This window comes from Microvirga arabica (genome assembly GCF_016811235.1).
GTDB classification, from domain to species: Bacteria; Pseudomonadota; Alphaproteobacteria; order Rhizobiales; family Beijerinckiaceae; genus Microvirga; species Microvirga arabica.
Genome location: NZ_JAFBID010000047.1, coordinates 1 through 47940, shown reverse-complemented (window position 1 = coordinate 47940; position 47940 = coordinate 1). Strand labels below are relative to the sequence as shown.

Below are 47940 nucleotides of genomic sequence, written 5' to 3'. Positions count from 1 at the left end.
GACATGGCTCCGTGGCTGCGGGACAATCCCGTCCTCCCATGCTCCACCGGGGAGCACGGCCGGTCCATGCCATTAGAGCTTCCCGCGCGTGTGGCGGAAATCGCAGCCAGCGAGGCCGCTGGCAAGCCGCTAGAGATTGGGTTTGCCGATGAGGCGCGGATCGGCCAGAAGAACAAGATCACGCGGCGGTGGGCCCGGCGCGGCACCCGTCCCTCGGCGCCCCGGGATCCGAGGACGGCCTCGACCTACATCTTCGGGGCGATCTGCCCAGCCCTGGGCAAAGCCGCTGGCCTGGTGCTGCCGCGCTGCACGACCGAGGCGATGACGCTGCATCTGGCCGAGATCGCGCAAGCGTTGGCGCCCGGAGCGCACGCGCTGCTGCTGTTGGACCAAGCGGGCTGGCATGTCTCGCGCAAACTGAAGGTGCCCTCCAACATCACCCTGGTGCCGCTGCCGGCGAAAGCGCCTGAGTTAAACCCGGTAGAGAACATCTGGCAGTATCTGAGGGAGAACTGGATTTCCAACCGGATCTTCACATCCTACACGGATATTCTCGATCACTGCTGCGAGGCCTGGACCAAGCTCGTGGATCAGCCCTGGACCATCATGTCCATCGGCCTGCGTGATTGGGCACACGAGTTCTGATCAGTGAGACTTGGTATAACAGGCGGGAGGGCCAGTTCATATGCCGACAGTATTCCTGGATTGCGACGGCGTCCTGGCGGATTTCGACAAGGGCGCTGCCCAGATTTTCGGCATGCCGCCCGCAGAGTACGAGCGCCGGTTCGGGCTAAAGCGCTTCTGGTCGGAGCTTGCCTCCGCCAAGGATTTCTTCAACAGCCTGGAGCCCCTGCCCGACGCCATGGAGCTGTTTGAGGCCGTGAGGCACCTTAATCCCGTGATCCTGACCGGCCTGCCCCGCGGCAACTGGGCCGAGCCGCAGAAACGGCGCTGGGCCGAGCGGCACTTCCCGGATATCGAGGTCATCACAACGACCGCTGCCCTCAAGCGCGAGCATTGCCGCCCCGGCGATGCGCTGGTCGATGATCGAGACAAGTACCGTCACCTCTGGGAGGGGGCGGGGGGCGTCTTCATTCACCACAGGAATGCAGCCGCTTCCATCCGAAGTCTTCGGGAACACGGCTTCATCTGAGACGATTTCGCTTCACTCCGAAGCTATCTTCCGCTCAAGCCCGGCTTTCACCGCAGGCCACTCGTCTCGGACAATGCTGTAGACCGCCGTATCGCGGATATGCCCGTCTGGCATGATCATGTGCTGGCGCAGGATGCCGTCGAGCTTGGCACCGAGGCGCTCGATAGCGGCGCGGGACTGATCGTTGAGCCGATGCGTCCGCAGTTCCACGGCGTTGCAGCCCAGCCCCTCGAAGGCATGCTGCAGCATGAGGAACTTCGCATGGGTGTTGACGAAGGTCCGCTGCCAGGATTTGGCAATCCAGGTGGTGCCGATCTCGACCCGGTGATTGGCGGCATCGATGTTCATGTAGCGGGTCGAGCCGACCACCCGGCCGCCCTCATTGACGACGGTCGTGAAGGGCAGCGCCAAGCCGGCTTCCTGCAATTCCAGAGCTTTCTGCACATAAGCGTCGAAACCCTCCGGCCGCGGCACCGTCGTGGTCTTCTTCTCCCAGAGTTCGCCGTCGCCGGCAGCCTCGGCCAGCGCTGGAATGTCGGAGGGGCTCAGGGGCCGCAGGGTGAGACGGTCCGTCGAGAGGGTTACGGGCTCGATATGCAGCATGAGGAAGTGCCTTTATCCGATCTGCTGCTTTGTCCCTGATTCAGAGCGAGCCTGCAACGGCCAAGGCGGCATCAGGAGGCGATGGGCCTCCTGATGTGATTGTCGGCAGCCGATGCGTTCCCCGTCAGCCCAGCAGATAAACGATGCCCGGCAGGCTCACCGCGAGAGCGGCCAGCGCCCAGGCGCCCAAAGCCGATTCCCAGGCGACGTTGCCGGTGGCGTTCCGCAATCTCTGTGCGCAGGTCGAAGCGTCCATCGTGCGTCCGCTGAGGCACGAGCAGAGGGCGTAATGCGCCTGCCCGTCCGAGAGCGCGAAATAGCGCATGGCATCGCCGAGCCTGTCGCTTGCAAGGCCATCGGCACGCAGGACCGGGTCCTCGTAAGCGACCGTGAGCGGAGAGTTGTCCTCTCGGATCAATGCCCTCTCGGACGGCGGCTTGTACTCGATCTCACCAAGGGAGTTCAGGGAGCGTTTCGGATCGCTTTCGAGCAGGTCGATCCAACGCTGAAGTCGTTCTTCACGGGACAAAGGTCTCGGCTGAACGTCGGCTACGCTACGGAGCTGATCAAGATGCTTGTGTTCCATCGATCTCCCTCCTTGCCGAGCATCGGACCCAAAGTGAGAGCCACGTTTGGACCGATCCGATGCTCGATCCTTGCACTCAGACGACCGGATGTCCGAGTGAGACACCCGATGCTGCGCCTGCCGCGCGGCGAAAGTGCGACAGGGTGGGAGATCGAACTTGTCTCAGCTAGGATGGAAGCCTCACGCATGAACGGAGCAGGGCTATGGCAGCAGGCGCGGACAACAGCGGTGGGCAGCACAGGCCACTATGGAGAATGGCGCCTTGGATGATCGCCGCGCTCCTCCTCCTGCTGCTGCCGCTCGCCGCGATGCTGTTCACCGATGAGATCGACTGGGACGAGACCGACTTCATTGTGTTCGGCGCCATGCTGTTCGGCGCCTGCGGGGTCTACGAGCTGGCGGCAAGGATGACGGGAAGCACCGCCTACCGAGCCGCCGTCGGTGTTGCGGTCGTGGCCGCCTTCATTCTCATCTGGATGAACCTTGCCGTCGGCATCATCGGATCCGAGGACAACCCGGCCAACCTGATGTACGCGGGAGTGCTCGCCCTTGCGCTTCTCGGCAGCCTCATCGTGCGTTTCCGGCCTCACCGCATGGCGCAAGTTTTTATCGCGACGGCGCTTGCTCAAGTTCTGGTCGGGATCATCGCGCTGAGCGCGGGTCTAGGCTCCACCGGGGCGAACTGGCCACGGGTGATCGTGGTCCTGACCGGGTTCTTTTCCGCCCTATGGCTTCTATCGGCCTGGCTGTTCCGCAGAGCCGCACGGGAGCCCACTTCCGCGAGCTCCACGCCGTAGGTTCGGGGTATCGACGAGACGACTTAGTCTTCCGGCGCCTCGACGATAGGATCGTATTGGCTCGTATCCAGGCCCAGCAGGTTGAAGCTCTGCTGCATGTGCGGCGGCAGCGGCGCCGTTACATCGATGGGCTTGCCCGTCCGCGGATGGGCGATAACGATGCGGCGCGCCAGAAGATGCAGCTTGTTCTGGATGCCGCCCGGCAGCTCCCAGTTCTCGATATCGAAATATTTCGGATCGCCCACGATCGGATGGCCGATATGCGCCGCATGGGCACGCAGCTGATGCGTGCGCCCGGTGACCGGCTTCAGGGACAGCCAGGCGAGCTTCTGCGCCGCAGTGTCGATGACGGCGTAATAGGTCAGCGCATGGCTTGCCCCTTCATCGCCGTGCTGGGCCACCCTCATGCGCGCGTCGCCCTCATCGCCTTCCTTAGCGAGATAGGTCGACACTCTGCCCTGCCGCACGCGCGGCACTCCAGCGACGAGCGCCCAGTAGATCTTGCGCGTGGTGCGGGCGCGGAACGATTTCGCCATGGTAGACGCGGCAAAGCGCGTCTTAGCGATCACGAGGCAGCCGGCCGTATCCTTGTCCAGGCGATGCACGAGGCGCGGCTTCTGCCCATCTTCGCCGGTGAGAGAATCGAGCATCCCATCCACATGCCGCTTCGTGCCGGAGCCGCCCTGAACGGCAAGCCCCATCGGCTTGTTGATGATGAGGACGTCCTTGTCCTCATAAAGCGTGATCGACTTGAGGAAGTCGCGGTCGTCTTGGTCCTTGGCCGCGCTGCGGGCCATCGGCCGCGGCTGGTCGAGCTTGAGCGGCGGCACCCGGACCTTCTGGCCGGCCACAAGCCGCTCGTTGGGCTGAGCCCGCTTCCCATCGATGCGCAGCTCGCCTTTACGGACGATGCGCTGGATATGCGTGAAGGCCAGCTGCGGGAACCGCGCGACCAGGAAGCGGTCAACGCGCATGTCGGCCTCGTCGGGCTCGACCACGAGGGTCTGCACGCCGGTCGCCAGAACCTCCTGGGCTTCCGCCCTGGCTTGCGCGCGCGTCTGGCGCGGAGCCTCCGTAATCGCGGGCTTTGTTTGCGGCCGTGCCGCGGCGGGTTTCTCTCGCACGGCTGAGGGCGCCCGCGTCTTGGCCGCAGCCGACTTCACGCCGCGCGGCTCCGCCGGGGCCGTCTTGCGCGCGGGCTTATCATCGCGCGAGCGAAAACCCTGTCGTGAGCCCGACCGCCCGCCACGGGCACCATTCTGTCCTGAACCGCTTTTTCTCATGATCCGTGGGTACCAGAGCGTCGCGCGGGCGGCAATCAGGGTTTAGGCTGTCAATGTTCGGATCAGTGCGAGACCGGCAAGCAGCGCGGCGATCGAGAGAACCACTGAGCCGATCACGTAAGCCGCAGCAAGCCCCATCTGACCCCGCTCCCAGATCACCACCGCATCAAGGGAAAAAGCAGAGAAGGTGGTGAAGCCGCCCAGAATCCCGGTGGTCAGGAACAGGCGCAAGGGCTGGCTCCATTCCTCGCCTACCTTGAAGGCGAACCAAGCGGCGATGGCACCCATAAGGAAAGAGCCGACGACGTTCACCGTCAGCGTCCCCCATGGGAACGCCGTTCCGCAGAGTCGAGCACAGCCGACATTCACCCCATGGCGCAGGGCTCCGCCGATGCCGGCGCCGAGGAAGACAAGAAGATGGGAAGACATGCAGTGAAGCTAGCAGCCGGCCTTCTGCTTGAACAAGGCCAGATCGCGTTCGACGCTCTCCAGATCCTGCCCCTTCACTTGCGCGACGAGCCGGCAGGCCTCGTCGCGATCTCCAGTCTGCAGGGTTGCCCAAGCCAGGTTCATGCGCGGCACAGCCCAGTCGGGCGTGTCCCTCACAGCCTGCTCCAGAAGCGGCTTCGCCTCAGCGGGACGGCCTGCGATCAGCAGCGTCCGGCCGTGGTCGGCAGAAAGCGTGGCGGCTGGGGAGTCCATGCGGGCCGCGAGCCGGAACAACTCGTTGGCATAGGTGAAGTCTTTGAACCGGGCGGCCGCGACCATCGCGAAACCGGGGTACACGCCGCTCTGCTGGGGATCGAGGAGATAGGCCTGATTGAAGCGCTTCGCGGCCGTCGCGACATCATTCTCTCCCAGGAAGGCGCGGGTCCCGGCCGTGAGGGTGACCTTCGCCGCCTGGGTCCGGTCCAGGACGCGCTGCAGGACAGCATCGACCAGCTTCTGATCGGCCGCCTTCTGCGCTTCGCTCTTCTCGGCGAAGTTAAAGAAAGGGGCCTCGTTGGCGGCAACGGGGTAGGTTTTCCGGGTCACGCTGACGCCGGGCGCGACCTCGACTCTCTGGGCTTGGGCAAGCGCGGGAAGCGTGCCTCCCAGAAGCCAGACCAAGAGCAGAATCAGTTTCTTCATGTGCGCCTCCCCGTCCGCCCAGGTTATCAGCAGGAGGGCCGTTTCGATACTGGATTACTTTTTGCGCTCCCGCCTCAGCTTCTCCCACCAGTCCAGCCGCTTGCGGACCTCCCGTTCGAAGCCGCGGTCGACCGGCTCGTAGAACGAGTGCCGCCCGAGCTTGTCCGGCCAGTAATCTTGCCCTGAGAAGGCGTCCGGCTCATCGTGATCGTAGGCGTAGCTCTCGCCATACCCGATCTGCTTCATGAGCTTGGTCGGAGCGTTCAGGATGGTCTTGGGCGGCATGAGAGAGCCGTGCTCCTTGGCCACCCGCGTGGCGGACTTGTAGGCCACGTAAAGGGCGTTCGATTTCGGCGCGGTGGCGAGATAGACCGTGGCCAGGGCCAGCGCCAGCTCCCCTTCCGGCGAGCCTAGGAAGTCGAAAGCATCCTTCGCCGCATTGGCGATGACCAGCGCCTGCGGATCGGCCATGCCGATGTCCTCCACGGCTGCCCGCACCAGCCGGCGGGCGATGAAGAGCCGATCCTCGCCGGCATCGAGCATGCGGGTCAGGTAGTAGAGCGCCGCATCAGGATCAGAGCCGCGGATGGTCTTGTGCAGGGCAGAGATGAGGTTGTAGTGCCCCTCCTGCCCCTTGTCGTAGATCGGCGCGCGGCGCTGGATGATCTCCTGCAGCTGCTCCGCATCGAACACCTCGCCGGGCTTGGCCGAGCGCCAGACCTCCTCCGCCAGCGTCAGAACGGCACGCCCGTCACCGTCGGCCATGCGCACGAGGGACGCCCTCGCCTCCTCGTCGAGCGGCAGGCTCTTGCCCGTGATCTCCTCGGCCCGAGCCAGGATCTTCTGGATCGCCTCCTCGTCGAGAGACTTGAACAGGAGCACCCGAGCCCGGGAGAGGAGCGCGGCGTTCAGCTCGAAGGACGGGTTCTCGGTGGTGGCTCCGACCAGGGTGATCGTGCCGTCCTCCATGACCGGCAGGAAGGCGTCGAGCTGAGCCCGGTTGAAGCGGTGGATCTCGTCGACAAAGAGCAGCGTGCCCGTGCCCATAGACCGGCGGTGCCGGGCGGCCTCGAATACCTTCTTGAGGTCCGCGACGCCGGAGAAGATCGCGGAGATCTGGTCGAAATGCAGGTCCGTCTCGTGGGCCATCAGGCGCGCCACGGTTGTCTTTCCGGTGCCGGGCGGGCCCCAGAAGATCAGCGAGCCGAGGGACTTCGAGGTGATGAGCCGAGTGAGGATGCCGTCCGGCCCCACCAGATGGTCCTGGCCGACCACCTCGGACAGCTCTGTCGGCCGCATCTTGTCCGCGAGCGGACGGGGCGCGTTCTGGTCGAGGCCGGCGGAGGAAAACAGGTCGCTCATGATGATCAGGGACTCAGGATTGTCCCGTCATCCATACCCGATCCACACGCCGCCGTCGCGTTTAACGGCCAAGCACGGTCGTGAAGGTCCGCCCGCCGCGGCTGACGGTGATCTCCCAGTAACCGCCGTTCCGGTTGATCAGGCGATCCGCATCCCGCGTGTTGGCAACGCGCTCACCGTTGATGGCAACAATCTGATCGCCCTTCTCGAAGCCGACGCTGGCAGCGACGCTGCGCTCCTCCAGCTCGGCTACGACCACACCGTCGTCGGCCACCTCGATCTGCAGTTCGTCGGCCACAGCCGGCGACATGTTGACGAGGGTCGCGCCGGCAAACGGCGTCCGCCCACGGCTGCGCACCGGATCCCGCGGCGGATCCTCGGGCGGCGGCATGAGCCGCACCTGGATCAAGGTCCGCTTGCCGCTCCGCAGAATGGTCAACGGCGCCTGCCCCTGGGTTCCTTTGAGGGTGAAGCGGTAGCCGAAGGAGTCCGGATTATCGACCGCCTGTCCGTCGACTTCCAGGATAGCGTCACCGCGCTTGAGGCCCGCTTCGGCGGCCGGCCCCCTCTCATAGACGGCCGTAACCAGAACGCCGGCCGGGCGCTCCAGGCCGAGCCCGCTGGCAATGTCGCCGTCAACAGGTTGAAGGCGCGCGCCGAGCCACGGCCGCACCACGTTCTTGGCGCCGCCCTTGGCAGAATTGAGCACCACCCGGACCATGCTGGACGGCACGGCAAATCCGATGCCGATGCTGCCGCCCGAGCGGGAATAGATCGCCGTATTGATGCCCACCACCCGACCGTTCATGTCGATGAGGGCACCGCCCGAGTTGCCCGGGTTAATGGCCGCATCCGTCTGGATGAAGAACTGGTAGTCGGAGATGCCGACCTGGGTTCGTGCCAGGGCCGAGACGATGCCCTGCGTCACCGTCTGACCCACTCCGAACGGATTGCCTATGGCGAGCACGATGTCGCCCACCTGCAGGGCCTCAGAGTCGCCCAGCTCCACAGATTGGAGGTTCGTGGCGTCTTTGAGCTTGAGCACGGCGATATCCGTACGGGAATCGCGCAGCAGGATGTCGGCCTCGAACTCACGGCGGTCGGCCAGCGCCACCTTCACCTCGTTCATGTTCTCGATCACGTGGTTGTTCGTAATGACGAGGCCTGAGGGATCGACGATGACGCCCGAACCGAGGGAGCTCTGGGACCGGCCGCGCGGCACGCCGGGCGCGTTGTCGCCGAAGAAGCGGCGGAAATACTCCTCGATGGCGGCATTCTGCCGACGGTCGTTCCGCTTGGCATAGACGTTCACCACCGCCCCGGCCGTCTGCCGGACGACTGGCGCGAAGGAGAGCTGAACCTGGGCTTTGCTCTCGGGCACGACCCGCTGGGTCTGGGCCTGCGCTCCGTTTCCAATGGCGAGCGCGATGACGGTAACGGCAAGGCGAAGCAGCGAAAAGCGCATGGCCACGAATCCTTCGATCAGCGATGCCTTTCGATAAAGCGCAGCGCACGAAAGTCCAAGTTCCAGGCGGAATATAGGGAATACCGCCCGCAAACGAAAAGGGCGGCCCGAGGGCCGCCCTTGATCAAATCGCCTGCGCCGAGAATTACTCAGCGGCCTCGATGATTTCTTCCTTCATGGTCGGACCCGAATCCTGACCGCGCGCATCCACGTCGCGGTCCACGAACTCGATCACCGCCAGCGGGGCGTTATCGCCGTAGCGGAAGCCGGCCTTCAGGACGCGGGTATAGCCGCCGTTGCGGTCGCCGTAGCGCTTGCCGAGCACGTCGAAGAGCTTCTTGACCATGGCTTCGTCGCGCAGCTTCGACATGGCGAGGCGGCGGGCATGCATGTCACCGCGCTTGCCGAGGGTGATCAGCTTCTCGACGACCGGACGCAGGTCCTTGGCCTTCGGGAGCGTCGTGACGATCTGCTCGTGCTTGATCAGCGCAGCCGCCATATTGGCGAACATGGCCTTGCGGTGTTCGGTCGTGCGGTTGAAGCGACGACCACGGAATCCGTGACGCATTGGCTTTCTCCTAAATCTTCCGGCCGCCGTGCCAAGGGACGGACCGTCTCTCTTTTGATCCGCCGGTTTCCGGCGGGGCTTGATCGAAGCCGCCCATCACGGATGAGGAGCGGCCTCGGAATTCTCAGTAGTGCTCTTCGAAGCGCTTCGCGAGGTCTTCGATGTTCTCCGGCGGCCAGCCCGGCACGTCCATGCCGAGGTGCAGGCCCATTCCGGCCAGAACTTCCTTGATCTCGTTGAGCGACTTGCGGCCGAAGTTCGGGGTACGGAGCATTTCCGCCTCGGACTTCTGAATCAGGTCACCGATATAAACGATGTTGTCGTTCTTCAGGCAGTTCGCCGAACGGACCGACAGCTCAAGCTCGTCGACCTTCTTGAGGAGCGCCGGGTTGAACGGAAGCTGCGGCGCAGCGGCGGCAGCCTCTTCCTTGCGGGGCTCTTCGAAGTTGACGAAGACCTGGAGCTGATCCTGCAGGATGCGGGCAGCATAGGCCACGGCATCCTCAGGGGTCACGGCGCCGTTGGTCTCAACGGTCATGATCAGCTTGTCGTAGTCGAGGATCTGGCCCTCACGGGTGTTCTCGATCCGATAGGAGACCTTCTTGACCGGGCTGTAGAGCGAGTCGACAGGGATCAGGCCGATGGGGGCGTCCTCGCTGCGGTTGCGCTCGGCGGGAACGTAGCCCTTGCCGGTGTCGACCGTGAACTCCATGCGGATCTCGGCGCCCTCGTCGAGGGTGCAGAGAACGAGCTCGGGGTTCAGGATCTGAACGTCGCCGACCGTGTTGATGTCACCAGCCGTCACGGCGCCAGGGCCGGTCTTGCGGAGCGTCATGCGCTTGGCGCCCTCGCCCTGCATCTTGATGGCGATCGTCTTCACGTTGAGGACGATGTCCGTCACGTCCTCACGGACGCCCGGGATGGAGGAGAACTCGTGCAGCACGCCGTCGATATGGATTGCCGTGACGGCAGCGCCCTGGAGGGACGACAGCAGGACGCGACGCAGGGAGTTGCCGAGCGTCGTGCCGAAGCCACGCTCAAGCGGCTCCGCAACGACCGTCGCAATGCGCTTCGGATCGTCGCCCGGGGAGACTTCGAGCTTGTTGGGCTTAATCAGCTCTTGCCAGTTCTTTTGGATCACAACCACACCTCATGAGGTACGGCTTGAAGGGAGGCGTTTGGGGCCAGCCCTTTAAACCGGAACGCGCGTGGGCTTTGGACCCACGCGCCGGATAACCTTAGACGCGGCGACGCTTACGCGGGCGGCAGCCATTGTGCGGGATCGGCGTCACGTCACGGATCGACGTGACGGTGAAGCCGGCCGACTGGAGGGCACGCAGGGCGGACTCACGGCCGGAGCCGGGGCCGGATACCTCGACCTCGAGGGTGCGCATGCCGTGCTCGGCAGCCTTGCGGGCAGCGTCTTCAGCGGCAATCTGAGCCGCATAGGGGGTCGACTTGCGCGAACCCTTGAAACCCATCGCGCCGGCCGAGGACCACGAGATCGTGTTGCCCTGGGCGTCCGTGATGGTGATCATGGTGTTGTTGAACGAGGCGTTCACATGCGCCACGCCGGAAACGATGTTCTTGCGTTCGCGGCGGCGGACGCGGGTAGCTTCTTTAGCCATTCCAAAGATCCTTCAAGCGCGCCCGTCATGCCAGGCGCTCGGGAGAAAGGGCCACCCGCCAGGGGTGGCCGCAAAACCTTACTTCTTCTTGCCGGCGATCGGCTTCGCCTTGCCCTTGCGGGTGCGGGCGTTCGTGTGGGTGCGCTGGCCACGGACCGGAAGGCTGCGGCGGTGGCGCAGGCCACGATAAGCAGCAAGATCCATCAGGCGCTTGATGTTCATGGACACTTCGCGGCGCAGGTCGCCCTCGACGATATAGTCGCGGTCGATGGTCTCGCGGATGGCCAGAACCTCGGCGTCGGTCAGCTGGTTCACGCGGCGCTCGGCCGGGATGTCGACCTTCTCGACGATCTCCTGGGCCTTCTTGGGCCCAATGCCGTGGATATACTGAAGCGCGATCACAACGCGCTTGGCAGTCGGGATATTGACGCCTGCTATACGGGCCATCGTCCGTCTCCATGTGGGAAGCAAAAGCTTCAGGTTATGATTATCGCGCGTCCGGTGGAGGCCGGCCCCTGCGCGGGTTCCTTATGCGAAAAACACAACAATCCAGAGCGGCCTCTCAGGAAGCCCTCTGGATATGCAGGTTCTTGTGCAAGAGCTTGCCCCTAACGGAAACTAACCCGTCCGTCAAGCCCCTGCCCTTCAGCGACCGAGGATTTCCCTGATCGCCTGGGTCACGTCGTCGATGGGCTTCATGCCATCGACGGTCTTCAGCATGCCCGTGCGCTCGTAATAGGCCGAGAGCGGGGCCGTCTGATTTCTGTAGGCGTCGAGCCGGGTCTTGAAGACCTCCGGATTGTCGTCCTTGCGGACGGGTTCGCCACGGGCCTCGGTCTCCTGGGCCCGCTTGACGATCCGTTCGACCAGCTCGGTCTCATTGACCTTGAACTCGATGACGGCGTCGAGCTTCAGGCCCTTGTCCGCCAGCATCTGGTCGAAAGCTTCGGCCTGCGCAACGGTCCGCGGGAACCCGTCGAGGATGAAGCCGCTCTTGGCGTCCTGCTCCTCGATCCGGTCTGCGATGATGCCGACGACGATGTCGTCCGACACCAGCTCACCCCGGTCCATGACGGCCTTGGCCTTGAGGCCCACCGGCGTGCCGGCGGCCACGGCTGCGCGGAGCATGTCGCCGGTGGAGAGCTGGGGAGTCCCCAGCCGCTCGACCAGACGCACGGCCTGAGTGCCTTTACCGGCCCCCGGCGGCCCCAGCAGGATGATCCTCATCGACGCCCCCCCTGACTTCGTCGAGAATGCTCGCCATGAGGCGAGATGTCTAACCTTAGCGTCTGCGCGCGCCTTTGAGCTTCGCCTTCTTGACGAGGCCCTCATACTGGTGAGCCAGCAAATGACCGTGCACCTGCGCAACCGTGTCCATGGTAACAGACACGACGATCAGAAGCGAAGTGCCGCCAAAGTAGAATGGCAAGGCCGCATAAGACACCAGCAGTTCGGGAATCAGGCAGATAATCACCAGGTAAATCGCGCCCAGCACCGTGATGCGGGTGAGAACCTGGTCGATGAAGTCAGCCGTCCGCTCGCCGGGGCGAATGCCCGGAATGAACCCGCCCTGCTTCTTCAGGTTGTCCGCCGTTTCCGTCGGATTGAACACGATGGCAGTGTAGAAGAAGGCGAAGAACACGATCAGCGCCGCATACAAGAACATGTAGGCGGGACGTCCATGGGCGAGATAGGCTGTCAGCGTGGAAATGACTCCCGTCCCGTCAGCGTTGCTCTGGAAGCTGGCGATGGTCGCCGGCAGCAGGAGCAGCGAGGAGGCGAAGATCGGGGGAATCACTCCCGAGGTGTTCAGCTTGAGCGGCAGGAACGAGGTCTGGCCCTCATACATCCGATTGCCGACCTGGCGCTTCGGGTAGTTGATGAGGAGACGGCGCTGGGCCCGCTCCATGAACACCACAAAGTAGATGATGGCGATGGCCATGACGATCACGCCGATGATCAGGCCCGTCGAGATCGCGCCTTGGCGACCGAGCTCGAGGGTTCCGGCGATCGCCGACGGGAGATTGGCCACGATACCGGCGAAGATGATCAGCGACGTGCCGTTGCCGATGCCGCGGGACGTGATCTGCTCGCCCAGCCACATGAGGAACATGGTGCCGCCGGTCAGGGTGATCACGGACGAGATCAGGAAGAACGGACCGGGCGCATCCACGATCGTGCCGGAGCTCTGCAGGCCCACCGCGATGCCCCAGGACTGGAACACGGCCAGCATCACCGTGAGATAGCGGGTGTACTGGTTGAGGATCTTGCGGCCGGCCTCCCCTTCCTTCTTGAGCGCCTCGAGAGACGGCAGGACGGAGGTGAGCAGCTGGATGATGATCGAGGCCGAGATGTACGGCATGATGTTCAGGGCGAAGATCGCCATGCGCTCCACGGCGCCGCCCGAGAACATGTTGAACAGGCCGAGCACGCCTCCGCTGGCGTTCTGGAAGCTCTGCGCCAGGGCCTCGGGGTTGATGCCGGGCAGCGGGATGTAGGTGCCAAGACGATAGACGATGAGGGCGCCCAGGGTGAACCAGATGCGCTTCTTCAGCTCATCGGCCTTGGCGATGGCGCCGAAATTGATGTTTGCCGCAAGTTGTTCGGCTGCTGAGGCCATATTGGTGTCCCCGAAATACTTGAACCGTGACGGTCATCACGCAAACGGCGGCCACGCGATCATACCGCGGGCCGCCGCTTGGATCTTAGTCAATGTGGGCGCTGGCTCACGCCTGCGCAACGCCACCCAGCAGGGTGACAGAGCCACCAGCCTTCTCGATCGCTTCGACGGCCGACTTGGAGGCGCCGTGGACCTGGAAAGAAAGCTTCGTCTTGAGCTCGCCGACGCCGAGGATCTTCACGCCGTCGCGCGGCTTGGAGACCACACCGGCAGCCACCAGCGACTCGACCGTGACGGCAGCGCCCTTGTCGAGCTTGCCGGCTTCGATCGCCTGCTGGATGCGGCCGACATTGACCTCGTTGAGGTCGATCTGGTTCGGCTTGTTGAAGCCGCGCTTCGGCAGACGACGGTGCAGAGGCATCTGACCGCCTTCGAAGCCCTTGATGGACACGCCGGTACGGGCCTTCTGACCCTTCACGCCGCGACCACCGGTCTTGCCCTTGCCGGAACCGATACCACGGCCGACACGCATGCGGTTCTTGGTAGAACCTTCGTTGTCACGAATTTCGTTGAGTTTCATGACGCTCTCCTCACTGCCCGTCGACAACGCGCACGAGGTGCTTGACCTTTTCGATCATGCCGCGAACTGCCGGCGTGTCTTCCAAGGTCGAAGTACGGTGAAGCTTGTTGAGCTTGAGACCGATCAGCGTCTGACGCTGCTTAGCCTCGCGGCGGATCGGCGAACCGATCTGCTCAACGGTGACGGTGGATGCTGCAGCAGCAGGCTTCTTTGCCATGGTTACAGCCTCCCTTACGCTTCAGCGCCAGCGGCTTCGCTGGTATCGGCGTCGCGGCGGCGAGCCTGCAGCGTCGAGACCTTGAGGCCACGGCGAGCAGCGACCGAACGCGGGCTATCCTCGTTCTTGAGCGCATCGAAGGTTGCGCGGACGAGGTTGTACGGGTTCGACGAGCCGAGCGACTTGGCAACCACGTCCTGCATGCCCACCACCTCGAAGACGGCGCGCATTGGGCCGCCGGCGATGATGCCGGTACCCTGGGGAGCGGCACGGAGCACGACCTTGCCGGCGCCGTGGCGGCCGTTTACGTCGTGATGGAGAGTGCGGCCTTCGCGCAGGGCAACGCGGATCATGGAGCGCTTGGCAGCGTCCGTGGCCTTGCGGATGGCTTCAGGCACTTCACGGGCCTTGCCGTGACCGAACCCGACGCGACCCTTCTGGTCGCCGACGACGACGAGAGCAGCAAAGCCGAAGCGACGGCCGCCCTTCACCACCTTGGCGACACGGTTGATGTGGACCAGGCGGTCCACGAATTCGCTGTCGCGGTCTTCGCGATCAGCACGTTCTCTTGGTTCTCTAGCCATGAGACCTCTCACTTGCGCGGGCGGCGGGCCCGCTCGCTAAGGGTTGCTTGGATTAAACCCGCCGTTAGAAGTCCAGACCGCCTTCACGGGCAGCGTCGGCCAGAGCCTTGACGCGGCCGTGATAGAGGTAGCCCGAACGGTCGAAGATGACCTGCTTCACGCCGGCAGCAACCGCGCGCTCAGCCACGAGCTTGCCCACTTCCTTCGCCGCATCGACGGTGGCGCCGGTCTTGAGCTTGCCCTTCAGGTCAGCCTCAAGGGTCGAAGCCGCAGCAACCGTATGGCCGCGCACGTCGTCGATGATCTGGGCATAGATCTGCTTGGACGAACGGAACACCGACAAACGCGGACGACCACTCGCTGCCTTCTTGATCGCACGGCGCACACGAGCCTTGCGGCGATCTTCAGCGCCTTTCTTCTCAGCCATGATACGTCGTCCTTACTTCTTCTTGCCTTCCTTGCGGAAGATGAACTCGTTGGCATACTTGACGCCCTTGCCCTTGTAGGGCTCCGGACCGCGGTATTCGCGGATCTCGGCGGCGGTCTGACCAACGACCTGCTTGTCTATGCCGGCTACGACGACTTCCGTCGGCTTCGGCGTCGTGATCGTCACGCCGGCCGGAATCGCGTAGTCGATGTCGTGGCTGTAGCCGAGCGACAGCTTCAGCACCTTGCCGGCAACGGCGGCCTTGTAGCCGACGCCGTTGATCTCGAGGCGCCTCTCGAAGCCCTTGGACACGCCTTCGACCAGGTTCGCCACCTGGGCGCGGGACATGCCCCACTTCGCACGGGCCGTCTTGGACTCGTCGCGCGGGTTCACCGACACGGCGCCGTCCTCGAAAGCAACAGACACTTCTTCGGGAACGAGGAACGAGAGTTCGCCCTTCGAGCCCTTAACCTTCACCATCTGACCGTCGACGGTCGCCGTCACACCTGACGGAACCGGAACGGGCTTCTTGCCTACTCGTGACATTTTCGAATCCTCGTGGTTCTGTGCGGGTGCCTGGCCTTAGAAGACCTTGCAGAGCACTTCGCCGCCCACGTTCTTCTCACGGGCCTCATGATCGGCCATCACGCCCTGGGGCGTCGAGAGAATGGTGATGCCGAGACCGTCGGCCACGCGAGGCATGGTGTCGACGGAAGCATACACGCGGCGGCCCGGCTTGGAGACGCGCTCGATGGAGCGGATCACCGGTTGGCCGTCATAGTACTTGAGCTCGATCGAGAACTCGGTCCGGCCATTGCCGAACTCGGTCTGCGAGTAGTCGCGGATGTAGCCCTCGGACTTGAGGACTTCGAGAACGCGAGCGCGCAGCTTCGAGCCAGGGGTGGAAACGGTACCGCGACGGCGCATCTGCGCGTTGCGGATACGGGTGAGCATATCGCCCAACGGATCGTTGATCATATGATGCCCTCCCTTACCAGCTGGACTTCACGAGGCCCGGAATCAGGCCCTTGTTGCCAAGCTCGCGCAGAGCGATACGGGACATGCCGAGCTTGCGGTAGTAAGCGCGCGGGCGGCCCGTGGTCTCGCAACGGTTGCGGATGCGGGTCGGGCTCGCGTTGCGCGGCAGCTCGGCCAGCTTGAGGCGCGCCTCGAAGCGCTCCTCCATGGACTTCGACTCGTCGTTGGCGATCGCCAGGAGGCGCTCGCGGCGGCCGGCGAACTTCTTCACCAGCTCACGACGGTGCTTGTTCTTCTCAATAGCGCTTTTCTTAGCCATGCTTTTATCTCCAGTGTCCGCGTTTGAGGACAGTTATCCTCACTGCCGGAACGGGAAGTTGAAGTGACGCAGCAGGGCGCGGGCTTCGTCGTCAGTCTTCGCCGTGGTGGTGATGATGACGTCCATGCCCCAAACCTGCTCGACCCTGTCGTAATTGATCTCAGGGAACACCAGGTGCTCCTTGATACCCATTGCGTAGTTGCCGCGGCCGTCGAACGACTTCGGGTTCAGGCCCCGGAAGTCGCGGACGCGCGGGAGCGCGATAGTCACGAAGCGGTCAAGGAATTCGTACATGCGAGCCTTGCGCAGCGTAACCTTGGCACCGATCGGCATGTTCTCGCGGACCTTGAACTGCGAGATAGCCTTGCGGGCCTTCGTGATCACCGGCTTCTGGCCGGCGATGAGAGCGAGATCGGCAGCGGCGACCGAAGCCTTCTTCGAATCCGCAGTCGACTCGCCAACGCCCATGTTGAGGACGATCTTCTCGATCGCCGGCACTTCCATGGGGTTCTTGTAGCCGAATTCTTCAATCAGCTTCGGACGCACCACTTCCTCGTAGTGCTTCTTCATCCGCGGCGTGTAGCCGTCCACCTGAGCCTTAGCCATCGATCAGGTCTCCCGAACGCTTGGCGAAACGAACCTTGCGGCCGTCTTCGAGAACTTTGAAACCAACCCGGGTCGGCTTGCCGTCCTTCGGGTCTGCGTAGGCCAGGTTCGACAGGTGGATAGCAGCCTCCTTCGAGACGATGCCGGCCTCCTGGTTCGCGGTCTGGCGCTGGTGGCGCTTCACGACGTTCACGCCGCGGACAACCGCGCGCTCTTCCTTCGGAAGCACCTGGACAACTTCACCGGTCTTGCCCTTGTCGCGACCGGTCAGGACGACGACCTTGTCGCCCTTCTTGATCTTCGCGGCCATTAGAGCACCTCCGGCGCAAGCGAAATGATCTTCATGTGGTTCTTGGCACGCAGTTCACGGGGAACGGGGCCGAAGATACGGGTGCCGACCGGCTCCTTCTGATTGTTGATCAGAACGGCGGCGTTACGGTCGAAACGGATGACCGAACCGTCAGCGCGGCGGATGTCCTTGGCGGTGCGCACGACGACCGCCTTCATGACGTCGCCCTTCTTCACGCGGCCGCGCGGGATAGCTTCTTTCACGGATACGACGATGATATCGCCCACGGAAGCGTACTTACGCTTCGAACCGCCGAGAACCTTGATGCACATCACGCGACGGGCGCCGGAATTGTCGGCGACGTCAAGATTCGTCTGCATCTGGATCATGGCTTTGATCCTTTCCTTTGTTTCAGACAGGTTTCCGGGCCAAGGCACGATTGCCCCCCGGACTACGCCTGACGGGGATCTGATGTCCCCTGCCCTTCAAATGTCGAGAGAGGCGGTCGTATACACGAACCGCCCCTATCGGACAACCCCAAAAGAAAGCTTTTTAGGCCTTCGCTTGGTCGACGAGCACCCAGGTCTTGAGCTTGGAGAACGGCTTGGTCTCTTCGATGAAGACCTGGTCGCCCACCTTGGCATTGTTGTTCTCGTCATGAGCATGGTAGTTCTTCGTCTTACGCACGGTCTTTTTCAGAACCGGGTGCGTAAAGCGACGCTCCACCTTCACGACGACCGTCTTGTCCTGCTTATCGCTGACAACGACGCCCTGCAAAACGCGCTTTGGCATCTTGATTTCCTCTTAGGCCTTGGCCGCAGCGGCCTTCTGGCGCTGCAGTGTCTTAACGCGGGCGACATCCCGACGGACCTCACGGACGCGTCCGGTGTTCTCGAGCTGGCCCGTGGCGCGCTGGAAGCGGAGGTTGAACTGCTCCTTCTTCAGGTTCAGCAGCTCATCCGACAGCTGGTCGGCGGACATTGCCTTAAGGTCAGAGAATCTCTGCTTTGACTTCATGATCCCCTCCTTACTCAGCAATGCGCTGGATGAAGCGCGTCTTGATCGGAAGCTTCGCAGCGCCGAGGCGCAGGGCCTCACGAGCGATATCCTCCGGGACGCCGTCGATCTCGAACATGATACGGCCAGGCTTCACCTTGGCCGCCCAGAACTCGGGAGCGCCCTTACCCTTACCCATACGCACTTCGGTCGGCTTCGACGACACCGGCACGTCCGGGAAGATGCGGATCCACACCCGTCCCGCGCGCTTCATGGCGCGGGTGATGGCGCGGCGGGCCGCCTCGATCTGGCGAGCGTTGACACGCTCGGGTTCCATCGCCTTCAGGCCGAACTGGCCGAAGTTGAGGTCCGTGCCGCCCTTCGCAGTGCCGGAAATGCGGCCCTTGAACTGCTTACGGAACTTGGTTTTCTTCGGTTGCAACATGGCAAACCTCTCCTGACCTCTCGGTTACGCCGCTTGCTCGCGGCGGCCACCGGAGCGGCCTCCTTCGTCGTTCATCCGCTTGTCCTGGGCCATCGGATCGTGCTCAAGGATTTCGCCCTTGAAGATCCAGACCTTGATGCCGCAGGTGCCATAGGTCGTGAAAGCCGTGGACGTTCCGTAATCCACGTCCGCACGCAGCGTGTGCAGCGGAACGCGGCCCTCGCGGTACCACTCCAGGCGGGCGATTTCAGCGCCACCCAGACGGCCCGAGCAGTTGATACGGATGCCCTCGGCGCCCAGACGCATCGCCGACTGAACGGCACGCTTCATGGCGCGGCGGAACGCAACGCGGCGCTCGAGCTGCTGGGCGATGGAATCGGCCACCAGCGTCGCGTCGACTTCCGGCTTGCGGACTTCGACGATGTTGATCGCCACATCCGCGTCGGTCATCTTGGCGACGAGCTTGCGGAGCTTCTCGATGTCGGCACCCTTCTTGCCGATCACCACGCCCGGACGACCCGAGTGAATGGTGACGCGGCACTTCTTGTGCGGACGCTCGATCACGATCTTCGAAACGGCGGCCTGCTTCAGCTGCTTCATCAGCGCTTCGCGGATCGCCATATCCTCGTGCATCAGCTTGGCGTACTCGCCCTTGCCGGCGAACCAGCGCGAGTCCCAGGTCCGGTTGATGCCGAGCCGAAGACCGATCGGGTTAACTTTCTGACCCATCTGGTTCTCCTTTATGCCTGTTCGGCAACTTCCCGAACCACGATCGTGAGGTTCGAGAACGGCTTTTCGATACGAGCACCCCGGCCACGGGCCCGGGCGTGGAAGCGCTTCATGACAAGCGCCTTGCCGACGAAGGCCTGGCTGACGACGAGATCGTCCACATCGAGGTTGTGGTTGTTCTCGGCGTTGGCAATGGCGCTCTCGAGGCACTTCTTCACATCGCGAGCGATGCGCTTGCGGGAGAACTCGAGATCGGCGAGAGCCGCAGAAACCTTCTTGCCGCGGATAAGGGCCGCAACAAGGTTGAGCTTCTGGGGGCTGACGCGCAGCATGCGAGCGACGGCTTGTGCCTCTGTGTCGCTCAGTGCGCGAGGAGTCGCGGCCTTACCCATCTTACTTCCTCTTCGCCTTCTTGTCCGCCGCGTGGCCGTGGAAGGTGCGGGTCGGCGAGAACTCGCCGAACTTGTGACCCACCATTTCCTCGCTCACGTTGACGGGAATGTGCTTCTGACCGTTGTAGACCCCGAACGTGAGGCCCACAAACTGCGGGAGGATCGTGGAGCGGCGGCTCCAGATCTTGATAACCTCGTTGCGGCCCGAGGAACGGGCAGCCTCGGCCTTCTTGAGGAGGTAGCCGTCGACGAACGGACCCTTCCAAAGCGAACGTGCCATGACGTGCCTCTATCCTTACTTCTTCCGAGCGTGACGGCTCGACACGATGAACTTGTCGGTCCGCTTGTTCGAACGGGTTTTCTTGCCCTTGGTCGGAACGCCCCATGGGGACACCGGATGGCGACCACCGGAGGTGCGGCCCTCACCACCACCGTGCGGGTGGTCGATCGGGTTCATGGAAACGCCGCGGTTGTGCGGACGCTTGCCAAGCCAGCGGTTACGACCAGCTTTACCGATCGAGGTGTTCATGTGGTCCGGGTTCGACACCGCACCGACGCTGGCGAAGCACTGGCCATGGACCAGACGCTGCTCGCCGGAGTTCAGGCGGACCGTCACGTAGCCCTGGTCACGACCCACGATCTGGGCGTAGGTGCCGGCGGAGCGGGCGAGTGCGCCACCCTTGCCGACCTTCAGCTCCACATTGTGGATGATCGTTCCCACCGGCATGTTGCCGATTGGCATTGCGTTGCCCGGCTTGATGTCGACCTGCTCGCCGGCCGACACCTGATCGCCGACAGCCAGACGCTGCGGTGCCAGGATGTAGGCTTGCTCGCCGTCAGCGTAGCCGATGAGCGCGATGAAGGCGGTGCGGTTCGGATCGTACTCGATCCGCTCCACGGTCGCCACATCGCCCAGACGGGCACGACGCTTGAAGTCGACCAGGCGCAGGGTGCGCTTGTGACCACCGCCACGGAAGCGGACGGTCACGCGACCCAGGTTGTTGCGGCCGCCGGAGGAACTCTTGCCCTCCGTCAGCTTCTTGACCGGCTTGCCCTTGTAGAGCTCGCTGCGGTCGACGATCACCAGCTGGCGCAGGCCGGGGGTGATTGGTTTGAATGTTTTCAAAGCCATCGGATCACTCTCTCAACCGATCAGAGGCCCGTCGTGACGTCGATGGTCTGGCCCTCAGCGAGGGTTACAACCGCCTTCTTCACGTCCGACCGCTGGCCGCGGGTGCCGCGGAACATCTTCACTTTGCCTTTGGTGAGGATCGTATTCACGCTCTTCACCTTGACATCGAACAGCTTCTCAACCGCTTCCTTGATCTGCGGCTTCGTCGCATCCAGTCTAACCTTGAAGACGACCTTGTTCTGTTCGGACAGGGCCGTGGCCTTCTCGGTGATGACCGGGCTTACGATCACATCGTAATGGCGCGGATCCAGGCTCATTTGAAGCGCGCCTCCAGCGCATCGACAGCCGACTTCGTGAGAACGAGCTTCTCGCGACGCAGGATGTCATAGACGTTGATGCCCTGCACCGGCAGGACGTCGATGTTCGGGATGTTGCGAGCAGCCCGCTGGAAGTTCGTCTCGATCTCAGCGCCGCCGATGATCAGGGCGTTGCCGAGGCCGAGCTTGCCGAAGCGCTCGACGAGAGCCTTCGTCTTCGGCTCGGAGAGCTTCACGTCGTCGATCACAACGAGGGAAGAATCCTTGGCCTTGGACGAGAGCGCATGCTTCAGGGCGAGAGCGCGGACCTTCTTGGGCAGGTCGTGCGCATGGCTGCGGACCTGCGGACCGAAGGCACGACCGCCACCCCGGAACTGGGGAGCGCTCGCGGCGCCGTGGCGGGCGCTGCCGGTGCCCTTCTGCTTGTAGACCTTCTTCGTGGTCCGATCGATGAGCGAGCGGTTCTTCACGGCGTGCGTGCCGGCCTGGCGCTTCGCGAGCTGCCAGCGGACGCAACGGGCCAGAAGATCGGCGCGCGGCTCGAGACCAAAGATGGCCTCGTTCAGGTCGACCGAACCTGCGGTGTTGCCCTCAAGCGTGGTGACATCAAGTTTCATCACGCATTCTCCTCTTGGGCCTGCTCAGCCTGGGCGGCCGGCGCAGCATCGTTGGCCGTGCGGAACTTGCCGGGCATCGGCACTTCGGCAGGCAGCTTGCGCTTCACCGCGTCGCGGACGAAGATCCAGCCGCCGGCAACGCCGGGAACGGCGCCTTCGACGAGGATCAGACCGCGCTCGACGTCGGTCGACACAACGCGCAGGTTCTGCGTCGTGACGCGCTCGACACCCAAGTGACCCGGCATCTTCTTGTTCTTGAACGTCTTGCCCGGATCCTGGCGTCCGCCGGTCGAACCGATCGAGCGGTGGGAGACCGACACGCCGTGCGTGGCGCGCAGTCCGCCGAAGTTCCAGCGCTTCATGCCGCCCGCGAAGCCCTTACCGGTGGTGATGCCCGTGACGTCCACGAACTGACCGGCAATGAAGTGATCAGCGGTGATCTCTGCGCCGACCGGGATGACAGCATCCTCGGAGACGCGGAACTCCGCGAGCTTGCGCTTCGGCTCGACCTTGGCGATGGCAAAATTGCCGCGCTCGGCCTTCGAAACGTTCTTCACCTTGGCCTTGCCGACGCCGACCTGCAGCGCGGTGTAGCCGTTCTTTTCCTTGGTTCGGTGGGCGACGACCTGGCAGCTGTCGACCTTCAGAACCGTGACGGGGATGTGTTCGCCGGCATCCGTGAAGATGCGGGTCATCCCGACTTTCTGTGCAATGACGCCTGAGCGCATGTGCGTATCCTCTCGGCGTGTCTACCGAAAGCTCCTAGCCAAACGGCTTAGAGCTTGATTTCCACGTCCACACCAGCAGCGAGATCGAGCTTCATAAGGGCATCAACCGTCTGCGGGGTGGGGTCCACGATATCGAGAACACGCTTGTGAGTGCGCATCTCGAACTGCTCGCGCGACTTCTTGTCGATGTGCGGCGAGCGAAGCACCGTAAAGCGCTCGATGCGCGTCGGCAGCGGGATGGGCCCGCGAACCTGAGCGCCGGTCCGCTTCGCAGTCGACACAATTTCCCGTGTCGAAGCGTCGAGGATCCGATGGTCGAACGCCTTAAGGCGAATACGAATGTTTTGACCGTTCATGGCTTATCCATTCAACAAGGGAAGCGGCCGAGCCGTAACCCGGCCGCTGTCCTTTGATCCTCTAAAAAATCAATCCATCACGGCGGCGACGACGCCGGCGCCGACGGTCCTGCCGCCCTCACGGATGGCGAAGCGCAGCTTCTCCTCCATGGCGATCGGCGCAATCAGCGTCACCTCCATGGTGATGTTGTCGCCCGGCATCACCATCTCGGTGCCCTCCGGCAGCGTCACCACGCCCGTCACGTCCGTCGTGCGGAAGTAGAACTGCGGACGGTAGTTGCCGAAGAACGGCGTATGACGACCGCCCTCTTCCTTCGTCAGGATGTAGGCCTCGGCCTTGAACTTCGTGTGCGGCTTGATCGAGCCCGGCTTGCACAGCACCTGGCCGCGCTCCACGTCCTCGCGCTTCGTGCCGCGCAGCAGCACGCCCACGTTGTCGCCCGCCTGGCCCTGGTCGAGCAGCTTGCGGAACATCTCGACGCCCGTCACCGTGGTCTTCACGGTGTCGCGCAGACCCACGATCTCCACTTCCTCGCCGACCTTCACGATGCCGCGCTCCACGCGGCCCGTCACCACCGTGCCGCGACCCGAGATCGAGAACACGTCCTCGATCGGCATCAGGAACGGCTGGTCGATCGGACGCTCCGGCTGCGGGATGTAGGCATCCACCTCGGCCATCAGCTTGAGAACCGCATCGCGGCCGATCTCAGGCTGGCGATCCTCGAGAGCGCAAAGAGCCGAGCCCTTCACGATCGGAATGTCGTCGCCGGGGAAGTCGTACTTCGACAGAAGCTCGCGCACCTCGAGCTCAACCAGGTCGAGCAGTTCGGCGTCGTCGACCATGTCGACCTTGTTCATGAACACCACCAGGGCAGGCACGCCCACCTGGCGGGCCAGCAGGATGTGCTCGCGGGTCTGCGGCATCGGGCCGTCGGCCGAGGACACCACCAGGATCGCGCCGTCCATCTGGGCCGCACCCGTGATCATGTTCTTCACGTAGTCGGCGTGGCCGGGGCAGTCCACGTGGGCATAGTGACGGTTGGCCGTCTCGTACTCCACGTGCGCCGTGGAGATCGTGATGCCGCGCGCCTTCTCTTCCGGCGCCTTGTCGATCTGGTCATACGCCGTAAACTGCGCGCCGCCAGACTCCGCCAGAACCTTCGTGATCGCCGCCGTCAGAGACGTCTTGCCATGGTCCACGTGACCAATCGTCCCAATGTTGCAGTGCGGCTTAGTCCGCTCAAACTTTTCCTTCGCCATCGTGGCACCCGTTCCTTTGATCGTTCAAATTTCGCTTAGTGGGTTCAGGCGTACTTCGCCTGAACCTCGGCAGCCACGTTCGACGGCACCTGCTCGTAGTGGTCGAACTGCATGGTGTAGCTCGCACGACCCTGGCTCATGCCGCGCAGGGTGTTGACGTAGCCGAACATGTTGGCGAGCGGGACCATCGCGTTGATGACCACGGCGTTGCCGCGCATGTCCTGACCCTGGATCTGACCACGGCGGGAGTTCAGATCGCCGATCACCGAACCCGTGTAGTCTTCCGGAGTCGTGACCTCGACCTTCATCACCGGCTCGAGCAGAACCGAACCGCCCTTCTGGAGGGCTTCACGGAGAGCCGCACGGGAGGCGATTTCGAAGGCCAGGGCCGACGAGTCGACTTCGTGGAAGGCACCGTCGATGAGCTCGACCTTGAGGTCGACCACCGGGAAGCCGGCGACGACGCCAGCACCCACGACCGACTGCAGGCCCTTCTCGACGCCCGGGATGTACTCCTTCGGCACCGCGCCGCCGACGATCTTCGACTCGAAGGCGAAGCCTGCGCCCTGCTCGTTCGGCTGAACGACGATCTTGACGCGGGCGAACTGGCCCGTACCGCCGGTCTGCTTCTTGTGGGTGTAGTCGATCTCGGCCTTCTTCGTGACCGTTTCGCGATAGGCAACCTGCGGAGCACCGATATTCGCATCGACCTTGTAGGTACGACGGAGAATGTCGACCTTGATGTCGAGGTGAAGCTCGCCCATGCCCTTCAGGATCGTCTGGCCCGACTCCTGGTCGGTGGAGACGCGGAAGGACGGGTCCTCGGCGGCCAGCTTCGACAGGGCGAGGCCCAGCTTCTCCTGGTCGGCCTTCGACTTCGGCTCGATGGCGATTTCGATCACCGGCTCCGGGAACTCCATGCGCTCCAGGATCACAGGCTTAGCCGGATCGCACAGCGTGTCACCGGTGCGGACTTCCTTGAGGCCCGCGAGAGCGACGATGTCGCCCGCATAGGCTTCCTTGATGTCCTCGCGGTTGTTCGCATGCATTAGCAGCATGCGGCCGACGCGCTCTTTCTTGTCGCGAGACGAGTTGAGCAGAGTCTCACCGGCGTTTACCTTGCCCGAGTAGACGCGGCAGAAGGTGATGGTGCCCACGAAGGGGTCGTCCATGATCTTGAAGGCGAGCATGGAGAAGCCTTCGTCGTCCTTCGGCAGACGAGTTGTCGGCTCTTCGGTCTTGAAGTCGATACCCTGGATAGCCTCACGGTCTGCCGGGGACGGCAGGAAGTCCACAACGGCGTCGAGCAGGGGCTGAACGCCTTTGTTCTTGAAAGCGGAGCCGCAGAGCACCGGGTGGAAGGCGCGACGCTGCACGGCCGTACGGATCAGGCGGCGCAGGGTCGCCTCGTCCGGCTCCTGGCCGTCCAGATAGGCCATCATGGCCTCGTCGTCCATCTCGACAGCAGCTTCAACGAGCTTGCCGCGATACTCAAGGGCCTGGTCCTTGAGTTCAGCCGGGATCTCGACTTCGTCGAAATTGGCGCCGAGCGCCTCGCCGGACCAGATCAGGGCCTTCATCTTGATCAGATCGACCATGCCCTTGAAGTCGCTCTCAGCCCCGATCGGGATCTGAAGGCAGACGGGCTTGCCGGCCACGCGCTTGATGATGTCGTCGACGCAGTTGAAGAAATTCGCGCCGGTCTTGTCCATTTTGTTGACGAACACGACACGGGGAACGTCGTACTTGTCGGCCTGGCGCCACACGGTCTCGGTCTGGGGCTCGACGCCCTGGTTTCCGTCGAGAACGCAGACGGCGCCGTCGAGCACACGCAGGGAACGCTCGACTTCGATGGTGAAGTCGACGTGGCCGGGGGTGTCGATGATGTTCAGGCGCTTGTCGCGCCAGAAGCAGGTGGTCGCAGCGGACGTGATCGTGATGCCACGCTCCTGCTCCTGCTCCATCCAGTCCATGGTGGCGGCACCCTCGTGCACTTCACCGATTTTGTGGGACTTACCGGTGTAGTAAAGGATGCGCTCGGTCGTGGTGGTCTTGCCGGCATCGATGTGGGCCATGATGCCGAAGTTGCGGTAGTCCTCAATCGCGTGCGTGCGGGGCATCGCTCAGCTCCTCAGACCTTTACCAGCGGTAATGCGAGAACGCACGGTTGGCTTCCGCCATACGGTGGGTGTCTTCGCGCTTCTTCACGGCATTGCCGCGGTTGTTCGAGGCATCGAGCAGCTCTGCGGAGAGACGCTCGATCATGGTCTTGTCGTTGCGGCCGCGAGCGGCCTGGATGATCCAGCGGATCGCGAGAGCCTGACGGCGCTCGGTACGAACCTCGACTGGGACCTGGTAGGTCGCGCCGCCGACGCGGCGGGAGCGGACCTCGATCGCCGGAGCGACGTTGTCGAGGGCCTGTTTGAAGACCTCGAGCGGGTTCGCCTTGGCGCGGCTTTCGATGCTGTCGAACGCACCGTAGACGATGCTCTCGGCAGCGGACTTCTTGCCGTCGTACATGATGGAATTCATGAACTTCGTGACGACGATATCGCCGAACTTGGCGTCCGGGATGATCTCACGCTTCTCGGCACTATGGCGGCGGGACATGAGCTGGCTCCGACCTCAAATACAGTTGACGGCTTACTTCGGCCGCTTCGCGCCGTACTTCGAACGACGCTGCTTACGATTCTTCACGCCCTGGGTGTCGAGGACACCGCGGAGGATGTGATAACGGACACCCGGAAGGTCCTTCACGCGGCCGCCGCGGATCATGACCACGGAGTGCTCCTGAAGGTTGTGACCCTCACCCGGGATGTACCCGATGACTTCGAAACCGTTCGTCAGACGAACCTTGGCGACCTTACGCAGAGCCGAGTTCGGCTTCTTCGGGGTCGTCGTATAAACGCGCGTGCACACGCCACGCTTCTGCGGGCAGGCCTCAAGCGCGGGAACCTTATTCCGGCTCTTTTGCGCAGTCCGCGGCTTGCGGATCAGCTGAGAGATCGTTGGCATCCTGTGCCCTCTTTGACCGGCCACCCGGCAGGTGGCCATGAATGTGTCTTCAACGGTTGAACGCCGCCCTTCGCTTCTGCGGACCCTTTTAGGTTGCACAAAACGAAGCCACGCCATTGACTTTGGTAAGCCCCTGGCGCGGTGCGATTGCAGAGGACCACGATGTTAAGACCGCGGTCGTGCCCTAAATCTGACAAGTGTCAGTCAAGGTTGAGTTCGGCAGCGTTTAGGTGGCATCCGTCGAAGCTAGGCGCTTCGACTGGCGAAAACCTACGGCCAGCCGGAAAGTCCGGTCTCTCTAGCGCCCGAGTCGCGCAAAGTCAACACTTTTCGGTAACGTCTCAGAAAGGCTCTCCCAAACGACGGGATTCAGCCGGGCCTGTCGTTTGTATATGTGTTTCTTCCCACCCGGCACAAGGTTATGGAGTAGCAGCGAGGAAGAGGAGCGAGCGGTGACGGCGGCGATTCACTTTGAGGCAGAGGCCTATGATGTGACCCATGGTAAAGCGATGGGCCGCCACTTCGCCCGTCATGGCTTCCTCTCGGCCTTCGCCCGCCATTCCTCCCATGATGCTCCTGTCGGATATGTCGGCAATGCTAAGGCCGGCGGCGAATTCTGCGACTTCATCAAGAACTTCCGCCCGGAGAGCTCGCCGCGCTTCATCGTACCTGCAAAGGCCGGCGCTCTCAGGCAGGTTGGCTGCCTCTTCACGCCCAGCCCGATCAACGCAGCGCAAACGTGGCAGCGGGAGCTTCACGGACCGAGGTCCTGGAGCCTGTGCGGGGTGAATCACACCCTCTCCTCGGCGCGCGCCATGGATGGGCTCACCTCGCTTCTTGCGGCCGCGGTACAGCCCTGGGATGCGATCATCTGCACGTCGACCGCTTCACGGGCGGTGATCGAGACCCTGTTCGCCGGCCAGGAAGATCACCTGTCGCGGCGCCTGGGCGCAACCCGCTTCATCAGGCCGCAACTTCCGGTGATTCCTCTCGGCGTGGACTGCGAGGCTCAAGCGCGGCGGCTGGAGCGCAGGGACGAAGCGCGTTCATCCCTCGGCGTCGAGCCGGGTGATTTCGTGGTGCTGTTCCTCGGGCGCCTGTCCTTTCATGCCAAGGCCAATCCGACCCCCATGTACCTGGCTCTGGAGCGGCTGGCCCGCCGCCATCGCGTCGTGCTGATCGAGTGCGGTTGGACGGCCAACGATCAGATTGCGCAGGCCTTCTCGGAGGCGCGAGCCAAGCTCTGCCCGTCCGTACGGTCCATCGTCCTCGACGGCCGCATCAATGACGTCCGGGATACGGCCTGGGCGGCCGCAGACGTGTTCTGCTCCCTGTCCGACAACATTCAGGAGACCTTCGGCCTCACGCCCATCGAGGCCATGGCGGCCGGGCTGCCCGTGGTGGTGACCGATTGGGACGGGTATAAGGACACCGTCAGGAACGGCATCGACGGATTTGCCGTTCCGACCATGGCTGCGCCCCCCGGCTCGGGCCAGCGTCTTGCCACGCGCCATGCGCTAGAGGTCGACACTTACGATTCCTACATCGGCCAGGCCTCGACTGCTGTCGCGGTAGACATCGATGCCACAGCGGCAGCCTTCGAGCGGCTCGCCGCCGATCCAGACCTGCGGCGCCGCATGGGCGCGAACGGAGCAGCCCGTGCCAGAGAGCGCTTCGACTGGAAGGTCATCGTCAGGGCTTATGAGGAGTTGTGGCGCGAATTGTCTGCGCTGAGAAACGCCAGGCAGGAAGCGCCCTCCCCTGAAACCATGCGCGGGTTTTGGTCGGCCCGTCCGGACCCGTTCGAACTCTTCGCCAGCTTTCCATCGCTCCCCTTCTCCAGCCAATATGTCGTTTCACAGGTCCCCGGCATAGATGAAACCGAGGTGCTGGAGCGGCTGAGCCTGAAGGCCTCTCTGGTAAGTGCGTCGCCGGACATCTCGTCCGACTTCCTTCGTGCAGTGTGGAAGCTGGCTGCTGGCCAGGGCGCGACAGTCCAGGACGTCCTTGCCGCGCACCGGGACTCCTCGCCTGCCCTGACTGTTAGAGCCCTCCTGTGGCTGGCGAAGCTCGGCCTGCTCACGATTATCTCGAGAGACGAGCGTTCCTAAGCACCCGCCCACGAAAAAGGCCGCCCGGAGGCGGCCTTTCCATTGTTGCGATGTCTTCGCCGGTTACTCGGCTGCCGGGGGCAGCTCGCTGACCTGAGCCTGGGACTCGGAGCGCTTCTGCTGCAGGATCAGTTCGTCGCGATGGGTCGCAACAGCCTTGATCTGAGCGGTGAGCGCGCCCGTGCCGGCTGGGATCAGGCTGCCGACGATGACGTTCTCCTTGAGGCCCTCGAGGGTGTCGACCTTGCCGTTGACCGCCGCCTCGGTGAGGACGCGGGTGGTCTCCTGGAAGGACGCCGCCGAGATGAAGGAGCGGGTCTGCAGCGAGGCCTTGGTGATGCCGAGCAGAACCGGCACGCCGACGGCGGGCTTCTTCTTCTCGGACACGAGACGCTCGTTGATCTCCTCGTACTCGAGACGATCGACCTGCTCGCCGGTGAGCAGCTCGGAGTCGCCGCCCTCGGTGATCTCAACCTTCTGCAGCATCTGGCGAACGATCACCTCGATGTGCTTGTCGTTGATGAGCACGCCCTGGAGGCGGTAGACCTCCTGGATCTCGTTCACGAGGTAGGCCGCGAGTTCCTCGACGCCCTTGATCGCCAGGATGTCGTGAGGAGCCGGGTTGCCGTCGACGATGAAATCGCCGGTCTCGACCACGTCGCCGTCCTGCAGGTGGATGTGCTTGCCCTTCGGGATCAGGTACTCCACCGGCTCGGAACCATCGTGCGGGTTCAGCGTCAAGCGACGCTTGCTCTTGTAGTCGCGGCCGAACTGGATCGTGCCGGACTTCTCCGCAATGATGGCTGCATCCTTCGGACGCCGGGCCTCGAACAGCTCCGCCACACGCGGCAGACCGCCCGTGATGTCGCGGGTCTTGGCGCTCTCGGTCGAGACACGGGCGAGGATGTCGCCGGCCTTGACCTTCGAGCCCGGATCGGCCGCGAGGATCGCGTCCACGGGCAACAGGTACCGGGCGTCGCCGCCGCGGGCGACCTTGGCCACCTTGCCGCCGGCACCCTGGATGACCACTGCTGGACGCAGATCGGCCGTACGCGGAGAACCGCGCCAGTCGATGACCACGCGCTTGGCGATGCCGGTGGACTCGTCCATCGACTCGATCATCGATGCGCCGTCCACGAGGTCCTCGTAGCCCACCGTACCATCGATCTCCGTGAGGATCGGACGGGAGTAGGGATCCCACTCGGCGATACGCTGGCCGCGCTTGATCGTGTCGCCCTCGTCCACCTTCAGGCGGGAGCCGTATTGCAGACGGTGAACCGCCCGCTCGGTGCCATCCTGGCCGATGATCACAACAGCCACGTTGCGGCCCATGACGACGAGATCGCCGTCGGAGTTGCGCGCAATGTTCTTGTTGCGGAAGCCGATCGTGCCTTCGAAGCTCGACTCGATGAAGGACGAATCCGCGATCTGGGCCGCACCACCGATGTGGAAGGTACGCATGGTGAGCTGGGTGCCCGGCTCGCCGATGGACTGCGCCGCGATGACGCCAACAGCCTCGCCGTGGTTGACCGGGGTACCCCGGGCCAGGTCACGGCCGTAGCAGGTGGCGCAGACGCCGTTCTTCGACTCGCAGACGAGCACGGAGCGGATCTTCACCTCCTGGATACCGGCAGCGCCGATCGCCTCAAGGTGATGCTCCTCGATCATCGTTCCCTTGGGCACGATGACGGCGCCGTCCTGGGCCACCAGATCCTCTGCCGTCGAACGGCCGAGGATGCGGGACGCCAGCGACGCGACCACCTGGCCGGCATCGATGATGGCGCGCATCTTGATGCCACGCTCGGTGCCGCAATCCGGCTCACGGATGACCGCATCCTGCGCCACGTCGACGAGGCGGCGGGTCAGGTAGCCTGAGTTCGCCGTCTTGAGCGCGGTGTCGGCCAGACCCTTACGGGCGCCGTGGGTCGAGTTGAAGTACTCGAGAACGTCGAGACCTTCCTTGAAGTTCGAGATGATCGGCGTCTCGATGATCTCGCCCGACGGCTTGGCCATGAGGCCACGCATGGCGGCGAGCTGCTTCATCTGGGCCGGCGAACCACGAGCGCCCGAGTGGGACATCATGTAGATCGAGTTGACCGGCTTATCGCGGCCGTTCTCGTCCTTCTGCACCGTGGAGATGCGGTTCATCATCTCGCCGGCGAGGCGGTCCGAGCACTTCGCCCAGGCGTCAACAACCTTGTTGTACTTCTCGCCCTGGGTGATGAGGCCGTCCTGGTACTGCTGCTCGTAGTCCTTCGCGAGGGCACGGGTCTCCTCGACTATGGCCCACTTGTTCTCCGGGATCACCATGTCGTCCTTGCCGAACGAGATGCCGGCCTTGAACGCATTGTAGAAGCCGAGGCCCATGATGCGGTCGCAGAAGATCACCGACTCCTTCTGACCGCAATGCCGGTACACGGCATCGATCATGTTGGAGATCTCCTTCTTGGTCATGAGCTTGTTCACGACGTCGAAGGGAAGCATCGGGTGCTTCGGCAGGAGGCGCGAGAGCATGACGCGGCCGGCCGTGGTGTCGACGATCTTCGACATCGGCTTGCCGTCCTCGTCGAGGCCCTCCCAACGATAGCGGATCTTCGTGTGGAGCGTGATGACCTTCTCGTTCAGGGCATGCTCGATCTCGCCCATGTCGGCGAAGGCCTTGCCCTGGCCGGGCTGACCGTCGGAAACGATGGAGAGATAGTAGAGGCCGAGAACGATGTCCTGCGACGGCACGATGATCGGCTGACCATTGGCCGGGTGCAGGATGTTGTTGGTCGACATCATCAGCACGCGGGCTTCAAGCTGAGCCTCGAGCGAGAGCGGCACGTGGACGGCCATCTGGTCGCCGTCGAAGTCCGCGTTGAACGCGGCGCAGACGAGCGGGTGCAGCTGAATCGCCTTGCCCTCGATCAGGGTGGGCTCGAAGGCCTGGATGCCCAGACGGTGCAGCGTGGGCGCGCGGTTCAGGAGAACCGGATGCTCGCGGATGACCTCGTCCAGGATGTCCCAAACCTCGGGCTTTTCCTTCTCGACGAGCTTCTTCGCCTGCTTGACGGTGGCGGAGAGGCCGCGCGCGTCGAGCTTGGCGTAGATGAACGGCTTGAAGAGCTCGAGCGCCATCTTCTTCGGCAGGCCGCACTGGTGCAGCTTGAGCTCGGGACCCACCACGATGACCGAACGGCCCGAGTAGTCCACGCGCTTGCCGAGCAGGTTCTGGCGGAACCGGCCCTGCTTGCCCTTCAGCATGTCGGCGAGCGACTTCAGCGGGCGCTTGTTGGCACCTGTGATGACGCGGCCGCGGCGGCCGTTGTCGAACAGCGCGTCGACCGCCTCCTGGAGCATGCGCTTCTCGTTGCGGACGATGATGTCCGGCGCACGCAGCTCCATGAGCCGCTTCAGGCGGTTGTTGCGGTTGATGACGCGGCGGTAGAGATCGTTCAGGTCCGAGGTCGCGAAGCGGCCGCCGTCCAGCGGCACGAGCGGACGCAGATCCGGCGGGATCACCGGAACGACCGTCATGATCATCCACTCGGGCTTGTTGCCCGACTGGACGAAGGCCTCGATGATCTTGAGGCGCTTCATGAGCTTCTTGGGCTTCAGCTCGGACGTGGTGACCGCGATCTCCTCGCGGATCTCCTGAGCGGTCTTCTCGAGGTCGAGCTCCTGCAGGATCCGGCGGATGGCCTCCGCGCCGATCATGGCCGTGAAGCTGTCCTCACCGAACTCGTCCTGGGCACGGATGTACTCTTCCTCGGAGAGGAGCTGACGGTCCTTGAGCGGCGACAGGCCCGCATCGACGACGATGTAGGACTCGAAATAGAGGATGCGCTCCAGATCCTTCAAGGTCATGTCGAGCAGCAGACCGATGCGGCTCGGCAGGGACTTGAGGAACCAGATGTGAGCGACGGGCGCGGCGAGCTCGATATGGCCCATGCGGTCGCGACGGACGCGGGCCAGCGTCACCTCGACGCCGCACTTCTCGCAGATCACGCCCTTGTACTTCATGCGCTTGTACTTGCCGCACAGGCACTCGTAGTCCTTGATCGGGCCAAAGATGCGCGCGCAGAACAAGCCGTCGCGCTCGGGCTTGAACGTACGGTAGTTGATGGTCTCCGGCTTCTTGATCTCGCCGTAGGACCAGGACAGAATCTTCTCAGGGCTCGCGATCGAGATCTTGATCTGATCGAAGCTCTGCGGCTGGGCCGTCTGGTTGAAGAGATTCATGACCTCTTGATTCATCGCCGTCTCCTGAGCTGGAGGGCGCTAGATAAGCACCCTCACCGGCAATTGCATGGGGCCGCGGCATCATCGCCGCGGCCAAACGTCAAACTTCAAGCGTAGCGCTTATTCGGCAGCCTCGGACGGGGGCAGCTGACCCGCCTCGTTGGCGGCCTTCTTGGAATTGGTCAGCTCCACGTTGAGGCCGAGCGAACGCATTTCCTTCACGAGAACGTTGAAGCTCTCCGGAATGCCCGACTCGAAGGTGTCGTCGCCACGAACGATGGCTTCGTAGACCTTGGTACGGCCGGCCACGTCGTCCGACTTGACCGTGAGCATTTCCTGCAGGGTGTAGGCTGCGCCGTAAGCCTCCAGTGCCCACACCTCCATTTCGCCGAAGCGCTGGCCGCCGAACTGGGCCTTGCCGCCCAGCGGCTGCTGGGTGACGAGGCTGTAGGGGCCAATGGAGCGAGCGTGGATCTTGTCGTCCACGAGGTGGTGGAGCTTCAGCATATAGATGTAGCCCACGGTCACCTTGCGGTCGAACGCCTCGCCGGTCTTACCGTCATAGAGCGTGACCTGACCTGACGGGTCGAGGCCGGCCTTCTGCAGCATGGTCTCGATGTCCGACTCCTTCGCGCCGTCGAAGACCGGCGTGGCGAACGGAACACCGCGGCGCAGCTTGTTGCCGAGCTCGGCCAGCTCATCGTCGGAAGCCTGCTCGATTTCCGGCAGGTTGCCGTAGATCGACACGAGCTGCTCGCGCAGAGCCTGCGACTTGCCCGACCGCATATAGGCGTCGACCGCCTGGGCGACCTGCTTGCCGAGACCGGCAGCAGCCCAGCCAAGGTGCGTCTCGAGGATCTGACCAACGTTCATGCGGCTCGGCACACCCAGCGGGTTGAGCACGATGTCCGCATGAGTGCCGTCCTCGAGGAACGGCATGTCCTCGATGGGAACGATGCGCGACACGACGCCCTTGTTGCCGTGACGGCCGGCCATCTTGTCGCCCGGCTGGATCTTGCGCTTCACGGCGACGAAGACCTTGACCATCTTCATGACGCCCGGAGGAAGCTCGTCGCCACGCTGCAGCTTCTCGACCTTGTCGAGGAAGCGCTGCTCGAGGCGCTTCTTCGACTCGTCGTACTGCTTCTGCATGGCCTCGATCTCGGTCATCAGAGCATCGTCTTCGACCGCGAACTGCCACCACTGCGACCGCGGGTGCTCGTTGAGGAGCTCGCGGGTGATCTTCGTGTCCTTCTTGAAGCCCTTCGGGCCCGCAACCGCGCTCTTGCCCGAGAGGATCTCGGCCAGACGCGCATAGGTGTTGCGGTCGAGGATCGCCTGCTCGTCGTCGCGGTCCTTCGCGAGGCGCTCGATTTCCTCGCGCTCGATGGCCTGGGCGCGCTCATCCTTGTCGACGCCGTGACGGTTGAAGACACGGACTTCCACGATGGTGCCGGTCACGCCCGGGGGCACGCGCAGCGAGGTGTCGCGAACGTCGGAGGCCTTCTCGCCGAAGATGGCGCGCAGAAGCTTCTCTTCCGGCGTCATCGGGCTCTCGCCCTTCGGCGTGATCTTGCCGACGAGGATGTCGCCCGCATGGACCTCGGCGCCGATATACACGATGCCGGCTTCGTCCAGGTTCTTCAGCGCCTCTTCCGACACGTTCGGAATGTCGCGCGTGATTTCCTCGGGACCCAGCTTCGTGTCGCGGGCCATCACCTCGAACTCCTCGATATGGATCGAGGTGAAGACGTCTTCCTTCACGATCCGCTCGGAGAGCAGGATCGAGTCTTCGAAGTTGTAGCCGTTCCAGGGCATGAACGCGACGAGCACGTTCCGGCCGAGCGCCAGCTCGCCGTATTCGGTCGAGGGACCGTCGGCGATGATGTCGCCCTTGCGCACGAGGTCGCCGGCGCGGACCAGCGGCTTCTGCGTGATGCAGGTCGACTGGTTGGAGCGCTGGAACTTCTGCAAGCGGTAGATGTCGACGCCAGGACGGGTCGGATCCGTGTTCTCCGTCGCGCGGATAACGATACGGGTTGCGTCCACCTGGTCGACCACGCCGGTGCGGCGGGCCGCAATGGCGGCGCCCGAGTCACGGGCGACGACCGCTTCCATGCCGGTGCCGACGAACGGAGCGTCCGCCTGCACCAGAGGCACGGCCTGACGCTGCATGTTCGAGCCCATGAGGGCGCGGTTTGCGTCGTCGTTCTCGAGGAACGGGATGAGCGCGGCCGCAACCGACACGAGCTGCTTCGGCGACACCTCCATGAGGTCCACGCGGTCCGGAGCCACGACGATGTTGTCACCGGCGCGGCGGCAGATCACGAGCTCTTCCGTCAGCGTGCCGTTGCCGTCGAGCAGCGAGTTGGCCTGGGCGATGTTGTACTTCGCCTCTTCCATGGCCGAGAGGTAGATCACCTCGTCGGTCACGCGGCTGTCGCGCACGCGGCGGAACGGCGTCTCGATGAAGCCGTACTTGTTCACGCGGGCGAAGGTGGCCAGCGAGTTGATCAGACCGATGTTTGGGCCTTCCGGCGTCTCGATCGGGCAGATGCGGCCGTAGTGCGTCGGGTGCACGTCGCGCACCTCGAAGCCGGCGCGCTCGCGGGTCAGACCGCCCGGGCCAAGCGCCGAGAGACGACGCTTGTGCGTGACCTCGGAGAGCGGGTTGGTCTGGTCCATGAACTGCGAGAGCTGCGAGGAGCCGAAGAACTCGCGCACGGCGGCAGCCGCGGGCTTCGCGTTGATCAGGTCCTGCGGCATGACGGTGTCGATATCCACCGACGACATGCGCTCCTTGATCGCGCGCTCCATGCGGAGCAGGCCGAGGCGGTATTGGTTCTCCATGAGCTCGCCGACCGAGCGCACCCGGCGGTTGCCGAGGTGGTCGATGTCGTCGATCTCGCCCTTGCCGTCGCGCAGGTCCACGAGCGCCTTTGTGACCGCGAGGATGTCCTCGCGGCGAAGGGTGCGCACGGTGTCCTCGGCGTCGAGGTCGAGGCGCATGTTCATCTTCACGCGGCCCACGGCCGAGAGGTCGTAGCGCTCGGCATCGAAGAACAGTGAGTTGAACATCGCTTCCGCCGTCTCGAGGATCGGCGGCTCGCCCGGACGCATGACGCGGTAGATGTCGAACAGGGCGTCCTCACGGGAGGAAGCCTTGTCGACAGCCAGGGTATTGCGGATGTAGGGGCCGATCGTGACGTGGTCGATGTCGAGCACCGGGATCTCGGTGAAGCCGGCCTCGTCCAAACCCTTCAGCAGCTTCTCGGTGATCTCGTCGCCGGCCTCGGCGTAGATCTCGCCGGTGGACGGGTTGACGAGGTCCTCGCCGATGTACTGGCCGTAGAGGTCCTCATCCGTCGCGCGCAGGTTCTTGAGGCCCTTCTCGGCGAGCTGGCGGGCGGCACGCGCCGTCAGCTTCTTGCCAGCCTCGAGCACGACCTCGCCCGACTTGGCGTCGACTAGGTCCACGGAGGCCTTGAAGCCCTTCATGCGCTCCGCATCGAACGGCACCGACCAGGCGTCGCCGTCACGGGTATAGGTGATGCGGTTGTAGAAGGTGTTGAGAATCTCCTCGCCGTCGAGACCGAGGGCGTAGAGCAGCGACGTCACCGGGAGCTTACGCTTGCGGTCAATACGAGCGTACACGATGTCCTTGGCGTCGAACTCGATGTCGAGCCAGGAACCGCGATACGGGATGATGCGGGCAGCAAACAGCAGCTTGCCGGAGGAGTGCGTCTTGCCCTTGTCGTGGTCGAAGAACACGCCCGGCGAACGGTGCATCTGCGAGACGATCACGCGCTCGGTGCCGTTCACGATGAAGGTGCCGTTGTCGGTCATGAGCGGCATGTCGCCCATGTAGACGTCCTGCTCCTTGATGTCCTTCACGGAGCGGGCGCCGGTATCCGGGTCCACATCGAACACGATGAGGCGCAGCGTGACCTTGAGCGGCGCAGCGAAGGTCATGCCCCGCTGGCGGCACTCGTCCACGTCGTATTTCGGCGGCTCGAACGTGTATTTCACGAACTCGAGCAGGGCAGTATTCGAAAAGTCCGAAATCGGGAAAACCGATTTGAAGACGGCTTGCAAGCCCTCTTCCGGCCGGCCACCCTTTGGTTCTTCGACCATCAGGAACTGGTCGTAGGATGCCTTCTGAACCTCGATGAGGTTCGGCATCTCCGCCACTTCCTTGATTTTTCCGAAGAACTTGCGAATGCGCTTCCGGCCGATCAGTGTATTGGCCATCTGGACCTCGTTCCTCATACACGGCTAATCGAGAATCCCGGGATCGGGACCCTGGATGAGCCGCCCGGCGGAAAGCGCCGGTTTTCGAATCAAGCAGGGCCCTCTGGGAGCCCGTCTAAACGCCGTCAAAGAAGCCCGGCCTCTTTGACGACACAACGGCCCCAAGCGAAAATGCCTGGGACCGTGTGTTTTGAGCCCCGATTTCTCGGGGGTAACCCTGCGGCCGTGACGGCCGCAGAATTACTTGAGCTCGACCTTGGCGCCGACCTTCTCGAGGGTCGCCTTGATCTTCTCGGCTTCGTCCTTGGCAACGCCTTCCTTGACAGGCTTCGGCGCACCTTCGACGAGGTCCTTAGCTTCCTTCAGGCCCAGGCCCGTGATGCCACGGACTTCCTTGATGACCTCGATCTTCTTGTCGCCGGCGGCGGCAAGAACGACCGTGAACTCGGTCTGCTCTTCAGCAGCCGGAGCACCGGCGCCAGCGCCAGGAGCAGCGGCAACGGCAACAGCAGCGGCGGCGGAAACGCCCCACTTCTCTTCGAGCATCTTCGAGAGCTCAGCGGCCTCGAGAACGGTCAGCGACGAAAGATCGTCAACGAGCTTGGCAAGATCAGCCATTTCTTAGTTCCTTAGGTTCAGTTCGAACGATTGATGGTTTTGAGGTACGGCCTCACGCCGCTTCGCCTGTCTTGGCATAGGCCCCGAATACGCGGGCGAGCTTCGCCGCCGGCGCAGTGCTGAGCTGAGCGATCTTGGTAGCCGGAGCCTGGATAAGGCCGACCAGCTTGCCGCGCAGTTCATCAAGGGACGGCAGAGTGGCAAGTGCCTTCACTCCGTCCACGTTCAGGGCGGTCGCGCCCATTGCGCCGCCGAGGATCACGAGCTTGTCGTTCCCCTTGGCGAAATCAACAGCGACCTTGGGCGCCGCGACCGGATCGCTCGAATAAGCGATCAGGGTCGGACCTTTCATGAGGCCCGAGATGGACGCGACGTCCTTGCCTTCGAGAGCGATTTTGGCGAGGCTGTTTTTGGCGACCTTCACGGTGGCGCCGGCCTGCTTCATCTGCGCGCGCAGCTTCTGCATGTCGGCGACCGTGAGGCCGGCATAGTGGGCGACGACGACAACGCTCGTGGTGTTAAACACGTCGTTGAGAGTCGAGACGAGCTCGCGCTTTGCTGCTCTTTCCACTGGGCTCTCTCCGGTTGGCGGAAGATTTCCGCCGGTTGCATTTGCCGCTCAAGGCCCGGACTTGCATCCGAGGCATCCTGAACGACGCTCTCGCAAGCCCTGTCCCCCAAATGACGCCTGGCGGCGCACCGGGTGAGATGGTTCGAACCGACTCCCTTCATCTGCGTTAGCAGATGGAAAACTCGGCTTCCCCGTCTATGCAGGCCCTTTCGAATTAAACCGGCTAAGCCGGCACCTGCAGTCTTGGACAGGACATAGCCGGAACGCGCCAAAAGTTGCCTCTTGGCTCGCCGGCCTGTCACCGCCCCGTCTCCGGGACGGATTCACAGCCAGAAGCTCACGCAAATGCGGAGCCTCGGCCTATGTTTGAAACTCAACGCGTTCTATTAAGCCTTTCTGAAGCATTTGCCAAGGGGGTTTTTGGCGGGCAGTCCATAATGTTTGACGTTACCGAGTTTCATCCGGCCGCCGGACCCTTCGTGCGCCTGACGTCCCGCAGCGGAGCTAAAGGCCCCCCACCCTCTTCCTGATGCGCCGGATCGTCAGACGGCCGGTGAGAATCAACCCGACAGCGATCAGGGGCAGGAGGAGCTTGCCCCACGCGGCAAGCTGCACCATCGCGTCGATCATTCCTGACATGCTTCAGAATCCCTGCCTCGCAAGGATGTCATGGCCCGCGCCACCCGATTCAATGGCCCTTAACGAAAAAGCCCGGCAACAGGTGCCGGGCCCTCTCAAGTCTTGGCAACAGCCGATCAGCCGTTGAGCACCGAAGAAGGATCGACTTTCACGCCTGGGCCCATCGTCGAGGAGACGGCGACGCGCTGGATGTAGGTGCCCTTGGCGCCGGTGGGCTTCGCCTTGGAGACGGCATCGGCAAAAGCCTTGATGTTCTCCACGAGCTTGGCCTCATCGAATGAGGCCTTGCCGATGCCGGCATGGACGATGCCGGCCTTCTCGACGCGGAACTCGACGGCGCCGCCCTTGGCGGCCTCGACGGCGCCCTTCACGTCCATGGTGACCGTTCCGACCTTCGGGTTCGGCATCAGGCCGCGCGGGCCGAGAACCTTGCCGAGACGGCCGACGAGCGGCATCATGTCCGGGGTGGCGATGCAGCGATCGAAGTCGATCGTGCCGCCGTTGACGACCTCGAACAGCTCCTCGGCGCCCACTACGTCGGCACCGGCCGCCTTGGCCTCGTCGGCCTTGGCGCCGCGGGCGAACACGGCCACGCGAACCGTCCGGCCCGAGCCGTTCGGCAGGTTGCAGACGCCGCGAACCATCTGGTCGGCGTGGCGGGGATCGACGCCGAGGTTCATCGAGATCTCGATGGTCTCGTCGAACTTCGCCTTGGCGCGTTCCTTGATCAGCTTCACCGCGTCCTGGATCGGGTAGAGCTTGGTGGCATCGACGCCCTCGCGGGCTGCGCGGATGCGCTTACCTTCTTTAGCAGCCATCATGCCCTCCTTATGCCACTTCCATGCCCATCGAGCGCGCGGAGCCCTCGATCATGGCCATGGCGGATTCAACGGTGTCGCAGTTGAGATCGACCATCTTCTTCTCGGCGATCTCGCGGATCTGGTCGCGGGTCACGCGGCCGACATTGCTGCCCTTGCCCGGAGTCTGCGAACCCTTGTCGATCTTCGCGGCTTTCTTGAGGAAATACGAGACCGGCGGCTGCTTCATCTCGAAGGTGAAGGAACGATCCTGATACGCGGTGATGATCACCGGGATCGGGGTGCCCTTCTCCATCTGCGCGGTCTTCGCGTTGAAGGCCTTGCAGAATTCCATGATGTTCAGGCCGCGCTGACCGAGCGCCGGACCGATCGGCGGCGACGGATTGGCTGCGCCTGCGGGCACTTGAAGCTTAACGTAGCCCGAGATTTTCTTTGCCATAGGACTGCTCCTAATGGACCACCCGCCCGGAGCCAACCGAGCGGCATGGCAGTTGCAGATCGCGGTGCGGCCTTATGAAGGCCCGGCTGGCGACCGGGCAGACCTCCCGCGGATGAAAGGCCCTGTCAAAGGGCCTGGCAAGTGCCACCAGTGAGGTGCCACTTCCCTTCCGGTCAAACCTTTTCGACCTGACCGTATTCGAGTTCGACCGGCGTCGCGCGGCCGAAGATGGACACCGCCACCTTGAGGCGGGCCCGGGTGTGGTCGACTTCCTCGACGACGCCGTTGAACGAGGCGAACGGCCCGTCGGAGACGCGGACCTGCTCGCCGATCTCGAAGCTCACGGAGGGCTTGGGGTGATCGACGCCCTCGGCCACCTGGCCCTTGATCCGCTCGGCCTCACGATCCGGGATCGGAACCGGCTTGGACTTGTCGGCACCCAGGAAGCCCGTCACCTTCGGGGTATTCTTGATGAGGTGGTAGACCTCGTCGGTGAGGTCGCACTTCACCAGAACATAGCCTGGGAAGAACTTGCGCTCGGTATCGACCTTGCGGCCGCGGCGTACCTCGACGACTTTCTCGGTCGGGACCATGACCTCGTCGAACTTGTCCTCAAGGCCACGCTGGGCAGCCTGATCCTTGATCGACTGGGCGACCTTGTTCTCGAAATTCGAATAGGCGTGGACGATATACCAACGCTTCGTCATTGCATCCACCCCTTTAACCGCCGAGTCCGAGGATCACCGAGCGAACGCCCCAGCCGATCGCCTGATCGACGACCAGAAAGAAGATGCTGGCCAGCACAACCATCACGAACACCATGGCGGTCGTGATCATGGTCTCCTTGCGCGTCGGCCAGGTCACCTTCGCGGCTTCCGAGCGGACCTGCTGTATGAAATCGAACGGGTTCGTCTTCGCCATTTCACTGCGTCCGTACCGCCTTGAGGGCGGCAGCGAACGTCCTCTGAGGGCATGCTCATGCCCAAATTGAAGGGGCGCGAAGCTGCTTTTTCAAGCCTCGCGCCACCTGTTCAAACCATCTGCGGGGCGCTCTTTAGAGCAAAACACCCGCTTTGTCGACCGCTGGCAGGAGTGGAGGGACTCGAACCCCCAACCCCCGGTTTTGGAGACCGGTGCTCTAGCCGATTGAGCTACACTCCTCCGGCGGTCAACAGGTGGCGGAAAACCGCCACCTGGATCTCGTTAATCCATCACGGCGGCGACGACGCCGGCGCCGACGGTCCTGCCGCCCTCACGGATGGCGAAGCGCAGCTTCTCCTCCATGGCGATCGGCGCAATCAGCGTCACCTCCATGGTGATGTTGTCGCCCGGCATCACCATCTCGGTGCCCTCCGGCAGCGTCACCACGCCCGTCACGTCCGTCGTGCGGAAGTAGAACTGCGGACGGTAGTTGCCGAAGAACGGCGTATGACGACCGCCCTCTTCCTTCGTCAGGATGTAGGCCTCGGCCTTGAACTTCGTGTGCGGCTTGATCGAGCCCGGCTTGCACAGCACCTGGCCGCGCTCCACGTCCTCGCGCTTCGTGCCGCGCAGCAGCACGCCCACGTTGTCGCCCGCCTGGCCCTGGTCGAGCAGCTTGCGGAACATCTCGACGCCCGTCACCGTGGTCTTCACGGTGTCGCGCAGACCCACGATCTCCACTTCCTCGCCGACCTTCACGATGCCGCGCTCCACGCGGCCCGTCACCACCGTGCCGCGACCCGAGATCGAGAACACGTCCTCGATCGGCATCAGGAACGGCTGGTCGATCGGACGCTCCGGCTGCGGGATGTAGGCATCCACCTCGGCCATCAGCTTGAGAACCGCATCGCGGCCGATCTCAGGCTGGCGATCCTCGAGAGCGCAAAGAGCCGAGCCCTTCACGATCGGAATGTCGTCGCCGGGGAAGTCGTACTTCGACAGAAGCTCGCGCACCTCGAGCTCAACCAGGTCGAGCAGTTCGGCGTCGTCGACCATGTCGACCTTGTTCATGAACACCACCAGGGCAGGCATGCCCACCTGGCGGGCCAGCAGGATGTGCTCGCGGCTCTGCGGCATCGGGCCGTCGGCCGAGGACACCACCAGGATCGCGCCGTCCATCTGGGCCGCACCCGTGATCATGTTCTTCACGTAGTCGGCGTGGCCGGGGCAGTCCACGTGGGCATAGTGACGGTTGGCCGTCTCGTACTCCACGTGCGCCGTGGAGATCGTGATGCCGCGCGCCTTCTCTTCCGGCGCCTTGTCGATCTGGTCATACGCCGTAAACTGCGCGCCGCCAGACTCCGCCAGAACCTTCGTGATCGCCGCCGTCAGAGACGTCTTGCCATGGTCCACGTGACCAATCGTCCCAATGTTGCAGTGCGGCTTAGTCCGCTCAAACTTTTCCTTCGCCATTGATCTCTACCTTACAGAGGCCAGGAACAAAAAACCCAGGGGCGTCCGATATTGCGGTTGCGCTCTTTGTGCAAGAGCCAATTTCGATATTGCAGAACCTAATGCCCGACAACCTGGTCAGTGACGCGTCAAGGACGAGGCTTCCGAACACTCCTTAAAAGGCGGCTGCGGGCAGTATAAAGGCATTTGGGGCCAGAATTACAAGCTGGGCAGGATTGTGGAGGAAGGTGGAGCGGGTGAAGGGAATCGAACCCTCGTATTCAGCTTGGAAGGCTGCTGCTCTACCATTGAGCTACACCCGCATGCCCTTCTGATTGGGTGGTGGGGGAAGTAGGACTCGAACCTACGAAGGCATAGCCAGCGGATTTACAGTCCGCCCCCTTTGCCGCTCGGGACATTCCCCCTTAGAACCCAACCCGAACGCACAACGCCGAGGCTGTTCCGCGGACCGCGTCGCCAAGGGCTCGGCGCTCCGTGGCGCTCTTATGGTGAGGTGGATGGCCGGTGTCAACCTCAAAGCGCACCGAAATCGGATGGTCGTGAATGGCCGCTCCCTGTGCTATGGGCTGCGGACAACACGTGAGATCCAAAGAACATGAGCGAGCGCGCCTTCCCCTCCCGCAAGCCCCGATTCCAGCGCCCTCATGGCAAGCCGGGCCGCCGCGACCCCAAGGCCTGGCGGCCGAATTTCGAGATCGACACGACCATTCTCTATGGCTGGCACCCGGTCTTCGAGGCGTTGCGAAACGGCAAGCGCACGATTCGCCGCCTCCTGGCCACCGAGAACTCCGCCCGGCGCCTAAGCGAGGAGCTGGGCATGCCCCTGCCTGTCGAACCCGAGATCGTCCGCCCTGACGAGATCAACCGCCTCCTGGAGCCGGATGCCGTCCACCAGGGCCTCTATGCCGAGGCGGATCCCCTGCCCTCCCCGTCGGTCGATACCTTGAGCGGCAAGCGGGTCGTGCTGGCCCTCGACCAGATCACCGATCCGCATAACGTCGGGGCGATTCTCCGCACGGCTGCAGCCTTCGATGTGGAAGCCATCATCACCACGGCCCGGCACAGCCCAGCGGCGACCGGCGTTCTGGCCAAATCCGCTTCCGGCGGACTCGAGCATGTACCCTTCATGATCGTGCGCAACCTCAGCGACACATTGATAGCCCTTGGTGAACGCGGCTATCAGCGAATCGGGCTCGACTCCTCGGGCGAGGCCAGTCTGGACGAGATCGACATCCGCCTGCCGGTGGTTCTCGTGCTCGGTTCCGAGGGCAAGGGCCTAAGGCAGAGGACGCGGGAATGCTGCGACGTGATCGGGCGCCTCGACATGCCGGGCGCCATCAAAAGCCTCAACGTCTCGAATGCTGCCGCGATTTCCCTTTTTACTGTGGTCAAAGCCGCCTTCCGCAACGTCAAGATCTAGTTCCAACTCGAGGAGTTAAGCGGCTGATTCTTGTAGGCAATCCCGAACCAGCAGCAGCTTCTTAGACGGAAGTCGCAAATACCAATTGGGAATTGTGGAAAGAAAGGCCGGAGTTAGCCTCCCGTTTGATGGATTCTTGGCTGCGCAGAGCAGCCACGATGCCTCGGCTCAAAGCTCGGCTCTCGAGCCTGCGGCCCAGAACCCGGATCGGACCGGGCACATCAATGGAAGGGAACCCTATGGCAACAGCAGCAACCACGCCGCATTCGGCCGCCGCGCCGCGGCCGATGACGAAGGAGGAGAGGAAGGTCATCCTGGCTTCCTCCCTCGGCACCGTCTTCGAATGGTACGATTTCTATCTCTACGGCTCTCTCGCCACGATCATCGGCGCGCAGTTCTTCTCCGCCTTCGACGTGACAACCCGTAACGTCTTCGCGCTTCTCGCCTTTGCGGCCGGCTTCCTGGTCCGCCCGTTCGGCGCCATCTTCTTCGGCCGCATCGGCGATCTCGTCGGCCGCAAGTACACCTTCCTGGTCACGATCCTGATCATGGGCTTCTCGACCTTCCTGGTCGGTCTGCTGCCCAGCTACAATCAGATCGGCTGGATCGCCCCCGTCATCCTGATCGTGCTGCGCATGCTTCAGGGTCTTGCCCTGGGCGGCGAGTACGGCGGCGCTGCGGTTTACGTGGCCGAGCACGCTCCGGTCGGACGTCGCGGCTTCTACACAAGCTTCATCCAGACCACGGCCACCGTCGGCCTGCTGCTGTCGCTGGCCGTCATTCTCGTTCTCCGCACCTGGATGGGTGAGCAGGGCTTCCAGACCGGCGAGGGCTGGCCGATTGCCGGCTGGCGCATTCCGTTCCTGCTTTCCGTGGTGCTGCTCGGTATCTCGGTTTGGATTCGTCTCCAGATGAACGAATCGCCTGCCTTCAAGAAGATGAAGGAAGAAGGCACCCAGTCGAAGGCTCCCCTCAAGGAGGCGTTCGGCCAGTGGGGCAACGCCAAGATGGTGTTGATCGCCCTCATCGGTCTCGCCATCGGCCAAGCCGTGGTGTGGTACACGGGCCAGTTCTACGCCCTGTTCTTCCTCCAGAGCATCCTGAAGGTCGACCTGCTCACCTCGAACGTGCTGATCGCTTGGTCGCTGATTCTCGGCACCGGCGGCTTCATCGTGTTCGGCATCCTGTCCGACAAGATCGGCCGCAAGCCGGTGATTCTCGGGGGCTGCCTGATCGCGGCGATCACCTACTTCCCGCTCTTCGGCGCACTCACGAACATCGCCAGCCCCAACCTGAATCAGGCTCTGGAAACGGCGAAGGTTCAGGTCGTGGCCGATCCGGCGACGTGCGGCTCGGTGTTCGACCCGGTCGGCATCCGCACCTTCACGGCTCCGTGCGATGTAGCCCGCGTGGCCCTGGCCCGCTCGGCGGTCAAGTACGAGCTCGTTGCGGCACCCGCCGGCACCGCTCCGCGGGTGACCTTCAACGGCAAGGATGTCCCGATCGCTCCGGCCATTCCGGCCAACATCACGGCGTTCTCTGCTGCGGCGACCGAAGTGGGCTACCCGAAGGCCGGCGACCCGAGCATCCTGAAGGTGAACGGCTTCTTCGATGCCCTCAGCAACCCTCAGGCCCTGAAGGCCATCGGCATCCTGTGGATCCTGGTGATTTACGTCACGATGGTCTACGGCCCGATCGCGGCGGCACTCGTCGAGTTCTTCCCGACCCGCATCCGCTACACCGCGATGTCCCTGCCCTACCACATCGCCAACGGCTGGTTCGGCGGTCTGCTGCCTCCCACCGCCTTTGCGATGGTGGCGGCCACCGGCGACATCTACTACGGCCTGTGGTACCCGATCGTGATTGCCCTGGTGACCTTCGTGGTCGGCCTCCTCTTCGTGCCGGAGACCAAGGACCGGGATATCATGACCTACGAGGGCGCCAGCGCGAGGCGCTAAGCTTCCCGCGAGCCTGTCGTCAAACAGGAAAGCCCCGCCGAAAGGCGGGGCTTTTCGTTAAGGAGGAACCGCTTGCTAGTAGCAGGTGGTCACACGGCGGACGATCCAGCCCTCGCCCTCGACGAACATACGCTTGCGGGAGATGTCGCAATGCGCATCGCTGCCTGTGGTGGACTGAACCGACGACGTAGTCTCCACGTCCTTGGTGGAAACGGCCGTTACCGTCTCCTTGGCGGGCTTTGCAGCCACACCGTGGCTTGCCGGTGCAGCTTCAGCCGCTCCGACCAGGCCGGCACCGGCAAAGACCGTGAGAACGGCGAGAACTTTGAGGCTGCCTTGCGGCGGGATCCTCGACTGAACTGAAGCCCCTGAGGCCTTCATGGCACCAACTCCGTGATTGCTGTTTGCCTGACAATCCCAGAATCGCAGGTTGGTTTCGGTGTGCTGGAACACTTAATATTTCCATTTTCATGGAACTTGCGTCCCGCCCCGCGTACTGCTACCTCAGCCTCGTGAAATTGGCCGGTGTAGCACAGCGGTAGTGCAGCGGTTTTGTAAACCGAAGGTCGGGAGTTCGATCCTCTCCACCGGCACCACTCCCTTCCTCAAAGGGTGATGCTTCGAAAAAGCCCAGGCAGGGGTGCCGGGGCTTTTCCTTCATCGACACGATCAGAATCTGCTAGCCGCCGCTACCTGACGAGCCGCCGGATCCGCTACCCTGCCCGCCTGAGCCGCCGGTGTTCTGGTTGCCCGTCGAGGGCCCGCCAGGGGAGCCGCCGCCCTGCCCGCCGGAACCGCCCGTGTTCTGGTTACCGGTCGTGGGGCCGCTGGTGCTTCCCGTCGTATTGGGCTGCTGATTAGGCTGCTGAAGGTTCGTGCTCGGTCGATCAGGTGTCCCGGTCAGGGGTCGGCACACCCCGCCAACCAGCTGCTCACCGGGCAGACAGGCTCTGGTTGCAGGAGTCGTTTGAGCTCCTGCCGCTGCGCTCATGCCTGCAAGGAGCAGTCCGGCGAGCATGGGTCTGACGTAGCTGTTCATGATGTTATCCTCTCTCGTTGGGCCTCCCTAACGACGGACGAAGGAGCGTTTTGTTTCCATTCGCCGTCGCGATTTGATGACTTGACCCCGCCAGATCTTGAACTTGTGAACGAACGCCGCTTCCCGACCCTTTCGGGTTTCCCGGCGCCCGCTGGGGTAGCCCGTCTTCTCAGGCGGCGTTTCCGGCAGCCAAACCTAAGTGCCCGTTTGAGAATTGCTACGGGTGAGCGATGCGGCGGAGCATGAGACTGCTCATGGCCACCCCGATCATGGCT

The 47940-nt window shown here is 63.3% G+C and carries 56 protein-coding genes and 4 tRNA genes; 7 read left to right on the top strand and 53 right to left on the bottom strand.

Annotated features, from left to right (window positions below; translation table 11 throughout):
• Both JQC81_RS20565 and JQC81_RS20560 read left to right on the top strand, forming a co-directional pair.
• Positions 1-645 (top strand): IS630 family transposase (locus JQC81_RS20565; RefSeq protein ID WP_246520552.1); only part of this gene is annotated, 645 nt, incomplete at its 5' end.
• 40 nt (positions 646-685) lie between these two features.
• Positions 686-1153, top strand: a complete 468-nt coding sequence (locus JQC81_RS20560; protein WP_203273630.1) for a 5' nucleotidase, NT5C type — start codon at positions 686-688, stop codon at positions 1151-1153.
• A 12-nt stretch (positions 1154-1165) separates the two neighbouring features.
• On the opposite strand, the gene JQC81_RS20555 is transcribed toward JQC81_RS20560, so the two are convergent.
• Positions 1166-1756, bottom strand: a complete 591-nt coding sequence (locus JQC81_RS20555) for a GNAT family N-acetyltransferase (protein WP_203273629.1) — start codon at positions 1754-1756, stop codon at positions 1166-1168.
• A 124-nt stretch (positions 1757-1880) separates the two neighbouring features.
• Positions 1881-2342 carry a hypothetical protein gene (locus tag JQC81_RS20550; RefSeq protein ID WP_203273628.1) on the bottom strand — a complete coding sequence of 154 codons (462 nt, stop codon included), beginning with the start codon at positions 2340-2342 and terminating at the stop codon, positions 1881-1883.
• Positions 2343-2545: 203 nt separating this feature from the next.
• On the opposite strand from JQC81_RS20550, the gene JQC81_RS20545 reads away from it, so the two are divergent.
• Positions 2546-3139 carry a hypothetical protein gene (locus tag JQC81_RS20545; RefSeq protein WP_203273627.1) on the top strand — a complete coding sequence of 198 codons (594 nt, stop codon included), beginning with the start codon at positions 2546-2548 and terminating at the stop codon, positions 3137-3139.
• Positions 3140-3162: 23 nt separating this feature from the next.
• On the opposite strand, the gene JQC81_RS20540 is transcribed toward JQC81_RS20545, so the two are convergent.
• The 36 genes from JQC81_RS20540 to rpsL all read right to left on the bottom strand — a co-directional run bounded on the left by JQC81_RS20540 (position 3163) and on the right by rpsL (position 27183).
• Positions 3163-4422, bottom strand: coding sequence for an RluA family pseudouridine synthase (locus tag JQC81_RS20540; RefSeq protein WP_203273626.1), 1260 nt, complete (start codon positions 4420-4422; stop codon positions 3163-3165).
• 42 nt (positions 4423-4464) lie between these two features.
• Positions 4465-4851, bottom strand: a complete 387-nt coding sequence (gene crcB, locus JQC81_RS20535; protein ID WP_203273625.1) for a fluoride efflux transporter CrcB — start codon at positions 4849-4851, stop codon at positions 4465-4467.
• A gap of 9 nt (positions 4852-4860) precedes the next feature.
• On the bottom strand, positions 4861-5553 hold the full coding sequence (locus JQC81_RS20530) for a tetratricopeptide repeat protein (RefSeq protein WP_203273624.1): 693 nt from the start codon (positions 5551-5553) through the stop codon (positions 4861-4863).
• A 54-nt stretch (positions 5554-5607) separates the two neighbouring features.
• The gene (locus JQC81_RS20525) at positions 5608-6915 is read right to left on the bottom strand and encodes a replication-associated recombination protein A (RefSeq protein ID WP_203273623.1); all 1308 of its coding nucleotides are present in this window, start codon (positions 6913-6915) and stop codon (positions 5608-5610) included.
• Between the two features lie 61 nt (positions 6916-6976).
• The gene (locus tag JQC81_RS20520) at positions 6977-8380 is read right to left on the bottom strand and encodes a Do family serine endopeptidase (RefSeq protein WP_203273622.1); all 1404 of its coding nucleotides are present in this window, start codon (positions 8378-8380) and stop codon (positions 6977-6979) included.
• A 145-nt stretch (positions 8381-8525) separates the two neighbouring features.
• Positions 8526-8948 (bottom strand): 50S ribosomal protein L17, encoded by a 423-nt coding sequence (rplQ, locus tag JQC81_RS20515; protein ID WP_203273621.1) that lies wholly within the window; start codon positions 8946-8948, stop codon positions 8526-8528.
• A 124-nt stretch (positions 8949-9072) separates the two neighbouring features.
• On the bottom strand, positions 9073-10095 hold the full coding sequence (locus tag JQC81_RS20510) for a DNA-directed RNA polymerase subunit alpha (RefSeq protein ID WP_376772425.1): 1023 nt from the start codon (positions 10093-10095) through the stop codon (positions 9073-9075).
• Between the two features lie 91 nt (positions 10096-10186).
• On the bottom strand, positions 10187-10576 hold the full coding sequence (gene rpsK, locus JQC81_RS20505; RefSeq protein WP_009764323.1) for a 30S ribosomal protein S11: 390 nt from the start codon (positions 10574-10576) through the stop codon (positions 10187-10189).
• 78 nt (positions 10577-10654) lie between these two features.
• On the bottom strand, positions 10655-11023 hold the full coding sequence (rpsM, locus tag JQC81_RS20500; RefSeq protein WP_203273619.1) for a 30S ribosomal protein S13: 369 nt from the start codon (positions 11021-11023) through the stop codon (positions 10655-10657).
• Between the two features lie 198 nt (positions 11024-11221).
• On the bottom strand, positions 11222-11803 hold the full coding sequence (locus tag JQC81_RS20495; RefSeq protein WP_203273618.1) for an adenylate kinase: 582 nt from the start codon (positions 11801-11803) through the stop codon (positions 11222-11224).
• 55 nt (positions 11804-11858) lie between these two features.
• Entirely contained in the window at positions 11859-13196 is a 1338-nt protein-coding gene (gene secY, locus JQC81_RS20490; RefSeq protein ID WP_203273617.1) for a preprotein translocase subunit SecY, read from the bottom strand.
• 106 nt (positions 13197-13302) lie between these two features.
• Complete coding sequence (gene rplO / locus JQC81_RS20485; protein ID WP_203273616.1) at positions 13303-13776, bottom strand: 50S ribosomal protein L15; 474 nt, start codon at positions 13774-13776, stop codon at positions 13303-13305.
• A gap of 10 nt (positions 13777-13786) precedes the next feature.
• A complete protein-coding gene (rpmD, locus tag JQC81_RS20480) occupies positions 13787-13993 on the bottom strand; it encodes a 50S ribosomal protein L30 (protein WP_199047545.1) in 207 nt (68 codons plus the stop codon).
• A 14-nt stretch (positions 13994-14007) separates the two neighbouring features.
• Positions 14008-14577: a 30S ribosomal protein S5 gene (rpsE, locus tag JQC81_RS20475; RefSeq protein ID WP_203273615.1), complete on the bottom strand. Its 570-nt coding sequence runs from the start codon at positions 14575-14577 to the stop codon at positions 14008-14010.
• A 64-nt stretch (positions 14578-14641) separates the two neighbouring features.
• Positions 14642-15004 (bottom strand): 50S ribosomal protein L18, encoded by a 363-nt coding sequence (gene rplR, locus JQC81_RS20470; RefSeq protein ID WP_203273614.1) that lies wholly within the window; start codon positions 15002-15004, stop codon positions 14642-14644.
• 12 nt (positions 15005-15016) lie between these two features.
• A complete protein-coding gene (rplF, locus tag JQC81_RS20465) occupies positions 15017-15550 on the bottom strand; it encodes a 50S ribosomal protein L6 (protein ID WP_203273613.1) in 534 nt (177 codons plus the stop codon).
• 36 nt (positions 15551-15586) lie between these two features.
• Positions 15587-15982: a 30S ribosomal protein S8 gene (rpsH, locus tag JQC81_RS20460; RefSeq protein WP_036352993.1), complete on the bottom strand. Its 396-nt coding sequence runs from the start codon at positions 15980-15982 to the stop codon at positions 15587-15589.
• Positions 15983-15995: 13 nt separating this feature from the next.
• Complete coding sequence (gene rpsN, locus JQC81_RS20455; protein WP_203273612.1) at positions 15996-16301, bottom strand: 30S ribosomal protein S14; 306 nt, start codon at positions 16299-16301, stop codon at positions 15996-15998.
• Positions 16302-16340: 39 nt separating this feature from the next.
• Positions 16341-16907, bottom strand: a complete 567-nt coding sequence (gene rplE / locus JQC81_RS20450; protein ID WP_183450873.1) for a 50S ribosomal protein L5 — start codon at positions 16905-16907, stop codon at positions 16341-16343.
• A complete protein-coding gene (rplX, locus tag JQC81_RS20445) occupies positions 16900-17217 on the bottom strand; it encodes a 50S ribosomal protein L24 (RefSeq protein WP_036352982.1) in 318 nt (105 codons plus the stop codon). Before rplX ends, rplE begins: the two co-directional genes overlap by 8 nt.
• On the bottom strand, positions 17217-17585 hold the full coding sequence (gene rplN, locus JQC81_RS20440) for a 50S ribosomal protein L14 (protein ID WP_009764309.1): 369 nt from the start codon (positions 17583-17585) through the stop codon (positions 17217-17219). The genes rplX and rplN overlap by 1 nt, the downstream gene beginning before the upstream one ends.
• Positions 17586-17748: 163 nt before the next feature.
• The gene (gene rpsQ / locus JQC81_RS20435) at positions 17749-17988 is read right to left on the bottom strand and encodes a 30S ribosomal protein S17 (RefSeq protein WP_036352979.1); all 240 of its coding nucleotides are present in this window, start codon (positions 17986-17988) and stop codon (positions 17749-17751) included.
• 12 nt (positions 17989-18000) lie between these two features.
• A complete protein-coding gene (gene rpmC / locus JQC81_RS20430; protein ID WP_027317111.1) occupies positions 18001-18213 on the bottom strand; it encodes a 50S ribosomal protein L29 in 213 nt (70 codons plus the stop codon).
• 10 nt (positions 18214-18223) lie between these two features.
• Positions 18224-18637: a 50S ribosomal protein L16 gene (rplP, locus tag JQC81_RS20425; protein WP_036352973.1), complete on the bottom strand. Its 414-nt coding sequence runs from the start codon at positions 18635-18637 to the stop codon at positions 18224-18226.
• Positions 18638-18661: 24 nt separating this feature from the next.
• Positions 18662-19366 (bottom strand): 30S ribosomal protein S3, encoded by a 705-nt coding sequence (gene rpsC, locus JQC81_RS20420; RefSeq protein WP_036352970.1) that lies wholly within the window; start codon positions 19364-19366, stop codon positions 18662-18664.
• A gap of 11 nt (positions 19367-19377) precedes the next feature.
• Positions 19378-19758, bottom strand: coding sequence for a 50S ribosomal protein L22 (gene rplV / locus JQC81_RS20415; RefSeq protein WP_036352967.1), 381 nt, complete (start codon positions 19756-19758; stop codon positions 19378-19380).
• A 1-nt stretch (position 19759) separates the two neighbouring features.
• Positions 19760-20038, bottom strand: a complete 279-nt coding sequence (gene rpsS / locus JQC81_RS20410; protein WP_036352963.1) for a 30S ribosomal protein S19 — start codon at positions 20036-20038, stop codon at positions 19760-19762.
• A 15-nt stretch (positions 20039-20053) separates the two neighbouring features.
• A complete protein-coding gene (gene rplB, locus JQC81_RS20405; protein ID WP_036352960.1) occupies positions 20054-20890 on the bottom strand; it encodes a 50S ribosomal protein L2 in 837 nt (278 codons plus the stop codon).
• A gap of 20 nt (positions 20891-20910) precedes the next feature.
• Positions 20911-21207, bottom strand: a complete 297-nt coding sequence (locus JQC81_RS20400; protein ID WP_027317106.1) for a 50S ribosomal protein L23 — start codon at positions 21205-21207, stop codon at positions 20911-20913.
• The gene (gene rplD, locus JQC81_RS20395; RefSeq protein ID WP_203273611.1) at positions 21204-21824 is read right to left on the bottom strand and encodes a 50S ribosomal protein L4; all 621 of its coding nucleotides are present in this window, start codon (positions 21822-21824) and stop codon (positions 21204-21206) included. The genes JQC81_RS20400 and rplD overlap by 4 nt, the downstream gene beginning before the upstream one ends.
• Positions 21824-22552, bottom strand: a complete 729-nt coding sequence (rplC, locus tag JQC81_RS20390; RefSeq protein WP_203273610.1) for a 50S ribosomal protein L3 — start codon at positions 22550-22552, stop codon at positions 21824-21826. The genes rplD and rplC overlap by 1 nt, the downstream gene beginning before the upstream one ends.
• 47 nt (positions 22553-22599) lie before the next feature.
• Complete coding sequence (rpsJ, locus tag JQC81_RS20385) at positions 22600-22908, bottom strand: 30S ribosomal protein S10 (RefSeq protein WP_009764298.1); 309 nt, start codon at positions 22906-22908, stop codon at positions 22600-22602.
• A gap of 69 nt (positions 22909-22977) precedes the next feature.
• Positions 22978-24168 (bottom strand): elongation factor Tu, encoded by a 1191-nt coding sequence (tuf, locus tag JQC81_RS20380; RefSeq protein ID WP_203273609.1) that lies wholly within the window; start codon positions 24166-24168, stop codon positions 22978-22980.
• 44 nt (positions 24169-24212) lie between these two features.
• Positions 24213-26288, bottom strand: a complete 2076-nt coding sequence (fusA, locus tag JQC81_RS20375; RefSeq protein ID WP_203273608.1) for an elongation factor G — start codon at positions 26286-26288, stop codon at positions 24213-24215.
• 19 nt (positions 26289-26307) lie between these two features.
• Complete coding sequence (gene rpsG / locus JQC81_RS20370; protein ID WP_036350590.1) at positions 26308-26778, bottom strand: 30S ribosomal protein S7; 471 nt, start codon at positions 26776-26778, stop codon at positions 26308-26310.
• 33 nt (positions 26779-26811) lie between these two features.
• Complete coding sequence (gene rpsL / locus JQC81_RS20365) at positions 26812-27183, bottom strand: 30S ribosomal protein S12 (RefSeq protein ID WP_009764294.1); 372 nt, start codon at positions 27181-27183, stop codon at positions 26812-26814.
• 452 nt (positions 27184-27635) lie between these two features.
• Here rpsL and JQC81_RS20360 point away from each other — a divergent pair, with 452 nt between their 5' ends.
• Complete coding sequence (locus JQC81_RS20360; RefSeq protein WP_203273607.1) at positions 27636-29294, top strand: glycosyltransferase family 4 protein; 1659 nt, start codon at positions 27636-27638, stop codon at positions 29292-29294.
• Positions 29295-29357: 63 nt separating this feature from the next.
• On the opposite strand, the gene rpoC is transcribed toward JQC81_RS20360, so the two are convergent.
• The 13 genes from rpoC to JQC81_RS20300 form a co-directional block, all read right to left on the bottom strand.
• Positions 29358-33533 (bottom strand): DNA-directed RNA polymerase subunit beta', encoded by a 4176-nt coding sequence (gene rpoC, locus JQC81_RS20355; protein ID WP_203273606.1) that lies wholly within the window; start codon positions 33531-33533, stop codon positions 29358-29360.
• A gap of 105 nt (positions 33534-33638) precedes the next feature.
• Complete coding sequence (gene rpoB / locus JQC81_RS20350; protein WP_203273605.1) at positions 33639-37769, bottom strand: DNA-directed RNA polymerase subunit beta; 4131 nt, start codon at positions 37767-37769, stop codon at positions 33639-33641.
• Positions 37770-38009: 240 nt separating this feature from the next.
• Positions 38010-38387, bottom strand: a complete 378-nt coding sequence (gene rplL / locus JQC81_RS20345) for a 50S ribosomal protein L7/L12 (protein ID WP_203273604.1) — start codon at positions 38385-38387, stop codon at positions 38010-38012.
• A 52-nt stretch (positions 38388-38439) separates the two neighbouring features.
• On the bottom strand, positions 38440-38958 hold the full coding sequence (gene rplJ, locus JQC81_RS20340; RefSeq protein WP_203273603.1) for a 50S ribosomal protein L10: 519 nt from the start codon (positions 38956-38958) through the stop codon (positions 38440-38442).
• Between the two features lie 504 nt (positions 38959-39462).
• Positions 39463-39597, bottom strand: coding sequence for a hypothetical protein (locus JQC81_RS33935; protein ID WP_281400333.1), 135 nt, complete (start codon positions 39595-39597; stop codon positions 39463-39465).
• 116 nt (positions 39598-39713) lie between these two features.
• Positions 39714-40415: a 50S ribosomal protein L1 gene (gene rplA, locus JQC81_RS20335; protein WP_203273602.1), complete on the bottom strand. Its 702-nt coding sequence runs from the start codon at positions 40413-40415 to the stop codon at positions 39714-39716.
• A 10-nt stretch (positions 40416-40425) separates the two neighbouring features.
• A complete protein-coding gene (gene rplK, locus JQC81_RS20330; RefSeq protein ID WP_203273601.1) occupies positions 40426-40854 on the bottom strand; it encodes a 50S ribosomal protein L11 in 429 nt (142 codons plus the stop codon).
• A gap of 173 nt (positions 40855-41027) precedes the next feature.
• Positions 41028-41561 (bottom strand): transcription termination/antitermination protein NusG, encoded by a 534-nt coding sequence (nusG, locus tag JQC81_RS20325; RefSeq protein ID WP_203273600.1) that lies wholly within the window; start codon positions 41559-41561, stop codon positions 41028-41030.
• 13 nt (positions 41562-41574) lie between these two features.
• A complete protein-coding gene (gene secE / locus JQC81_RS20320; protein ID WP_036350572.1) occupies positions 41575-41775 on the bottom strand; it encodes a preprotein translocase subunit SecE in 201 nt (66 codons plus the stop codon).
• A gap of 163 nt (positions 41776-41938) precedes the next feature.
• Positions 41939-42015 (bottom strand) — tRNA-Trp (locus JQC81_RS20315).
• Between the two features lie 42 nt (positions 42016-42057).
• On the bottom strand, positions 42058-43248 hold the full coding sequence (tuf, locus tag JQC81_RS20310) for an elongation factor Tu (protein ID WP_203273599.1): 1191 nt from the start codon (positions 43246-43248) through the stop codon (positions 42058-42060).
• Between the two features lie 228 nt (positions 43249-43476).
• Positions 43477-43550 (bottom strand) — tRNA-Gly (locus JQC81_RS20305).
• A 17-nt stretch (positions 43551-43567) separates the two neighbouring features.
• Positions 43568-43652 (bottom strand) — tRNA-Tyr (locus JQC81_RS20300).
• Positions 43653-43843: 191 nt separating this feature from the next.
• Here JQC81_RS20300 and JQC81_RS20295 point away from each other — a divergent pair.
• The gene (locus tag JQC81_RS20295) at positions 43844-44668 is read left to right on the top strand and encodes a TrmH family RNA methyltransferase (RefSeq protein ID WP_203273598.1); all 825 of its coding nucleotides are present in this window, start codon (positions 43844-43846) and stop codon (positions 44666-44668) included.
• Positions 44669-44907: 239 nt separating this feature from the next.
• Positions 44908-46626, top strand: a complete 1719-nt coding sequence (locus JQC81_RS20290) for an MFS transporter (RefSeq protein WP_203273597.1) — start codon at positions 44908-44910, stop codon at positions 46624-46626.
• 75 nt (positions 46627-46701) lie between these two features.
• Here the strand turns inward: JQC81_RS20290 and JQC81_RS20285 are convergent, their stop codons facing one another.
• Positions 46702-47007: a hypothetical protein gene (locus JQC81_RS20285; protein WP_203273596.1), complete on the bottom strand. Its 306-nt coding sequence runs from the start codon at positions 47005-47007 to the stop codon at positions 46702-46704.
• A gap of 140 nt (positions 47008-47147) precedes the next feature.
• On the opposite strand from JQC81_RS20285, the gene JQC81_RS20280 reads away from it, so the two are divergent.
• A tRNA-Thr gene (locus JQC81_RS20280) sits at positions 47148-47222 on the top strand.
• An 83-nt stretch (positions 47223-47305) separates the two neighbouring features.
• Here JQC81_RS20280 and JQC81_RS20275 read toward each other — a convergent pair.
• Entirely contained in the window at positions 47306-47665 is a 360-nt protein-coding gene (locus tag JQC81_RS20275; RefSeq protein ID WP_203273595.1) for a hypothetical protein, read from the bottom strand.
• Positions 47666-47940: the final 275 nt, after the last annotated feature.

Bases quoted from the DNA above. Each gene is read 5' to 3' on its own strand.
- rpsN (WP_203273612.1), bottom strand. From the start codon at position 16,301: ATGGCTAAGAAAAGCGCTATTGAGAAGAACAAGCACCGTCGTGAGCTG.
- secY (WP_203273617.1), bottom strand. From the start codon at position 13,196: ATGGCCTCAGCAGCCGAACAACTTGCGGCAAACATCAATTTCGGCGCC.
- rplK (WP_203273601.1), bottom strand. From the start codon at position 40,854: ATGGCAAAGAAAATCTCGGGCTACGTTAAGCTTCAAGTGCCCGCAGGC.
- JQC81_RS20275 (WP_203273595.1), bottom strand. From the start codon at position 47,665: ATGAACAGCTACGTCAGACCCATGCTCGCCGGACTGCTCCTTGCAGGC.
- rplA (WP_203273602.1), bottom strand. From the start codon at position 40,415: ATGGCTGCTAAAGAAGGTAAGCGCATCCGCGCAGCCCGCGAGGGCGTC.
- rpmD (WP_199047545.1), bottom strand. From the start codon at position 13,993: ATGGCAAAGAAGCCTGCTGCTGCAGCATCCACCGTCACCGTTGAGCAG.
- rpsM (WP_203273619.1), bottom strand. From the start codon at position 11,023: ATGGCCCGTATAGCAGGCGTCAATATCCCGACTGCCAAGCGCGTTGTG.
- rplP (WP_036352973.1), bottom strand. From the start codon at position 18,637: ATGTTGCAACCGAAGAAAACCAAGTTCCGTAAGCAGTTCAAGGGCCGC.
- rplO (WP_203273616.1), bottom strand. From the start codon at position 13,776: ATGAAACTCAACGAAATTCGTGACAACGAAGGTTCTACCAAGAACCGC.
- rplL (WP_203273604.1), bottom strand. From the start codon at position 38,387: ATGGCTGATCTTGCCAAGCTCGTTGACGATCTTTCGTCGCTGACCGTT.
- JQC81_RS20290 (WP_203273597.1), top strand. From the start codon at position 44,908: ATGGCAACAGCAGCAACCACGCCGCATTCGGCCGCCGCGCCGCGGCCG.
- rpsE (WP_203273615.1), bottom strand. From the start codon at position 14,577: ATGGCTAGAGAACCAAGAGAACGTGCTGATCGCGAAGACCGCGACAGC.
- JQC81_RS20560 (WP_203273630.1), top strand. From the start codon at position 686: ATGCCGACAGTATTCCTGGATTGCGACGGCGTCCTGGCGGATTTCGAC.
- rplD (WP_203273611.1), bottom strand. From the start codon at position 21,824: ATGAAACTTGATGTCACCACGCTTGAGGGCAACACCGCAGGTTCGGTC.
- rplV (WP_036352967.1), bottom strand. From the start codon at position 19,758: ATGGGTAAGGCCGCGACTCCTCGCGCACTGAGCGACACAGAGGCACAA.
- rplQ (WP_203273621.1), bottom strand. From the start codon at position 8,948: ATGCGTCACGGATTCCGTGGTCGTCGCTTCAACCGCACGACCGAACAC.
- JQC81_RS20520 (WP_203273622.1), bottom strand. From the start codon at position 8,380: ATGCGCTTTTCGCTGCTTCGCCTTGCCGTTACCGTCATCGCGCTCGCC.
- tuf (WP_203273609.1), bottom strand. From the start codon at position 24,168: ATGGCGAAGGAAAAGTTTGAGCGGACTAAGCCGCACTGCAACATTGGG.
- JQC81_RS20525 (WP_203273623.1), bottom strand. From the start codon at position 6,915: ATGAGCGACCTGTTTTCCTCCGCCGGCCTCGACCAGAACGCGCCCCGT.
- JQC81_RS20555 (WP_203273629.1), bottom strand. From the start codon at position 1,756: ATGCTGCATATCGAGCCCGTAACCCTCTCGACGGACCGTCTCACCCTG.
- rplE (WP_183450873.1), bottom strand. From the start codon at position 16,907: ATGGCTAAGGCTCAGGTGGACGGCTACACGCCGCGGATGAAGAAGCAC.
- rplB (WP_036352960.1), bottom strand. From the start codon at position 20,890: ATGGCTTTGAAAACATTCAAACCAATCACCCCCGGCCTGCGCCAGCTG.
- rpsQ (WP_036352979.1), bottom strand. From the start codon at position 17,988: ATGCCAAAGCGCGTTTTGCAGGGCGTCGTTGTCAGCGATAAGCAGGAC.
- JQC81_RS20495 (WP_203273618.1), bottom strand. From the start codon at position 11,803: ATGAGGATCATCCTGCTGGGGCCGCCGGGGGCCGGTAAAGGCACTCAG.
- nusG (WP_203273600.1), bottom strand. From the start codon at position 41,561: ATGACGAAGCGTTGGTATATCGTCCACGCCTATTCGAATTTCGAGAAC.
- JQC81_RS33935 (WP_281400333.1), bottom strand. From the start codon at position 39,597: ATGTCAGGAATGATCGACGCGATGGTGCAGCTTGCCGCGTGGGGCAAG.
- rplR (WP_203273614.1), bottom strand. From the start codon at position 15,004: ATGGCTGAGAAGAAAGGCGCTGAAGATCGCCGCAAGGCTCGTGTGCGC.
- JQC81_RS20285 (WP_203273596.1), bottom strand. From the start codon at position 47,007: ATGAAGGCCTCAGGGGCTTCAGTTCAGTCGAGGATCCCGCCGCAAGGC.
- secE (WP_036350572.1), bottom strand. From the start codon at position 41,775: ATGGCGAAGACGAACCCGTTCGATTTCATACAGCAGGTCCGCTCGGAA.
- rpmC (WP_027317111.1), bottom strand. From the start codon at position 18,213: ATGAAGTCAAAGCAGAGATTCTCTGACCTTAAGGCAATGTCCGCCGAC.
- rpoB (WP_203273605.1), bottom strand. From the start codon at position 37,769: ATGGCCAATACACTGATCGGCCGGAAGCGCATTCGCAAGTTCTTCGGA.
- crcB (WP_203273625.1), bottom strand. From the start codon at position 4,851: ATGTCTTCCCATCTTCTTGTCTTCCTCGGCGCCGGCATCGGCGGAGCC.
- rplN (WP_009764309.1), bottom strand. From the start codon at position 17,585: ATGATCCAGATGCAGACGAATCTTGACGTCGCCGACAATTCCGGCGCC.
- JQC81_RS20540 (WP_203273626.1), bottom strand. From the start codon at position 4,422: ATGAGAAAAAGCGGTTCAGGACAGAATGGTGCCCGTGGCGGGCGGTCG.
- rpsJ (WP_009764298.1), bottom strand. From the start codon at position 22,908: ATGAACGGTCAAAACATTCGTATTCGCCTTAAGGCGTTCGACCATCGG.
- JQC81_RS20295 (WP_203273598.1), top strand. From the start codon at position 43,844: ATGAGCGAGCGCGCCTTCCCCTCCCGCAAGCCCCGATTCCAGCGCCCT.
- rpsK (WP_009764323.1), bottom strand. From the start codon at position 10,576: ATGGCTAAAGAAGCTACCCGCGTCCGCCGCCGCGAACGCAAGAACATC.
- rplC (WP_203273610.1), bottom strand. From the start codon at position 22,552: ATGCGCTCAGGCGTCATTGCACAGAAAGTCGGGATGACCCGCATCTTC.
- rplX (WP_036352982.1), bottom strand. From the start codon at position 17,217: ATGGCCGCGAAGATCAAGAAGGGCGACAAGGTCGTCGTCCTGACCGGT.
- rpsC (WP_036352970.1), bottom strand. From the start codon at position 19,366: ATGGGTCAGAAAGTTAACCCGATCGGTCTTCGGCTCGGCATCAACCGG.
- rplF (WP_203273613.1), bottom strand. From the start codon at position 15,550: ATGTCACGAGTAGGCAAGAAGCCCGTTCCGGTTCCGTCAGGTGTGACG.
- JQC81_RS20545 (WP_203273627.1), top strand. From the start codon at position 2,546: ATGGCAGCAGGCGCGGACAACAGCGGTGGGCAGCACAGGCCACTATGG.
- rpsL (WP_009764294.1), bottom strand. From the start codon at position 27,183: ATGCCAACGATCTCTCAGCTGATCCGCAAGCCGCGGACTGCGCAAAAG.
- fusA (WP_203273608.1), bottom strand. From the start codon at position 26,288: ATGCCCCGCACGCACGCGATTGAGGACTACCGCAACTTCGGCATCATG.
- JQC81_RS20400 (WP_027317106.1), bottom strand. From the start codon at position 21,207: ATGAGCCTGGATCCGCGCCATTACGATGTGATCGTAAGCCCGGTCATC.
- rpoC (WP_203273606.1), bottom strand. From the start codon at position 33,533: ATGAATCAAGAGGTCATGAATCTCTTCAACCAGACGGCCCAGCCGCAG.
- rpsG (WP_036350590.1), bottom strand. From the start codon at position 26,778: ATGTCCCGCCGCCATAGTGCCGAGAAGCGTGAGATCATCCCGGACGCC.
- JQC81_RS20530 (WP_203273624.1), bottom strand. From the start codon at position 5,553: ATGAAGAAACTGATTCTGCTCTTGGTCTGGCTTCTGGGAGGCACGCTT.
- rpsS (WP_036352963.1), bottom strand. From the start codon at position 20,038: ATGGCACGTTCGCTTTGGAAGGGTCCGTTCGTCGACGGCTACCTCCTC.
- JQC81_RS20550 (WP_203273628.1), bottom strand. From the start codon at position 2,342: ATGGAACACAAGCATCTTGATCAGCTCCGTAGCGTAGCCGACGTTCAG.
- rpsH (WP_036352993.1), bottom strand. From the start codon at position 15,982: ATGATCAACGATCCGTTGGGCGATATGCTCACCCGTATCCGCAACGCG.
- tuf (WP_203273599.1), bottom strand. From the start codon at position 43,248: ATGGCGAAGGAAAAGTTTGAGCGGACTAAGCCGCACTGCAACATTGGG.